The following is a 56,474-nucleotide window of genomic DNA, read 5'->3' as shown; positions in this document are numbered from 1 at the left end:
GTGGCGGCAAACAAATATTGGATGCCGTGCTCGCGCACCAGCGTGACCATCACCAGCGCCATGGCGCCGGTCGCAGCCGAGATCATGCCAGGACGGCCACCGGCAATGGCGGTGATGACGGCGATGCAGAACGAGGCATACAAACCCACCTTTGGGTCGACGCCGGCGATGATGGAAAACGCGATTGCCTCGGGAATTAGGGCTAGCGCAACGACGATGCCCGACAACAGGTCACCACGGATGTTACCGAGCCATTGCTGGCGCAGGGGAAAAATTGCAGACATAGGAAATGATCTCCACGCACAGTCGTGCGCGCCAAACGAAAGAAACAGGCACCCTTCCAGACCTAAGTGTCTGGATCGCTTCTTCAATCAAGCGTCAGGGTGGAGTCATCGCTGGCCGATCCGTTAGGTATTTGACGGTCTATTGTAGACCGGCATAGCGCTTGAGGGGAAATCCGGCATCGCGGTCGCTTCGGTGCACTCTCAAAGCTGCCTTGCCAGACCCGAAGATCATTTAGCGGGCGAGATGATCCTGATGTGTTGGGGCCTGCTCAAAGCCGTGCATCCGGACGCAACCAGGCGCCCAATCTCTCTTGATGCACGATGCTTCCGGGCACCAGCGATGGACCGGCCAGATTTCCGTAGACACTCAGTCGCCGCTTTGCGCGTAGCGCCTCTCAAACTCTACCGGTGATACACCGCCAGCGGAACCATGTCGGCGGATCGGGTTGTAGAACATCTCGATGTAGTCGAACACGTCCGATGCGGAAGTGGCCCGTGTCGGGTAGATCCTTCGCTTGATCCGTTCCTTCTTCAAGACGCTGAAGAAGCTCTCGGCCACCGCGTTGTCATGGCAGTTTCCGCGACGACTCATGCTCGGCACCATCCGGTGAGCCTTCAGGAACGACTGCCAATCGCTGCTGGTGAACTGGCAGCCCTGGTCGGAGTGCACCAAGACGCCCGGGCCGGGTTTGCGCCGCCATGCGGCCGCCACCAATGCCTGCAGCACCAGATCGCTGGTCATCGTCGGTGCCGTGGCCCAGCCCACAATTTGGCGCGAATACAGGTCCATCACCGCCGCCAGGAACAGCCAGCCCTCGTAAGTGCGGATGTAGGTGATGTCCGTGACCCAGACCTTGTTCGGGGCCTCTGGCGTGAAGTCCCGGTTGAGCACATTGGTCACCAGGCCCACGGGGCCGCCGCGATGGCGTGGCTTGCGGCCATACCCGACCTGCGCACGCAGGCCCTCGGCCTTCATCAAGCGCAGGACACGGTGCCGGCTACAGTGTTCGCCAGCCTCGCGCAGATCCAGGGTGATCTTGCGATAGCCATACACTGTCCCGCTGGCCAGCCAGTGATGCTTGATCAGACCCAGCAGGCGCTGGTCGTCGCGTTCGCGTGCGCTGACGCCGTCGCGCAACCACGCGTAGTAGCCACTGCGATGCACGCCCAGCACCCGGCACATCGCAGCCAGGCGGAAATCGCGGATGTGTGCGCGCATGAACGCGTACTTCGCCCTTACCCCTTGGCAAAGTACGCGGCGGCCTTTTCTAGGATGTCGCGCTCCTCGGTCACCCGCTTGAGCTCCGCCTTCAGGCGGCGAACCTCAGCCGAATCGCTCACTGCTGCGGCGGCTACCCCACCGCTCGCCCGGCTCGTCTTCCTCGCGCTCTGCACCCAGCCATACAGCGTGTGCTTGGGGACATCGATCCGGGTCGCCACCTCGACCACGGTGAAGCCGCGCTCGATCACCTGCTTGATCGCCTCGGCCTTGAACTCATCCGTGTATTGCCTGTTGCTCATAAAAACCTCTGTCGTTGCCATGAATTATGGCCCCGAGATGTCTACGAAAGGCTGGTCGGTCCAGTTGGACGGGTTGAACTGGGGCCGAAAGATTCTGCTCTCAGCCCCAGAAATGGCGATTAGACTGTCACCACGATCTTTCCAATCTGCTGATTGGTCTCAAGGAAACGATGGGCTTCCTGGATGTCACTTAGAGGGAAGGTCTTGGCGATTATCGGGCTCAGTGCTCCAGACTCCAGCCCCTGCAGAATAAACGCCTTGGCACTTTCAAGGACTTCTGGGTCGGCCACAATTTCTGCATAGAGATAGCCCTTGAGGGTTAGGCTTTTGCCCAGCACGGTAAACAGCGGGAATGGCGTCGGTTCCGAGCTGAGTGCACCGTATACCAGCAGAATGCCACCTCGGGCCATGCTCTGCGTGAGGGGCTCGAAGGACCGCCCGCCAACCGGGTCGAACACAACGCGGGCGCCTTGTCCGGCCGTTATCTCCATCACGCGCTCGACGATATCCTCTTCGTCACTCACGATCACATACGCGGCACCAGCATCCAGAAGGGCCTGTTTCTTCGCACGGGTTCGCGTGATTGCAATTGGTGTGGCGCCGACCATACGTGCTATCTGGAAGGCAGCCAGACCAACACTGCTTGATGCCGCGGTGACAAGGACAAAGTCGTGTTGCCCGAGTTTGGCCTGCTCGATGAGTGCACCCCAGGCGGTGACGTACTGCATCCAGGACGCAGCAGCCTCTTCGAAGGACAACCTCTCGGGGCTCTTCACCACCAGATGAGCAGGTACATTGGCCAGCTCTCCGTAGGTGCCCCAACGGGCGATGTCCAGAGGCGGGATGAGAGCGACTGCATCACCCACCTTGATCCCGGTTACTGCGCTACCCACTGCAACCACGATGCCTGCGGCCTCGTAGCCCAGGCGGCTAGGGAACTCGGCTTCCTGTAGGTATGCGTGATTGCGAAACATCACCTCGGCTCGGTTCAAGCCAATCGCTTTGACGCCAATCTGCACCTCGTTTGCCGCCGGTGCCGATACGTCCAAATTTTCCAGCTTCAGAACACTGGCGTCACCGTATTCATGGATTCTGACAATGCGTGCCATTGCGGATACCTCGTTTTTGAATGGGCTTCGAAGTGCGCAGGAAAGGTCTGCGGCTAATCGAAGAGTGAATAAAATGTAATCATTGGTTGGTAGCGGATAAAGGCCTACTATGACGTAATACTTGAAACAGAGAGTTTTTAATGGATCGCCCGACCCAGATGGCTACGTTCATTAGAGCTGGGATCATTCAGCGCTGCTGCGGATGACCTCAACCTATCCCCTCAGTTGGTGGGAAAGCAGGTAAAAATGCTCGAACAACACCTGGGGGTTTCCTTGCTGCATCGGACTACGCGCAGGCAAAGCCTCACCGGGAACACAATGGCGGCTATTGGCCGACACCCATCTGATGCAACAAACTCAAACCGGCCAAACGCGGTTATCTGGTAACTACAGAACCAGGGGCGATTCACACAGCTTTTCACTCGATATAAGCGGGGCCTGACGCCGAAGCGGCAGGCCCTAAACTCATTAGAATTCCTGCACGGTTGGGCGCAGAACGATCTCGTTAATATCCACGTCAGCAGGCTGCTCAATTGCGAAGGCGATAGCCCGAGCGACGGATTGAGCGGGAATTGCATGCTTGTAGAAGTCCACCACGAAATCGCGGCTCTGTTGGTGGGTGCTGCCGAATTTCAACTCGGAGTCCACGGCACCCGGTTCGATAGTCGTGGTGCGAATGCTGCCACCGACTTCGTGACGCAGTCCTTCGGAGATGGCCCGCACAGCAAACTTGGTGCCGCTGTACACCGTGCCGCCAGGGCTGAATACCTTCAGGCCTGCAACCGATGCGATGTTGATGAAGTGGCCACTGTTTTGTTTCTGGAAGACCGGCAATGCAGCCGCGACTCCGTACAGCAGCCCCTTGATGTTGATATCGATCATGCGATCCCACTCGTCAGTGCGAGCATCACTGAGCGGTGCAATCGCCATCAGCCCAGCATTGTTGACCAGTACATCAATGCGCCCGTAGGTGTCCACGGCACCTTGAATGAGCGCTTTGACTTCTTCCTGAGAGGTGACATCGGTCTGATACGCGATTGCCTGACCACCTGCATTGGTCAGCTCAGTCACCAATGCGTCGAGTTTATCTTTGCGGCGTGCGGCCAGCACTACGCGCGCGCCAAGCGCAGCAAGGTGGCGTGCAGTCGCTTCACCCAAGCCACTGCTGGCGCCGGTGATAACGACAACTTTTCCAGAAATGTTATTGCTCATGTTGAGAACCTCATCGGCGGGTTTGTATTTCGCCATGGCTGATTAACCTGACGGTGACCAAATCTTAGTCCCATGATTGGTCTCAATAAATGGAAATGATTGGATTAAGCTATTCCTGAATATGGAACAAATAGGAGGGCAACATGCTTAACCGGGGGATTACCATTCAACCGGAGGGGTGAGCCACCGAGCCTCAGTGCCCCGCTTTCCAAGGTGTGTGCCCTACAGAGTCTTGCGACGCGTCAGGGCAAAGCTGGCAACGATCCAACGGCGACCAGCATTTCATCAAATACCGCTCGAACCCTTCCCGGAATTGGGCCACGCTGAGGCCGATAGACGTACAACCCCCATGCCGGAGGTTCTTCGTTCTCCAGCACTTGCACGAGCTTCCCGCTGGCAATGTAGGGGGCGGCCATGTAGTCCGCCAATTGAGCAAACGCAATTCCGGCCAATGCGGCGCCCATTTCCATGTCGGCGTTGTCCGCGATGAAGGCTGGCGACACAGGCGTCCACTGGCGTCCTGCACTGAAGTGCCAGGACCACGGTCGCCCGGTATTGATGTCGATGGCCGCTGTCACCGGAAAACCGGCCAGTTCATCGACTCCATCCGGTGTTCCCACCTTCTTGATCAGACGCGGAGCTGCAACGATTGTACGGCGCATATCGGCAGCCTTGCGCGCGACGAAACGACTGTCGCGCATGAACCCGACCCTGACCCCGACATCGATCTTGTCGTCGACCGCATTGCTGATGCGATCAGACAAGCGCACATCCAACATGATGTCGGGATGACGTTTGGCAAAGCCCATCTCTCCGGCAAGGTTGCGGCGGCCTTGATGGCAAAGGCCGGGGAATTATTCTCCGAGCCGCCGACCATCGAGAAAGTAGAGGTGCTTGCGGCAAAGCTGCCCGGCTAGGCAACTCGGCAGGCGTAGACAGCCGAAACCGCCTTCGGGCGGTTTCAATGGCTGCTGGCTCGAAAACAGGGGCCAGTGCCAATAAAACCACCCCTTCGATGGGCGGCTCGACAGAATTGCAGAGGCCCACGACACATCGTCCGCTTTGGGGTCGAAAGCGGCCAAGCTGGCCGCCTAGCACCTCTTAACTAGGTCGACACGGAGGCAACTAGAGCCTCTCCATCCCATCTCGGGATTGGAGAAAGCTATGAAGCGAAGTTCAGGCCCCTCAGCAGCACGCCGTGCCTGGAACCAAGGTAAGCCGGTCGGGCAGAAGGCGCCCCTAAAGCTCAAGGAGATCTGGTCGATTCGAGTCAGGCTTCAGCTCAAGGGCGATAGCCGGCAGTTGGCGCTCTTTGACCTCGCAATCGACAGCAAGCTGCGGGCATGCGATCTGGTTGGGCTGCGGGTCCGCGACGTTGCACATGGCGTGCACATTGGATCGCGAGGATGCGTCATCCAACGCAAGACGAAGCGTCCTGTCCAGTTCGAGATCACGCCGCAGACTAGAGATGCTTTGGTCGCTTGGATCTATAGTCAGAAGCTCGGCCTCGACGATCACCTCTTTCCCGGCAGGCGACGAGGCTCATCCCACCTTTCTACACGCCAGTACGCCCGCTTAGTGAAGGCTTGGGTGCTCAGTATCGACCTAGATCCAGTGAACTACGGGACGCACTCCATGCGTCGCACCAAGGCATCACTAATCTATCAACGGACCAAGAATCTGCGGGCCGTCCAGCTGCTGCTGAGGCACAGCAAGATAGAGAGCACCGTCCGCTACCTGGGGGTTGAGGTGGATGATGCCCTCTTGCTAGCAGAGCCGAGGCGTAGCTCTCCGAAAGCGGCCTTCGACCGGCCGCTTTCGACCCGAAGCGGACATCTGCTGATTGAGGGTATTGCCAACGGACTGTACAAGGCCGAGGTGATCCACCGTCGCTCCTGGCAAAGCCTCGAGGCCGTCGAGCTGGCCACGCTGGAATGGGTGAACTGGTTCAATCTTCGACGCCTGCTGGAGCCGATCAGCAACATCCCCCCAGCCGAAGCTGAAGCAGCCTACTATCAGCAGACCCGTGAGCTCGCCATGGCGGCGTGACTCACACCAACGAGCCTCCGGGATTTCCGGGGCGGTTCAGCCAGCAAATCGCTGGATGTTGACTCTTGACTTTCTGCATGTTAAGCGCAATATCTTGCAAAGTCTTGCAAGAACGTCCTCGAGCGAGGCTGCACGAAGACGGAACTTGTGGGGGTGTGGTATGACAGCGCGCCAGCAGGCGATCTTCACACTCGACGAGTTGGCTGCCTACTTGAAAGTCGGCAAGCGGACGCTTTACCGGCTCGCCTCGCACGGGGAGATTCCGGCCTTCAAGGTCGGCGGGACGTGGCGGTTTCGTCAAAGTGAAATCGATCGATGGATCAATGATCAGATCCAAGCAGGCAGAAAGAAGGAGGTGATACGCACAGATGAGCAGCCAAAGTCAGCGGAACACTCCGTGTCGTCTGGGCGCGCTGTCCGTCGCCGCAGGTAAACGGAGTGAGCGAGAGTCTTCAATTTTTCTGCTGGAGGTGTGACATGGACATTGATTTCAAGAAATTGGCTCCCTGGAACTGGTTCAAGAAGGAGCAGGAAGAACAACAGAGCACTGCCTCGCTGCCGGTGCAGCGCAATGACCTGCCGGTGGCGGGTGGGCCCGTCAGTCCCATCCTGCAATTGCATCGCGAGATCGACCGCCTGTTCGACGACGCGTTTCGAGGCTTCGGTTTCCCGACGCTGGCCATGCCACGCTGGCCGTCGGACTGGCCGGGCATGCTGAAGCCGGCGCTGGACATCCAGGAGACCGACAAGCAGTACAAGATCGCCCTGGAAGTACCCGGCGTCGAGGAAAAAGACATCCAGATCACGCTCGACAACGACATGCTGCTGGTGCGCGGTGAAAAGCGTCAGGAGCAGGAAACGAAAGACGGCGGTTTCCACCGGGTGGAGCGCTCCTACGGCAGCTTTCAGCGCGCTCTGAACCTGCCGGCCGATGCCAACCAGGACACGATCAAGGCCTCTTTCAAGAACGGCGTGCTCACGATCACGATGGAAAAGCGCGAGGCCAGTACGCCCAAGCAGGGGCGCTCGATCCCGATCAACGGCTGACGCTGGGCAGCGCGTTTTCCTCAAACACCACAAAGAGATGAGGCACCGTGATCGGCGGTGCCTCGTCAGATCAATCTTTACAGGAGCATCAGCATGGCCAGAAAACAATGCCAAGTCTGCGGCCAGCCCGCCACGGTGCGGGTGGAAGCCAATCTCAATGGTCGCCACAGCACCATGCTGTTGTGTGACGATCACTATCGCCAACTGGTGCGCCAGCAAAAGCGCACCGTCTCGCCGCTGGAGGCTCTGTTTGGCTCGCGCAGCGGTTTGTTCGAAGACTTCCTCGGCAGCGACTTCTTCCGCATCGGTGACGATGCACCGTCCGTGGCGGCTGATGCCGACGAAGTGGTCGATGCGTCTTTCGGCGAATCCGCTCCCGCAACGGCGGGCACGGCGCGCCGCCGCGGCAGTGGGCTGGCCAGCCGTATCAGCGAACAGTCTGAGGCCCTGTTGCAGGAAGCCGCCAAACATGCTGCCGAGTTCGGCCGGCCCGAAGTCGATACCGAACACCTGCTGCTGGCGCTGACCGACAGCGACGTGGTCAAGACCATCTTTGGGCAGTTCAAGATCAAGGTCGATGACCTCAAGCGGCAGATCGAATCCGAAGCCAAGCGTGGCGACAAGCCGTTCGAAGGCGAGATCGGTGTGTCGCCACGTGTCAAGGATGCGCTCAGCCGTGCCTTCGTGGCCTCCAACGAGTTGAGTCATTCCTATGTGGGGCCAGAGCACTTTCTGATCGGCCTGGCCGAAGAAGGCGAAGGCTTGGCAGCCAACCTGCTGCGCCGCTACGGGCTCACGCCGCAGGCGCTGCGCCAGCAGGTGAGCAAGGTGGTCGGCAAGGGGGCCGAGGACGGCCGTGCCGAGACGCCGACCAATACGCCGGAACTCGACAAGTATTCGCGCGAACTCACCAAGATGGCGCGCGAGGGCAAGCTCGATCCGGTCATCGGCCGCGCGCAGGAGATCGAGACGACCATCGAAGTGCTGGCCCGGCGCAAGAAGAACAACCCGGTGCTGATCGGCGAACCCGGCGTCGGCAAGACCGCCATCGTCGAAGGGCTGGCGCAGCGCATGGTCGCAGGCGAAGTGCCCGAAACGCTGCGTGACAAGCGCTTGGTCGAACTCAACATCAATGCCATGGTGGCCGGCGCCAAGTACCGCGGCGAGTTCGAGGAGCGCGTGCAGAAGGTGCTCAAGGAAGTGACCGAGCACCAGGGGGAGCTGATTCTCTTCATCGACGAGGTGCACACCATCGTCGGTGCCGGCCAAGGTGGCGGCGAAGGCGGGCTGGACGTGGCCAACGTCTTCAAGCCGATGATGGCTCGCGGCGAGCTGAACCTGATCGGCGCCACCACGCTCAACGAGTATCAGAAGTACATCGAAAAGGATGCCGCGCTGGAGCGTCGCTTCCAGCCGGTGATGGTGCCCGAGCCGACGGTAGCGCAGACCATGATGATTTTGCGCGGCCTGCGCGACACCTTCGAGGCGCACCACAAGGTCAGCATCACCGAGGATGCGATCATCGCCGCCGCCGAGTTGTCCGACCGTTACATCACCGCGCGCTTTTTGCCCGACAAGGCCATCGACCTGCTCGACCAGGCAGCCGCACGCGTGAAGCTGTCGGCCACGGCGCGCCCGGCGGCGGTGCAAGAGCTGGAGTCCGAACTGCATCAGTTGCGGCGTGAGCAGGACTATGTGGCTTCGCGCAAGCAGTACGACAAGGCCGCCGAGCTCGGCAAGCGCATCGAGGCCAAAGAGGCCGAACTAAAGAAGCTCGTCGAGGATTGGGAGCGCGAGCGCGCCTCGGGCAGCGCCGAGGTCAAGGCAGAGCACGTGGCGCAGATCGTCTCGCGGCTGACCGGCATCCCGGTCAACGAGCTGACGGTGGAAGAACGCGAGAAGCTGCTGCATCTGGAACAGCGGCTGCATGAGCGCCTGGTGGGACAGGACGAAGCAGTACGTGCCGTGGCCGATGCCGTGCGGCTGTCGCGCGCGGGCCTGCGCGAAGGCAGCAAGCCAGTGGCCACCTTCCTGTTCCTCGGGCCGACGGGTGTGGGCAAGACAGAACTCGCCAAGGCACTGGCCGAGTCCATCTATGGCGATGAGGGCGCGCTGCTGCGCATCGACATGTCCGAGTACGGTGAACGCCATAGCGTGGCACGCCTGGTGGGCGCGCCTCCGGGTTATGTGGGCTACGACGAGGGCGGCCAGCTCACCGAGAAGGTGCGCCGCAAGCCCTACAGCGTGTTGTTGCTCGACGAGATCGAAAAGGCGCACCCCGACGTCTACAACATCCTGCTACAGGTGTTCGACGACGGTCGCCTCACCGACGGCAAGGGCCGGGTGGTGGATTTCACCAACACCATCATCATCGCCACCTCGAATCTGGGCTCGGACATCATCCAGCGTCGGCTCAAGGCGCGTGGTGCCGCCGGCGAGGAGTATGAAAAGACCAAGACGGAGGTGATGGACGTGCTGCGCGGGCATTTCCGCCCCGAGTTCCTCAACCGCATCGATGAAATCATCGTCTTCCATGCGCTAGGCAAGGAGGAGATCCGCCATATCGTCGGCCTGCAGCTCCATCGCGTGGCGCGCAACGCCGCCAGCCAGGGCGTGACGCTGACCTTCGATCAGACCTTGATCGACCACTTCGCGGAGGAAGGCTACAAGCCCGAGTTCGGCGCGCGTGAGCTCAAGCGGCTGATCCGCAGCGAGCTGGAGACGGCACTGGCGCGCGAGATGCTGGGTGGCGGTATCGGCAAGGGCGATCACGCCAGCGCCCGCTGGGACGACAAGGCCGAACGGGTGGTCTTCGAGCGCCAGGAGCCACCCGCGAAGCCGGCCGAGCCTGAAAAGCCCGATGCCGCGAACGTGGCCGAGGCACCGCCGAACGGCGAGAGCAAGCCTAAGCGCAAGAAGAAGCCGGCGGGCGGCGAATCTTGAGCGATGGGAGGCTGTCGTGTCCGACCCCAACGGGCTGACATGGGCAGCCACCCTCGTGTCGCTGGCGGTCGCTATCCCCACAGCGGGGCACGCGATCATCTACAAGCGTGACCCGCGATCGGCCACGCTGTGGGTACTGCTGATCGCCTTGTTGCCGCTGGGCGGTTCGCTGCTGTATGGGCTGTTCGGCATCAACCGTTACCAGCGGCGGGCGCGGCGGCTTTTTCCGGGAGCAGATCATGCTGTTCGGCAAGGCCTCTCGCCCACGATGCCCGAGGCTGTTTCGGCGCCGCTTGCCGGTCTGGCCCACCTGGTGGGACGCGCCACCGGCCAGTCGCTGACCGGCGGCAACCGCATCGAGCCGCTTGTCGATGGCGAGCAGGCCTACCCGGCCATGCTCGCCGCCATCGAATCGGCGCGGTACAGCGTCGCCCTGGCCTCGTACATCTTCGACAGCCAAGGCATCGGGGCGCAGTTCGTCGATGCGCTGCGCCGGGCTCATGAGCGCGGCGTGCAAGTGCGGGTGCTGATCGACGACGTCTCTGCCCGCTGGACGCCCCGCAGCGCCTACCGCGCCTTGCAACGCGCCGGCGTTCCGGCGGCGACGTTCAACCCGACGTTGATTCCCGCGCGCCTGCATGCCGCGCATCTGCGCAACCACCGCAAGCTGCTGGTGATCGATGGCGAGACAGGTTTCACCGGCGGCATGAACATCTGCAGCACGTATTGGCGGCCCGATGCGCCGGGCCAGGCCTGTCACGATTTGCACTTTCGTCTGCGCGGGCCAGTGGTTGCGCATCTGATGGGGTGCTTCACCGATGATTGGTGCGATACCACGGGCGAGCGGCTCAGCGAGGGTTTCTGGGGCGAATCGCCCGCAACGGCTGATGAACAAGGAAACTCTTGGGCGCGCGGCATCGAGGCCGGTCCCGATGATGCCCTGGACAGGATGCGCTGGACCTTCATGGGCGCTTTGAGCGTGGCGAAGCATTCGGTGCGCATCTGGACACCTTACTTCGTCCCCGATCAGCCGATGATCGCGGCGCTAAGCACGGCCGCGTTGCGCGGCGTGCGTATCGAGATGCTGACGCCCGCAAACGGCGACCATCCCACGGTGCAATGGGCCGCGCGCGCCCTCTACTGGCAGGTGCTGGAGCACGGTGTGCGCATCTTCGAACGGCCTGGCCCGTTCGACCACAGCAAGCTGATGCTGGTAGACGGAGCGTGGTGCTGCCTGGGTTCGGCCAATTGGGATGCGCGCAGTTTGCGCCTCAACTTCGAGTTCAATGTGGAGGTGTACGACACCGCGTTGTCTACGCGGCTGTCATCCCTTTTTGATGCTGCTCGTGATGCGTCGGGCGAGATATCGGCGAAGGCGTTGCGCGCCCGCCCGCTGGCCATCCGCTTGCGCGACGGGGTGGCCCGTCTGTTCACCCCCATTCTCTAGCGACACGACTTGCGAGGAACATTGCCCATGGAAAAGAAAGATCAATGGAACATTGGCTACTGGATCGTCGCCGGCCTGTTGCTGCTGACGCTGCAGAACTACTGGCGGGCGGCGAAGAAGGTCGAGCCCGTGCCCTACAGCAAATTCGAGAAAGCGCTGGCCGAGGGGCGCGTCGCCGAAGTGCTGGTGGCGGACCGCACGGTCACCGGAAGACCGACAAGCGCGATGCCAAGCAGAACGAGGAGCTCAGCACCTTGCTGTCGTCCGTGCGCACGGAGATCGAGATGGCGCAGATCCTGGGTTATGGCAAGAAGGCGGATTTCAAACCCATCTGCGATCAGGTGAAGTCCATTGAGCAAAAGTCGGCTGGTGGCAAAAGCGGCAAGGGATGGTTCGACGAGTTGAAGACGCGCCTCCAAAAGCTGTTTTGAGGTGATGAAGGGGCCGACTGTTCGGTCGGTCAGTCTCGCGATGTTCGCAGTCAGCCCCAATAGATTCGCCTATTTTCACTAACTCATACGAGGCATATCACCATGAATGAGCAAACATCGAATCCCAATGCGACGAACAAAGAAATAAACGAACAGGCCGCGGTAAGCAGCCTTCCTGTCAGTCCAGAGGCCAAGCCTGAAGTCGTCACGGAGGTACAGCCTGAGGTTCAGAAGGAAACGGACTCGCAGGCGGCAGACAGACGTAAACAAGTCCTCGATGAGGCCGTCTCGGCCTTGGCGCTGACCAAATCAGCGCTGGCCGCACTTGACGGCAAGGACGCTGCACGCGCATTGGCAGCGCTGGCCGAAGTGACGGGAAAGCTGGAGCTGATCGTTGCGCGCGAACCCACGCTCGCCCTGGCCCCCGTTGATGTGCGCACCATCGTGCACGACTTGTTCGCCAATACGGAAACCATTGAGGCGATGACCGACGAGGCGCTGTATGCCCTCAAACATGGCGAGGTGCAACAGGCACGTCACGTGCTGGCTTTGCTGGCCAGTGAAATCGTGATCGCGGTCACCAACATCCCTCTGGCGTCCTATCCCGCAGCCGTGAAGTCAGTCGTGCCGCTGATCGATCAGGGCAAGATTGAAGAAGCCAAAGCCGCGCTGCAGGCAGCGCTCAGCACGCTGGTCGAGACGCGCAGCGTGCATCCGCTGCCCGCCCTGCGCGCCAGGCTGCTCCTGAAGCGTGCTGAGACCCTGGTAGAAGATGGTCAGCGGAGCGAAGCGTCCAATGAGCGCCTGGAGACATTATTGAACGAAGCGCGGCAGCAGATGGAAATGGCAGAACTGCTGGGCTATGGAAAGAAGAAGGACTTTGAACCCCTGTATGCTGAACTCAAGAAAGTCAAACAAAAGACGGCTGGGGGAGGCGGCGGAAAAGGCTGGCTCGATGAAATCAACGCAAAGCTGTCCAAGTTGTTCTGAAACCGCTGGATAGGGCGTAAGAGGGGCGCGTCGCGCCCCTCTCTTGGCTCAGGAGTGTTTGCTTTTTCACCCCATTAGATCTTTAGGAGATATAGCATGAATACAGACACCATCACCGATTCCAGTGCGGATGTGCCCACCAAAACACTGTGTTCATTGACCGAAAATTGGTGGATTTTTGCGTTGCGCGGTGTCTTGGCATTGATTTTCGCAGCCCTTGCGTTCTGGATGCCACAATCGGCTCTGTTGGCCATGACCTTAGTGTTCGGCGCATTTTCCTTGGTCAATGGCGCTTTCAACTTGGTTGTAGCGGTGCGCCATATCCAGAAAAAAGAGCGCTGGGGCTGGCTGCTGTTCAGCGGCATTGTCGGCATACTTACCGGCGTCGTCGTCCTGGTTGCTCCTTGGGTCGCCACGATGGTCATGGCTTCTTTTTTATGGGCTAGCGTGGGGTTCTGGGCGATTTTCACCGGTGTGCTGGAGATATCCGCCGCGGTTCGGCTGCGTCAAGAAATCAAGGGTGAAATCTGGCTTGCCTTCAGTGGACTGCTCTCGATTGTCCTTGGCGCTATCGTCTTGTGGATATTTTTTTCCCGTCCGGTCGAGTCATTCCTGGCCGCAGGCTGGCTGTTGGGCTTCTATGCGGCAGTCTATGGTGTCACGCTTTTGTTCTTGAGTTGGCGTCTTCGCAAAACGCGCCAGGGATAAGAGCGGGTCAAGCTAAATTCTATGGATATGAGCATTTTCGGTTCGTGCCTCCATAGAAATGACATCAAAGGAGTCATACATGCAGATGCAATATAGCTATCGAGCTATCGACAAAGAGTTTCATGAACCATGGCAGAGAGCTTTGGGAAATGTGATCGAGCACGCCCTCAAGCCATTGCTCGACAAACACACTAAGGATTCAGTGCGACTTCAAATCGTCCTTGATCGCGACAAGACCAAGCGGCAATTTCTGGCCAGTGGCTATATGCACCTGCCCGGCAAAAAGATTGTCAGCGTTACTGCATCACATGACGAGCTGAAGCCCCTCGCGAAGATGCTCGCACAGTCGTTGTTCCGTCAGGCCAAGAAGCATTTTGACCGGCTGCATGCTCAGGACCAAATCAAGCGCAAAGCACGACGCGAGCGCTTGCGCGAGCTCAAGGTGCGAATTGCCGCAAAACCCGCGTCAGCCGCCCATGAGGCCAAAGTGACCCGAATGCCTCTACTGTCGAAACTTGAGGCTGTCGCAAGGCGTGAGCTGGCTTATCTGCGTGCCGTCGGCGATTTACCGCGCGATTATCCGACGCTGCGCGACGTGGTGGATGAAGCGATTGTCCAAGCTGAGGTGGAATGGCAATCCGTGCCGGAAGAAAAAGCGGCTTACTTCGGTCTTCTGAAGCATCTGTTCGCCGTCCTGGATCACGAAGTGGCAAACAGCCGGCAATTTGGCGAATTCGTTTCTCTGGACACGCCGGTCGAAGCGGATGCCCAGGACGTCGCCGAGGCCATGGTGGAAGAGGAAGTCTTCGAATTTTATCAGCCCGATGACACACTCAGGCTGGCCGATATCATCGCTGACAGTCAGCATCCCGATGCCGCAACGATCGCGGAACAGCAGGAGCTAGTTGATCGGTCGAGCGAGTTCGCTTTTGCATTCGACCTGCTGAAGGACATGCCGCGTTTGTGGCGGCGCATTTTTCTGCTTATCCGTGTGGACGGGCTGGATGCCAGCAGCGTCTCTGAAATCCTGCTGATTCCTAGTAAGGAAGATACTGTCCAAAGGTGGCTCATGCAGGCCGAAGCGTTCATCGCTGCTCATTTGGAAGAGGCCGGAGTAAGCAAAGACGGGAACGATTGGCTCCAAGGCGTTGATTGGTCGGCATTGTCTGTGACCCGAAGCGCGGCAGCCTCACTGTGGTCCAAGGAGGCGAACCATGAAGAATGATCTTCACCTCGTCTGTCCGCATTGCCAGTCCATCAACCGCGTACCGACTGCGAAGCTATCGGAACATCCCAACTGCGGCCGCTGCCAGCAGCCCTTGTTCACGGGCGAACCCATCGAGTTGACCACGGCGACGTTCTCGCGCCACGTGGAGCGCAGCGACCTGCCACTGTTGGTAGATTTCTGGGCACCTTGGTGCGGGCCGTGCAAGATGATGGCCCCGCAGTTCCAGCAAGCGGCGCGCCAGCTCGAACCCAGGGTCAGGCTGGCCAAGGTCAATACCGAGGCAGAACCCCACCTGGCCGCGCAGTTCGGCATCCGCAGCATTCCGACGCTCGCCCTGTTCCAGGGTGGGCGGGAGATCGGGCGTCAGGCCGGCGCCTTGGGCGCGCAGGACATCGTGCGCTGGGCATCTGCACAGGTGGGGCGCTGACCGATGCAGGACTTGCTCGGCGCCACCCTGATCCTGCTGGCGGCATGCAGCCTCGCGGCGGTGGCGACGGCGGCGTTCAGAGTACCCGCCTTGCTGGGTTACCTCGCCGTCGGCGCCTTGCTGGGCCCGTCGGTCAGCGGTGTAGTCGCGCCGGGAGAAGCGCTTGATTTTCTGTCCGAGCTGGGCGTGGCCCTGCTGCTGTTCATGGTTGGGCTGGAGTTCTCCCTCGGGCACTTCTGGCTTTCCCGTAAAACCGTATTGGCGGCCGGCAGCTTGCAGATGATCGCTGTCGCCACGCCACTGACCTTGATGTTGATGTGGCTGGGACAGCCAGTTCAGTGCGCTGCGTTGCTCAGCACTGCGGCGGCCATGTCGTCCACGGCGCTGGTCAGCCGACAGCTGGCCGACCAAGGCGAGCTCACCACCCGCCACGGCCGCAGCGCCATCGCCGTGCTGGTCTTTCAGGACCTGGCCAGCGTGCCCCTGCTGGCCCTGCTGGCGATCTGGGCGCGCGGCGAGTCGCCGAAGATCGAGAGCGTGCTGCTCGAAGTGTTGGGCGTGCTGATGTTGTTCGCGGCAGCGGCCCTCGCCTCCCGTCGTCTGTTGCATGGCCTGCTGGGCTGGGTGGCGCGGCAGGGCCACGAAGAATCCTTCGTGCTGGTTTCCTTGTGCGTGGTGGTGGCTGCCGCCGCTGCTGCACACGCGGTCGGCGTATCCGCCGCCCTGGGTGCGTTTTTGGCTGGCATGGTGCTGGGCGAGAGCGACTTCCGTCACCACATGGAAAGCCACCTCAAACCGTTTCGCGATGTGTTGTCGGGGGTGTTCTTCGTGACCATCGGCCTGCAGTTGGACGGAGCGCAGATTCTTTCGGCACCACTGGCGGTGTTCGCGTGGCTGGCAGTGCTGGTACCGGTCAAGATCGGGCTCAACACCCTGGCCTTGCGGGCGACGCGCCTGTCCGCCCTCGATGCCTGGCGCACGGGCATAGCGTTGGGGCATGGCGGCGAGTTCGCCCTGCTGTTGTTGGGCATGGTCTTGCAGCAGCATCTGATTCCCGCGACCGTCGTACAACCTATGCTGGTCGCGCTGGTGCTCAGCATGGCCTTGGCACCGCTGCTGATCCGCCATCACGATGTACTTGCCCGGTTCTTGAGCCGCACCGGCGGCGTCATTCAGCCACCCCAGGCTGAAGAAGTTGAGATCACCGCGCAGACAGCGCGATTTCGAGACCACGTCATCATCTGCGGCGCGGGCGAGCTTGGCCTGACCGTCAGTGAGATTCTTCGCCACGCCGGCGTGGCGCATCTGCTACTGGAAGCAGACGAGAAGAAGGTAGAGGCCGAGCGTGCCGCCGGCGTGCCGGTGTTCCATGGCGATGCGAGTCGGCCCGATACCCTGCTGGCTGCCGGGTTGGCGCAAGCGCGTCTGGTGGTGCTCACGTTCGCCCATGCCCAGCAAGTGCTGCGCATCGCCCAGGCGATTGCCGAGCGCCGTCCGGCGCTGACCTTGTGGGTGTCATGCAGAAGTACGACCGCGGCCGATGCATTTCGCGCCATGCCCAACGTGCGTGTGTACCAGCAATCCTTTGCCGCAGGCCTTGGGCTGGCGGAACAAGTGATGTCCTCGCTTGGCATATCGGCCGAGCTCGTCGAACGAAACATCAGTGCGATGCGCCGCCGTCTCGACAGCGGCAATGTCGCAGGGAGTCCATCTGCATGAAGTCAACAGGCCGCAATCCATTTCAGGTGTTCCGTGACCAATGGGCCATCATGAGTTTATACGAGCGCTTCGAGCAGGTCGTCGCCCTCGTTCTGTCGGCGGTAATTGCCGTCATCATCGTGGTGTCGCTGTTCCAGCTCATCGCCATCGTCTTCACGCTGCTGGTCCTCGATGCCTTCAATCCCCTGGATCACAAGGTATTCCAGAGTGTGTTCGGCATGATCATGACGCTCTTGATCGCGATGGAGTTCAAGCATTCCATCGTGCGCGTGGCGCTGCATCGGGACAGCATCATCCAGGTCAAGACCGTGATCCTCATCGGCCTGATCGCGCTGGCGCGCAAGTTCGTGATCCTCGACCCCGAGGCGAGCCCTGGCAAGATCGCCGCGCTTGCAGGCGCCACGCTGGCGCTTGGTGCCACTTACTGGCTGCTGCGCGAGCTCGACGACCGCGCCGCCGAGACATCTGAGCATGACCCGTCATCATCCCAGTGACCCGCGCGCGGCGTTGTTGCAACACCCTGGCTCAAACGCCTGCAGACCGGGCTGTTGGTCCTGACCCTGGTCGGGATCGCAGCCGCCGCAGGAAGCCTGCTGTTCGGGGAAAGCGGCCTGTGGCTCGCGCTGTTTGCCGTTGCAGGCACGCTGCTGCTGGAACCGGCAGCCGCATCCGCCTTGACCTTGCGCCTATACCGAGCCCGGGCGCTGCACCCGCACGAAGCCCCGGAAATTTGGGCCCTGTTGCGCGAGCTGTCCGTCCGTGCCGGTTTGCCCGCAACGCCGGTGCCGCACTACGTGCCCAGTGCCGTCGTCAACGCCTTCGCCACCGGATCGAAGCAGGAGGCATCGATCGCTCTCACCGATGGCCTGCTGCGCCGCCTGAGCCCACGCGAGCTGGCGGGTGTGCTCGCGCACGAGATCGCGCACATCGCCAATGAGGATCTGCGCGTCATGGGGCTGGCGGATTCCGTCAGTCGCCTCACGAGCCTGCTGGCCCTCATGGGACAAATCGCGATCCTGCTCAACCTGAACCGCCCCGGGTTCTCCGGAGGCTCCAACCTTTGAGAGGTTGGAGCCATGAAGACGACAGCAACACGTTACTCCCCGGAGCTGCGCGAGCGCGCGGTGCGGATGGTGCTGGAGCACCAGGGCGATCACGGATCGCAGTGGGCAGCGATTGCTTCGATCGCCGGCAAGGTGGGCTGTACGCCCGAGTCGCTGCGCCGGTGGGTGCGCCAGGCCGAGCGTGATCGCGGCTTGCGCAGGGGGCAGACGGTAATCCCCCCATTTTTAGCAGTCGCCAGAAGTGGAGCTAAGCGGCAAGGGCGAGTTTCTGCATCGGCGTGATGCCGCCAGGACGACGCGAGCTTTGGGTGCGTAGTGGGATGGTTTCTGACCGGGCGCAGGTGTGCCATTGGGATTCACCAAGGAGATCGGTGATCCCAGCACAGATTCAAGCATGGCACGGGTGATTGCGCCCGGGCGCAGCAAGCGCGGCGTTCCGTCAGATAGGTCAACAATGGTCGACTCCAGACCTATCTCGCACGTCCCCCCATCCAGGATCAGATCTACCACGTCTCCGAGCGCATCGGCCACATGCCTGGCCCGCGTCGGGCTGACGCGGCCGTAGCGATTGGCCGAAGGTGCGGCAATGCCGTCACCGAAGTGGCGCAGCAGCGCTTGGGCGACCGGATGTGCCGGTATCTGCGCTAATTGCAGGCGTGCAGACGTCCAGAGTGATCCAGCAGCAGCCAGCTCCTCATGGCATACCAGATGGCATACCAGCCAGGCCATAAATGAAAAAAGCCCTTGGATATCAAGGGCTTAGTTCAAGTATCTGGCGGAGAGGGGGGGATTCGAACCCCCGAGGCGCTATAAACGCCTGCCTGATTTCGAGTCAGGTACATTCAACCGCTCTGCCACCTCTCCAGATGTTCCCCGGCGAACCGGGCTGCGAATAATAATAGGCATCGGCTGCGCGGACAAGCGGTTTTTAACAAAAAAACGCCATCCGCCATCCCGGCGCTGCAATCCGCCAGCCAAACGGGTGTCCGCAGGCGCTTGCCGTACACCTCCATGAACGCGATGATGCAGCGACCTTCCCTGCCGAAACACCGCCCGTCCGGGCACCCATGATCGAATTTGGACACCTCAGTCACGTCGGCCTGCGCCGCCAGCTCAACGAAGACACCTATTACGGTGACGGTGAGCTCGGCTTGTGGCTGGTGGCCGATGGCATGGGCGGCCATGCCTGCGGCGAGGTAGCCAGCGCGCTGGCGCGCGAAACCATCGTCCGCGAGGTACGCAATGGTGCCGCGCTGGCCCAGGCCATCCGTACTGCCGACGAGGAAATCATCCGCACCTCCCGTCGCCGCAACGACAGTCTGCCGATGGGCACCACCGTGGTGGCCGCGCGCGTGCAGGGCAATCGCTACGAAGTGGCCTGGGTCGGCGACAGCCGTGCCTATCTGTGGCGCGACGGCAAGCTGGGCCAGCTCAGCCAGGACCATAGTTATGTGCAGGAGCTGATCGCGCAGGGCACGCTCACCGCCGAGCAGGCGCGCGCCCATCCGCATCGCAACGTGGTCACCCAGGCATTGGGCGTGACCGATCCGGCCCATCTCAACGTCGCCATCACCACCGGCGAACTGCGCCCCGGCATGCAGCTGTTGCTGTGCAGTGACGGGCTGACCGAGGAAGTGGACGATGCCAGCCTCAGCGCGGCACTGGCCCATGGCGACTGCAGCGCGCAGGAGTGCGTGGACGCACTGGTCGCCGCCGCGCTGGATGGCGGCGGCTCGGACAATGTCACCGTCGTCCTGATCCGCTGCCACTAGGGCGGCGGAACGCCACGTCAGTCAACGAGCAGCACGACTCAGGCCGATTCGCCCGCTGCCGGCGCAGGCTCGCCGTCCCACCAGGCATGCCCAGCCTTCTTGCGCAACCGGGCCAGGCGCGCCTCATGCGCTTCCTGCTCCGAGGCAGTCACCAGTACGCGCGGCCGTGGCAGCAGTGCCGACACATCGAATGCCTGCACCACGCCACCGGCATTGGTCGATTCGGCTTCGGGCTGGCCAAAACCAATTTCTTCCTGGCCCGAGGTCAACGCGATATAGACGTCGGCCAGGATCTGCGCATCGAGCAGGCCGCCATGCAGGGTGCGGTGGGCGTTGTCCACGCCCAGGCGCCGGCACAGCGCGTCCAGCGAGTTGCGCTGCCCGGGGAAACGCTCGCGCGCCATCGCCAGGGTATCGGTCACCGTCACCCGGCTGGCCAGGCGGCCCTTGCCGGCCAGGCTCATCTCGTTCTCGAGGAAGCCCATATCGAACGAAGCGTTGTGGATGATCAGCTCGGCGCCATCCACGTAGGCGAGGAATTCATCCACCACCTCCTCGAAGCGCGGCTTGTCGGCGAGGAAATCCAGCGACAGGCCGGTGACTTCCGCGGCGCCCGCTTCAAAATCGCAATCCGGCTTCAGGTAACGGTGGAAGTTGTTGCCGCTGGGCCGCCGCTCGAGCAGTTCCACACAGCCGATTTCGACCACACGGTTGCCCTTCTTCCATTCCAGGCCGGTGGTTTCGGTATCAAGGACGATCTGGCGCATCAGCTACCTCAGTTGCTCGCGGCGCCAGCGCGCACGCGGATTGCAGCATCGCGGGCCAACTGGTCCACGCGTTCGTTGTCCGGATCACCGGAGTGGCCTTTGACCCAGCGCCAGTCGATCTGATGGCGCTGGGTGGCCTCGTGCAGGCGCTCCCACAGGTCGCGGTTCTTGACCGGGTCGCCGCCGGCGGTCTTCCAGTTGCGCCGCACCCAGCCCGACATCCACTCGGTGATGCCCTGGCGTACGTACTGCGAATCGGTGAACAAGGTGATGTTGCAGGGCTCGCTGAGCGTCTCCAGGCCCATGATCGCGGCCATCAACTCCATCCGGTTGTTGGTGGTGTGGGCTTCGCCACCGGCGAGCTCGCGCTCATGGCCCTTGTAGCGCAACAACGCGCCCCATCCGCCGGGGCCGGGATTGCCGAGGCAGGCGCCATCGGTATGTACTTCAATTGACTTCATAGTGTTCCGTTGAATTCAGGTCGCCACCGGGCCGCGCCAACTGACGCGACTGGCCTTGATCGGGCCGATGAAGGCCGCGGTGCGTTTTTCAGCTTCCAGCACGCACAAGGCGCGCAGGGCCGGCAGAGCCGTGCCCGGGGTATTGCCCGACTGCGTCCACAGCGGGCCATAGTGCCGCAGCGAGCGACATCGTATGCCTTGCCGCTGCAATAGTGTCCTGCAACGTGCCACCGAGGGCGGCCGCGCACCCTGCCATTGCCAATGCGCGCGGTAGGGACTGCAGCGGTTGAGCAGGGTCACCCAGACCCGCCCGCCGGGCATCAGCACCCGCGCACATTCGGACAGCAAGGGCTCCAGCTCCTCGGCCGCCGGGTGCTCGATGACGATGGCCTTGATCGACTCGCTGGGCAGCGGCAGCGGCAGGCTGCAGCGCAGATCGCCTGCCCAGCCAGGCGCTTGCGGGTCGCGGTGCAGGTGCAGGCCACGCCCCTGCGGGGAGGGGGCTGGCCGCCAGAAGGCGTTTGGCGCCATCCACAGCCATGGCGGCGAGGGAAATCCGCGCATCTGTTCAGACAGCAGCCGCTGCTCCCATTCCCGCATCGCCTGCGCCCCGGCTTTCTCAAACCAGGGCGAGACTGCAGCTTGACGGGGGGACTTGGCGGCAGGCATTTTCCAATTCTATGCGACTGATCGCCCTGCCCGCATTTCAGGACAACTACATCTGGGCGCTGCAAACGCCTGATGACCGCACGATTTTCGTTGACCCCGGTCAGGCCGGCCCGGTTTTCGAAGCCGCTGCGCAAGGCATGCAGCCTGCAGGTGTCCTGCTCACCCATCACCACGACGATCACATCGGCGGGGTGGCGGAATTGCGCCAGCGCTGGCCGCGGCTGCGGGTATTGGCACCGCAAGATGAACGCATCGCCTTGGAATGTGAACGAGTCAGCGAAGGCAACCGGGTAGAATTGTCCGGCTTCGACTTCACCGTGATGGAAGTTCCCGGTCACACCCGAAGCCATATTGCCTACTACGGCCACGACCATTTGTTCAGTGGCGACATGTTGTTCAGCTTGGGCTGTGGACGCATGTTCGAAGGTACGCCGGCCCAGATGTTGGCCTCGCTCCGGCGAATGGCCGCCCTGCCCCCTCAGACACTGGTCTGCTGCGGGCACGAATACACGCTGGCCAATGCCGTGTTTGCGCGGCATGTCGACCCCACCAACGCGGCATTGCAGCGCCGCCAACAGGAAGCCTCGGACATGCGCAGCAGTTCCCGTCCTACCGTTCCCGCCGTCCTGGCCAGTGAACTGGAATGCAATCCGTTCCTGCGGACTGCCGATACCGCGATCGTTGCAGCGATCGCCGCGCGGCTTGGCCGCGCGCCCACCGACGAGGTGGAAGTCTTCGCCGAATTGCGGCGGTGGAAAGACGGTTTTCGCGCATGAGGCGGCTTTGTCTGCCGTTGGCGCTGGGGTTGTTGTTGGGCACGGGCAGCGGCACGCTGGCCGCCCAAGGCCTCCCGATCAGCGCCGGCATGACCCAGAACGTCGCCGCACTGACCGCATTGCCGCTGGATCCGGCGTCGCTGCCGGCCGCGACCACCCGTAACGGCCGCGAGATCTTCGCCAACTTCCGTGAGGGCCTGGCCGCCCCGCAGTGTGATGCCGAAGCCACCAGCCCTCGCTGGCGCAAGCAGTTCTCGCACGCCCCGGCACGGCTGGGCAATGTCGAGGACGATGCGCTGCCGCTGTTCGGCTATGTCGTCGACGAACTGCGCAGCGCCGGCCTGCCGACCGAATTCGCGCTGATCCCCTTCGTTGAAAGCGGCTACCGCCCCGGCGCCCGCAACGCCAGCGGCCCGGCCGGGCTGTGGCAGTTCATCGCCACCACCGCCCGCAACCATCGCGTGCCGATGGAAAAGGGCTATGACGGCCGCCTGTCGGCCGTGGATTCCACTCGCGCCGCGGTGCGTTACCTGAAGACCCTGCACGGCATGTTTGCCGGCGACTGGCAGCTGGCGGTGATGGCATACAACGCCGGCGAATACCGCATCCTGCAGTCGCTGCGCCGCGGCGGCATGAACGCACAGAACGCCACGGCCTCCGAGCTGCCTGGCCTGTCGCCGATCACCTACGCCTACGTCGAAAAGCTGCATGCCCTGGCCTGCGTGCTGGAACAGTCCGAGAACGACCCTGACCTGATGGCTGCCTTGGATCGCCAGGTGCCCATCCTCAAGGGCCACACCCTGCCGGCCAATACCACGTTGGCGGCCTGGTCGACGCAGAACGCACTGGATCCGGCGCGCATAGCCCGACTCAACCCGGCGCTGACCAGTTCACGCTCCGGCACCCGGGTGCTGGCACCGGCTGCAGCCATCGGCAGCATCGAGAGCGACAACCGCGAGAGCGTGCTGGTCGCCACCCGCGATGCGCCACCAGCAGCACCCTCCTCGGTCGCCAGCAGCCGCCCAACAGCGGCATCACGGACCGTCGCCTCGGCCGGTAATGGCCGCCGCCACACCGTACGCAGCGGCGAGTCGGCCTGGACCATCGCCCGTCGCTATGGCATTTCGGTCAAGACCCTGCTGTCGTCCAATAACCTGGATGCCAGTGCCGTACTGAAGCCCGGCATGGTGCTGCGTTACGACGAAGTGCGCTGAGCCAGCGCTCCCGCATGAGAACAAACGCAGAAGCCCGGCCAATGGCCGGGCTTCTGCTTGATGTAGTGCCGAGCCATGCTCGGCAGGGGCATTACCAGCAATCCTCCCTGCTTTTGCAGGAGCGGCATAAGCCGCGAAACCAGCAGCAATGAAACCACCGGCATCCGTGAGCAATCTGATGAATTGCCAGCTTCGCGGCTTACGCCGCTCCTACAGAATCCAGAGCAGAAGCCCGGCCTATGGCCGGGCTCCTGCGTTGATGTAGTGCCGAGCCATGCTCGGCAGGGGCTCTCCCGGCAACCCCAGCTTGCAGGAGCGACGTAAGCCGCAAAGCCGGCAGCAATGAAACCACCGGCATCCGCCAGCAACCCGATGGCTTGTCAGCTTCGCGGCTTACGCCGCTCCCACAAGCGGAGAGGTGACGGGCAACGCCCCTGCCGAGCATGGCTCGGCACTACCTCAACAAAAAAGCCCGGCTTTCGCCGGGCTTTTGCTTTTATCGCTCAGATGCTCAGAGCTGCGATTCCTGCACCTGCACCTTGTAGCGCTTGCGCATGCCATCGACATAAGCCTTGGCGGCAGCGGCACCGTCGATCTGGCTCAGCTGGTCCTTGAGCATGGCCTGCTGCGCTTCCGGCACTTCGGCCGGGTTGCCCGGGGTCACCTTGGTCACCGCAAACACCGCATAACGGCCCGGCTCCATCTCCACCTTGCCATAGCTCGGCTTGTCGCCGACCGGGGCGGCGACGGTGAACGCGGCGCGGTTGGCTTCAACGGTCGGCATCGGCGCAGTGCGCGGCAGGCCCGGCATCGGCAGCAACTGCAGCTGTTCGCTGCCAGCCAGTGCCTGCAGGGTCTGGCCGCCGTTCAACTTGGCCAGCAAGGCATCAGCGGCCTTCTTCGAAGCCTCTTCGGTGCGGTGCGCGCGCACCGCAGCAATCACCTGCTCACGCGCCTGCGCCAGCGGGATCGCCTGCTCCGGGGTATGCGCGGTGACGCGCACCATCACGCTGTGGTTCGGGCCCAGTTCGATCGGGTCGCTGACCGTGCCGTCTTCCTTCAAAGCGTCGGAGAACACGGCCTTCAATACCGCCGGATTGGCAGCGATGCCGCTGGCGGTGGCGCGATCGAACGGCCCCAGGGTCTGCACGGGCACGCCGATTTCCTTGGCTGCTGCACCCAGCTCGGTCGGGTTCTTGTAAACCAGATCGACCAGGCGACCGCTCAACTCGTTGAATGCCTTCTCGGTATCGGCCTGCAGCTGCTCGGCAGCAAGTTGGTCACGCACTTCTTCGAACGGACGGCCTTCGCCACCCTTGATCTCACGCAGCTTCAGCACGTGGTAACCGAATGCGCTCTTGACCGGGCCAACCACCTCACCCGCCTTCATCGCGAACAGTGCGTCCTCAAAGGACTTGTCCATCACGCCCTTCTCGACCCAGCCCAGGTCGCCACCGGCGTCCTTGGAACCCGGATCTTCCGAATTGGCCTTGGCCAGCGCGGCGAAGTCGGCGCCCGGCTGCTTGGCTTCCGCGGCCAGCTTGGCCGCCTTGGCTTCTGCAGCCTTCTCGTCGCTGCCGGCTGTGATCAGGATGTGCGAGGCCAGGCGCTGGTCGGCGCTGACAAAACGCATCTTTTCGTCTTCATAGCGCTGGCGCAGGGTGGCCTCGTCGGCGGCCGTTGCAACCGGCATGCTGGCAGCATTGAGCTCGACGTACTCGATGGTGACGTTCTCCGGCTGGCGGAAATCCTTCGGATGCGCCTTGTACCACTGGTCGATCTCGGCATCGCTGACCGCAGCGGTATCTGCCGCGACGGCTGGCAGCAGCGCGAACTCCACGTCACGGGTTTCGCCCAGCAACTTCAGCAGGCGCTCGCTCTCACCCTTGGTCACGAAGCCGGACTGCGCCAGTGCCGATGGAATGATCGACTGTTGCAGGCTCGAACGCACCAGTTGCTCGAACATCGCCGGGGTACGCGGCGGCATGCTCTGCGCCAGCGCCAAGCGGTACTGATCGGCATCGAACTTGCCATCTTTCTGGAACGCCGGGATCGCCGCGATGTAATCGCGCACGGCCTTGTCGCCGATGACGATATGCGCGTCTTCGGCAGCCAGGCGTACGACCTGCTCGTCGATCAGTTGATCGAGCACCAGCCGCTTGTTCTCCGCGGTTTCGAACTCACGCGGGTCGAAGTTGTCACCCTGCTGCTCACGCGCCTGCGTGCGTGCCTGTTCGAAACGGGCACGGAAGTCTTCGACGCTGACTTCATGGTGGTTCCACAGGAACGACATCGGCCACCACGACGGCGCCGAGGTCCACCACGACGGCGGGGCCGACACTTTGGCAACGTTCTGTGCGCCGACGCCACCGAGGTAGCTGTTGTCGATCACAAACAGGAACGGGATCATCAACAGGCCCATGATCAACGTAACGATCCAGCCTGAGGTCTTGTCGCGAAGTTTCTGCAGCATGGGCAAATCGAGGCCTGAGTGGCGAGCCGGGCAGTTTAACCCGCTTCCTGCCCCGCGCCCAACTCAGCCGCTGCCAATAGCGGACCAAAAAAAAGCCCCCGGCTTGCGCCGAGGGCTTTGAGACAACTGGCGGAGCGGACGGGACTCGAACCCGCGACCTCCGGCGTGACAGGCCAGCATTCTAACCAACTGAACTACCGCTCCACACTTTCAAACTGTACTGCAATGCTTAACTTGGTGGGTGCTGAGGGTTTCGAACCCCCGACCCTCTCCGTGTAAGGGAGACGCTCTACCGCTGAGCTAAGCACCCCAGCTGAGCCGCTTAGTTTACAGCGTCTTTCAGAGCTTTACCAGCCTTGAAGGCAGGATTTTTTGCAGCGGCGATTTTGATCTCTTCGCCGGTCTTCGGGTTACGGCCGGTGCGCGCAGCGCGCTCGCGGACCTGGAACGTACCGAAGCCCACCAGAGTCACGGCCTCGCCCTTCTTCAGGGCCTTGGTGATCTCGGCGATGACGGCATCAACCGCACGGCCAGCTTCAGCCTTGGACAGGTCAGCAGCACCGGCAACGCCATCGATCAATTCGGTCTTGTTCATTCTGTAAAACTCCCTTTGCGGTAATCCGCGGAATTATTTGAGTGGCAGCCGTGCGTCCCCAAGACCCACGACCGCCGAAGAACCTGCAAACACGCCAGCACGAAATCAGCTGCTGCGTGAGTGGCACTTTTATACCAGCGCCCCCCTACCCGCGCAAGCTGAAAAGCCTTTAATGACGCGGGTTTTGAGGGGTTTTACGTTCACATTTCAGTGCTTGACGCGGGCCGTGGGAGCTGCCTTCGCCTTGCCGCGAACTGCGACGCGCTGCGCATTTTTGCCTGCTTTCTTCGGTGCCAACGGCGTTGCCAGCGCGATATCCAGCACCTCATCGATCCACTTCACCGGCACGATGGTCAGGTCGCGGGTGACATTGGCCGGAATGTCGGCCAGGTCCTTGCGGTTCTCGTCGGGAATGATGACGGTACGGATGCCACCGCGCAGTGCGGCCAGCAGCTTCTCCTTCAGGCCACCGATGGCGGTGACGCGGCCACGCAGGGTGATCTCGCCGGTCATCGCCACTTCGGCCTTGACCGGCACCTTGGTCAGCGTGGACACCAACGAGGTCACCATCGCGATGCCGGCGCTGGGGCCATCTTTCGGCGTGGCACCGTCGGGCACGTGCAGGTGCACGTCGTGCTTCTGCAGGAAATCCACGTCGATACCCAGCGACTCGGCACGTGCACGCACCACCGACAAGGCCGCCGTCGCCGATTCCTTCATTACGTTGCCCAACTGGCCGGTCAGCGTCACCGCGCCCTTGCCCGGGATCAGCGTCGACTCGATCTGCAGCAGGTCGCCGCCGACTTCGGTCCAGGCCAGGCCGGTGACCAGGCCGATCTCGTTCTCCTCCTCGGCACGGCCGAAGTCGAAGCGCTGCACACCCAGGTACTTGTCCAGGTTGCCGGCATCAACCACCACCAGCGCCCTGGGCTTCTTCGCGGTCTTCTTGGCCGCCTTCTTCACCGGCTGCGGGCCTGCCAGCGCGATTTCCTTGACTACCTTGCGGCAGATCTTGGCGATTTCGCGCTCAAGGTTACGCACGCCGGACTCGCGCGTGTAATAGCGCACGATGCCACGGATGGCGTCTTCCTCGATGGCCAGCTCCTCCACCTTCAGGCCATTGGCCTTGAGCTGCTTGGGCACCAGGTAGCGGGTGGCGATGTTGAGCTTCTCGTCCTCGGTGTAACCCGGGATGCGGATCACTTCCATGCGGTCCAGCAACGGGCCGGGAATGTTCAAGGAATTGGAGGTAGCCACGAACATCACTTCGCTCAGGTCCAGGTCGACCTCAAGGTAGTGATCGTTGAAGGCGTTGTTCTGTTCCGGGTCCAGCACTTCGAGCAGGGCCGAGGACGGGTCGCCGCGGAAATCCATCGACATCTTGTCGATCTCATCCAGCACGAACAGTGGATTCTTGCTGCCGACCTTGTTGAGGTTCTGCACGATGCGACCCGGCATCGAGCCGACGTAGGTGCGGCGATGGCCACGGATCTCGGCCTCGTCACGCACACCGCCCAGGCTCATGCGCACGAACTTGCGGTTGGTGGCCTTGGCGATGGACTGACCCAGCGAGGTCTTGCCCACGCCCGGCGGACCGACCAGGCACAGGATCGGGCCCTTCATCTGCTTCACCCGCGACTGCACGGCGAGGTATTCAAGGATGCGATCCTTGACCTTGTCCAGGCCGTAATGGTCGGCATCCAGCGTGTCCTGGGCGACCTTCAGATCCTTGCGGACCTTGGTGCGCTTCTTCCACGGCACGCCCAACAGCCACTCCAGGTAGTTGCGCACGACCGCAGCTTCTGCCGACATCGGCGACATCTGCTTGAGCTTGTTGAGCTCGTTCTTGGCCTTGGTTTCCACCGGCTTGGGCATGCCGGCTTCGGCGATCTTGCGCGCCAGTTCTTCCATCTCACCCGGCGCTTCATCCAGGTCACCCAGTTCTTTCTGGATGGCCTTCATCTGCTCGTTGAGGTAGTACTCGCGCTGGCTCTTTTCCATCTGCGATTTGACGCGACCGCGGATGCGCTTCTCCAGCTGTTGTACGTCGATTTCGCCGTCGACCAGGCCGACCAGCATTTCCAGACGGTCACCGACCTGCAGGGTTTCCAGCAACTTCTGCTTGTCGGCCAGGCGCACGCCGATGTGCGCGGCAATGGTATCGGCCAGGCGCGTCGGCTCATCGATGCCGGCCAGGGTCTGCAGCAACTCCGGCGGCAGCTTGCGATTGGTCTTGACGTACTGTTCGAACAGCGACATCAGCGAACGGGCGATCGCCTCGATCTCGCGCGGCTCGCGCGATTCGTCCGATTCGATCTCCACGCCGTGGCCCTGCAGCGAACCGTCCTGCTCGTAGATCTTGTCCACGGCGACGCGCGACAGGCCCTCGACCAGCACCTTGATGGTGCCATCGGGCAGCTTCAGCAGTTGCAGCACCTGCGCCAGGGTGCCGACCGTGTACAGGTCAGCGGCGGCCGGGTCGTCGGTTTCGGCGGACTTCTGCGCCAGCAGCAGGATGCGCTTGTCGGCCTCCATCGCGCGCTCCAGCGCCTGCATGGACTTGTCGCGGCCCACGAACAGGGGGATGACCATGTGCGGGAACACCACCACGTCGCGCAGCGGCAGGACCGGCAGGTCGAGGACTTCGAGTTGGGACTGGGCCATGGGGGCTCCGAGATTCGGTGGAGGCTAAATAAAAAAGCCGATGGCCCCGTTATGGGGCCATCGGCGAGGTGTTGCAAGAGCTGTCGAAAGCTGAACGTGAGCGGCGCAACCGCCTATTCACCTCAGTTCGCCCGGGTTCACTCGCCCGAGGCGGTTTTGACCGGTTCCGGCGGCGTCTGGTAGACGATGTACGGCTCGGATTTGTTCTCGATGACCGACTCGTCCACCACCACCTTGCTGACATTTTCCTGCGAGGGCAGCTCGTACATGGTGTCCAGCAGCACCGATTCGACGATGGTGCGCAGGCCACGGGCGCCGGTCTTGCGCTTGAGCGCCTTCTTGGCGATGGCCGACAGCGCATCGGGACGGAACTCCAGCTCCACGTTTTCCATCTCGAACAGCTTCTTGAACTGCTTGGTGATGGCGTTCTTGGGCTCGGTCAGGATCTGGATCAGGGCCGCTTCGTCCAGCTCTTCCAGGGTCGCGACCACCGGCAGGCGGCCAACGAACTCCGGGATCAGGCCGAACTTGATCAGGTCTTCCGGCTCCACTTCAGCCAGCACCTTGCCCACTTCCTGCTTGCGCTCGGCGCTCTTCACCTTGGCACCGAAACCGATGCTGCTGGTGTCGGTGGAACGCGCCTGGATCACCTTGTCCAGGCCGGCGAACGCGCCGCCGCAGATGAACAGGATGTTCTTGGTGTCGACCTGCAGGAATTCCTGCTGCGGGTGCTTGCGGCCGCCCTGCGGCGGAACGCTGGCAACCGTGCCTTCGATCAGCTTCAGCAGCGCCTGCTGCACGCCTTCGCCGGACACGTCACGGGTGATCGACGGGTTCTCGCTCTTGCGCGAGATCTTGTCGATTTCATCGATGTAGACGATGCCCTGCTGTGCCTTCTCGACATCGTAGTCGCACTTCTGCAGCAGCTTCTGGATGATGTTTTCCACATCCTCGCCCACGTAACCGGCTTCGGTCAGGGTGGTCGCATCGGCCATGGTGAACGGCACGTTGAGCAGGCGCGCCAGCGTTTCGGCCAGCAGCGTCTTGCCCGAACCGGTCGGGCCGACCAGCAGGATATTGGACTTGGACAGCTCGACGTCGTCGCTCTTGGAACGACTCTCGATGCGCTTGTAGTGGTTGTACACCGCAACCGCCAGGGTGCGCTTGGCACGGTTCTGGCCAATCACGTACTGGTCGAGCACCTCGAGGATCTCGCGCGGCTTGGGCAGCGAACTGCGCGCCGACTGCGCCTTTTCCTCAAGTTCCTCACGGATGATGTCGTTGCACAGCTCCACGCATTCATCACAGATGAACACGCTCGGGCCCGCGATCAGCTTACGAACTTCGTGCTGACTCTTGCCGCAGAACGAGCAGTACAGAATCTTGCCGCTGCTGTCCCCGGTACGACCTTGCCGGTCTTCGCTCATGCTTCGCTTACCCAGTTGCTTCCCCCTCTGAACAGGGGGTTCAAATTCGAGAATAACACAGGGCCGGAGGGACACCAGTCCGGTTCCGACCCTGCAAAATCAGGCCGATTTTCTGGCCGTTCAACGCATCAGGAGGCCTGGATGCTCTCTTCCGGACGGCGCTCCAGCACCTGGTCCACCAGGCCGTAAGCTGCAGCTTCGGCCGCGCTCTTGAAGTTGTCACGCTCGGTGTCGCGGGCGATGGTCTCCAGGTCCTGGCCGGTGTGCTTGGCCAGCACTTCGTTCAGGCGCGAACGCAGGGTCAGGATTTCACGGGCGTGGATGTCGATGTCCGTAGCCTGGCCCTGGTAGCCGCCGAGCGGCTGGTGGATCATCACGCGCGAGTTCGGCAGCGCGAAGCGCTTGCCCGGCGCACCGGCCGCCAGTAGCAGCGCGCCCATCGAGGCGGCCTGGCCGATGCAGGTGGTGCTCACGTCCGGCTTGATGTACTGCATGGTGTCGTAGATCGCCATGCCGGCAGTGACCACGCCGCCCGGCGAGTTGATGTAGATGCTGATTTCCTTTTCCGGGTTTTCCGACTCAAGGAACAGCAGCTGCGCGACCACAACGTTCGCCATATGGTCGTCGATCGGACCGACCAGGAAAATCAGGCGCTCTTTGAGCAGGCGCGAATAGATATCGTAGGCGCGCTCGCCGCGGCTGGTCTGTTCGACCACCATCGGAACCATGTTCAGAGCTTTGGTTCGGTTGTCCATTACGTGAGGCACCTATTTTGGGAGGGAACTCCCCGCGCCGTGGCGCGGGGATGAAACACCGCCAGCTTACTGGCGGATGGCTTCCTGGAACGTCAAGGCCTGCTCGGTGTGCTGGGCACGCTCGGCGATCCAGTCGATCACCTGCTCTTCCATCACACGGTTCTGCAGGCCAGCCATAAGCTGGGGGTCATTGCGGTACATCTCAATGACCTGCTCCGGCTCTTCGTAGGTCGAGGCGATCAGACGCATGGTTTCGTTCAGGCGCTTCGGATCCAGGCGCAGCTCGTTCTTGCGGGCGACTTCACCGACCAGCAGGCCGACCAGCACGCGCTTGGAAGCGGCGTCCTTGAAGCCTTCGTGGGCATCGGCCGGCACTTCGCCCGGGTTGCCGCCCTGGCGACGGATGGCATCGATCTGCTGGGCCAGCATCGAGCGGGCTTCGCCCTCGACCAGGCGCGGCGGCAGCTCGACCGAGGAATAGGCGGCGATCAGCTGCTCACCCACTTCGCGGCGCAGGCGGTTCATCAGCGCGCCCTTGAGCTCGCGCTCCAGGTTGGAACGGATGTCGGCGCGGAACTGCTCCACGTCGCCATTCTTCACGCCGAAGCTCTTGATGAAGGCAGCGTCGACTTCCGGCATCTCCTGCTCGGACACTTCAACGACCTTGACGGTGACCTGCACGGTCTTGCCCGCCAGTGCCGGCACGCGCCAGTCCGCCGGGAACTCGACGTCCAGGGTCTTTTCCTCGCCCTTGGCCAGGCCGATCAGGCCCTTCTCGATCTGCTCGAACATCATGCCCTGGCCGACGATGATGGTGCCCTTCTCGACACCCTCGGCCGGCAGACGCTCATCACCCGCCTGCGACCAGGTTTCCAGGCCGACCAGATCGCCTTCCTGGGCGCCGCGTGCAACCGGCTTCCAGCTGCGGCGCTGGGCGCGCAGGTTCTCGATCATCTGGTCGATGTCGGCATCGCTGATTTCGGCGGTGTGGCGCACGACGGTCAGCTTGGTGACGTCGACGTCGCCGAAGTCCGGGATCAGCTCGACGGTGGCAACGAAGTCGAACTCGCCTTCGCCGGCCTTGTCGATGCGCGGGTTACCGGCAATGCGCAGCTCGTGCTGGCGCAGGGCGGCATCGAAGGTCTCGCGCAGCAGGCCGTCCAGCGCCTCGGCGCGCACCTGCGGGCCAAAACGCTGCTCGATCACCTTGGCCGGCACCTTGCCCGGGCGGAAACCCTTGATGCGCGCGGTGCGCGCGATTTCGCCCAGACGGCCGCTGATGTGCCCCTGCAGACGCTCTTCCGGCAGCGAGAAGCTCAGGCGGCGTTCCAGATTGCCGGTGGATTCGATCGAAGCTTGCATGTTGACTCCTGCCACCGGCGGCAACCGCCCCGGTTCGATGTGATGGATGAAACGGTTGTAGGGCGCGGTTTGCACCGCAGCCCTTTAGTTTGGCCGATATCGCCCGTGGCCGCCAGCGGGCAGACCCATACAGGTTGTCTGAAAAGGCCCGCAGCGGGCAGAGAACACCGCTGACTGGTGCGAAAGGGGGGACTCGAACCCCCACGCCTTGCGGCACTGGAACCTAAATCCAGGGCGTCTACCAATTCCGCCACTTTCGCAATACTGACTCAGGGCGCCATTGTTGCAGGAGCGCCAACAAAGCGGAAGCCGCTCCCAGCTGCCCCGCCCGCAACCAGCGCCGACCACCTGCACCGGCCCCTTTCAAGAAAAAAGCCGCCAGATTTCTCCAGCGGCTTTTCCAATTTGGTGGGCTGTCAAGGATTCGAACCTTGGACCTATTGATTAAGAGTCAACTGCTCTACCAACTGAGCTAACAGCCCTGAAACTTCGAGGTGAATTCTACACTACATTGAGCGTCTTACGCACCTGCCCAAAACACCGGGCTTACATAAAAAGAGAAAGCCGCTGGATTGCTCCAACGGCTTTCTTGATTTGGTGGGCTGTCAAGGATTCGAACCTTGGACCTATTGATTAAGAGTCAACTGCTCTACCAACTGAGCTAACAGCCCTGAAAATCAGGAGGCGAATAATGCCGCAACCTGGTTTTTATTGCAAGCCCGGATTTCACTCCGAAGCCCTGAAACAGTGGGGTGGCTGAGGGGATTCGAACCCCCGACCACCGGAATCACAATCCGGTACTCTAACCAACTGAGCTACAGCCACCACTGAAACCCTACTCACCTACCGCTTGCACCTGATGGCGCGCCCGACAGGAATCGAACCTGTAACCGCCGGCTTAGAAGGCCGGTGCTCTATCCAGTTGAGCTACGGGCGCTCTGACCGGATTGTCGCACTCCAACACGCGCTTGGTGCGTTGGATGGTCGGGGTAGAGGGATTCGAACCCCCGACATCCTGCTCCCAAAGCAGGCGCGCTACCAGACTGCGCTATACCCCGGCGGTGAATCTCTCCGATGCCCCGGAAAGGTCGGCTATTGTGGGAAGAACGCGCCTGTCTGTCAACGGTAAATTTCATTTTGTTTAATTTGGGTATGCTGGCATCCGTTTCCCGCCCACTTCATAGCAACGGAGCATTGCATGCGCAGCGGCAACCCTGCCCTTTCCGAATCCACCTTCCTCGACCTTGGCAGCGGCAGCGTGGTGTCACGCGGCGCCGATGCGATGACCATCAACGGCACCGTCAACAAGACCGGCTTCCTGCTGCTGCTCGCCGCATTGACCGCAGCGTTCGCATGGAACGGCACCATCGGCGACAGCGGCGAGTTGCTGCCGGCAGCCAAGTTCTACATGTGGGGCGGCCTGATCGTCGGCTTCATCCTGTCGCTGGTGACCATCTTCAAGAAGACCTGGGCACCGGTCAGCGCGCCGTTGTATGCGCTGGCCGAGGGCCTGTTCCTTGGTTCGATCTCCGCGATCTATGAAGTGCGTTTCAACGGCATCGTGTTCCAGGCCGTGCTGCTGACCTTCGGCACGCTGTTCGCGCTGCTGTTCGCCTACCGCAGCGGCCTGATCAAGGCCACCGAGAACTTCAAGCTCGGCGTAGTCGCGGCCACCGGCGGCATCGCCCTGGTGTACCTGGCCACCATCGTGCTGGGCCTGTTCAACATCAACATCCCCTATATCCACGGCTCGGGCCTGATCGGCATTGGCTTCAGCCTGTTCGTGGTGGTGATTGCCGCGCTGAACCTGGTGCTGGATTTCGACTTCATCGAAAGCGGCGTGGAAGCCGGCGCTCCGAAGTACATGGAGTGGTACGGCGCGTTCGGGCTGATGGTCACCTTGGTGTGGCTGTACATCGAGTTCCTGCGCCTGCTGTCGAAGCTGCAGTCGCGCAACTGAGGCAGCTGCGGCAGGTTGCATGCAAAGGGCGCCCATTGGGCGTCCTTTGTTGTTCTGTAGTGCCGAGCCATTCTCGGCACTACATCAACGAAACATCAACGAAAACGGAGCGCTTTCGCGCTCCGTTTTCTGCAACACCAACTACCGCAGCTGCAATCAGACGCGGCTGGCGATGGCCTGGGCGAAGCCCATGGTGGTGCCGGTGCCGCCCAGGTCGCCGGTCAGCGAATCCTTGGCTTCCATCGTGGCAACGATGGCCTTGCGCAGGCGCTCGGCGTTTTCCGGCTGGCCGACGTGGTCCAGCATCTGTGCGGCCGCCAGCATCAGTGCGACCGGGTTGGCCTTGCCCTGACCGGCGATGTCCGGTGCGGTGCCGTGCACGGCTTCAAAGATCGCCGCGTCCTTGCCGATGTTGGCACCCGGGGCCAGGCCCAGGCCGCCGACCAGACCAGCGCACAGGTCGGAGATGATGTCGCCGAACAGGTTGGTGGTGACCAGGATGTCGAACTGCTCCGGACGCATCACCAGCTGCATGCAGGCGTTGTCGACGATCATTTCCTGGAATTCGATTTCCGGGTACTCGGCGGCAACTTCGCGGGCAACGTTCAGGAACAGGCCCGAGGTCGACTTGATGATGTTGGCCTTGTGCACGGCGGTGACCTTCTTGCGGCCGGTGCTCTTGGCCAGTTCGAAGGCGTAACGCACGATGCGCTCGGAGCCCTTGCGGGTGATGCGGGTGCCGGAGAACGCGGTCTCGCCGTCGGCCGACACTTCCTGGCCTTCGGCCAGATAGGCGCCTTCGGTGTTCTCACGCACCGTGATCATGTTGATGTTCTCGTAGCGCGACTTGGTGTTCGGGAACGAGATGGCCGGGCGCACGTTGGCATACAGGTCGAACTGGCGACGCAGGGCAACGTTGATCGAGCTGAAACCGCCACCGACCGGGGTGGTCAGCGGGCTCTTCAGGGCGACCTTGTGCTTGGTGATCGACTCCAGGGTGGAAGCCGGGATCAGCTCACCGTGCTTTTCCAGGGCGGCCAGGCCGGCGTCGGCGAATTCGTAGGACAGGCCGGTGCCCAGCTTGTCCAGCACGAACAGGGTGGCGTCCATGATTTCCGGGCCGATGCCATCGCCGCGGATGACGGTGATTGTCTGCGTCATTTCTAGGTATTCCGAACAGGGAGGAGGGAATGCGCCATCCGGCTGCCCGGATACCGGCGCGATTGAAAAGGTTTCAACTGTCAATTATGCCTGATCAGCCGCGCCAGCCCCAACTGGACGAAGGTCTGGGGTTCAGCTGTGGTCGTGACCGGCCGGCGCCTCGGCCGCCCCGCTCTCCAACTGGTCCAGGAAGTCCACCGCCCGCCGCAGGTGCGGAATGACGATGGATCCGCCCACCACCAGGCCCACCGAGAAGGTCTCGAAGAACTCTTCACGGTTGACCCCGGCATCCTTGCATTGCGCAACGTGGTAGCTGATGCAGTCATCGCAGCGCAGCACCAGCGAGGCGACCAGGCCCAGCAGCTCCTTGGTCTTCACGTCCAGCGCGCCAGCCTGGTAGGTCTGGGTATCCAGCGCGAAGAAGCGCCGCACCACCTGGTTGGGCTCGGCCAGGATGCGCTGGTTCATGCGCTGGCGGAACTCGGTGAACTCGGCCAGGCGGTCCTTTTCGCTGCCGCTCATGCGCCCTGCCCGGCCAGCAGCGGCTCCAGCTTGCCGGCACGATGCAGCGCCATCATGTCGTCGTAACCGCCCACATGGACGTCGCCGACGAAGATCTGCGGCACGCTGGTGCGCTTGGTCAAGGCCATCATCTTCTCGCGCTCGACCGGGTCCAGGTCGATGCGAACCTCGGTCCAGGACTGGCCCTTGCTCTTCAGGAAGTTCTTGGCGGCCACACAGTAAGGGCAGACAGCGGTGGAGTAGATGGTGATCTCCGGCACGCCGCCGGTGGTGGATTGCGTTGTCACAACGAAACTCCTGACTGGAAACATTGTCTATATATGGTACCGACAGCCGCGGATATCGATGCCAGCGGTGGAACACAGCAGGTTAACCTGTGCTTCACACCGGCGCCGTGCTTACCGGTCATCCTCCGCCCTGCCACTTCTGGAGTTTCCTGCTTGCGCACCCTGCTGCTCGCCACTGCCGTCACCCTGGCGCTTGCCGCGCCCCTGTCGCACGCCGATGACACCAAGCTGCCGGACATCGGCTCCTCGGCCGGCGAGCTGCTGACCCCGGCACGGCAGGCCGAGTACGGCGGGATGATGCTGCGCGAACTGCGCAACTACGGCTATCTGCTGGACGATCCACTGGTCGACGACTGGCTCGGCACCATGGGCACACGGCTCGGCTCCAACAGTGCCCAGCCGCAGCAGAAGTACACGTTCTTCATGATGAAGGACCGCCAGATCAACGCCTTTGCCACCTTGGGCGGTTACATCGGCATGAATGCTGGTCTGGTGTTGACCGCCGAGCGCGAGGACGAGGTCGCCGCGGTGCTGTCGCACGAAATCTCGCATGTCACCCAGCAACATGTGCTGCGTGGAGTGGAGCGCGCCCAGCGCGACCAGATCCCGATCCTGCTCGGCATGCTGGCGGCGGTGATCGCCGCGCAGCAGGCCGGTGGCAACTCCTCCGGCGACGCCACCATGGCCGCGATCACCTCCGGCATGGGCCTGATGCAGCAGCGCCAGATCAATTTCACCCGCTCCAATGAGTCCGAGGCCGACCGTCTCGGCATCCGTACCCTGGCCCGCAGCGGCTACGACGTGGATGCGATGGCCGGCTTCTTCGAGCGCATGTCGGCGGCGATGCGTGGCAATGAAGGCGGTTATTCCACGCCGGATTTCCTGCGTACCCACCCGGTCAACATCACCCGCATCAGCGAGGCCAAGGCCCGCGCCGAGCAGATGAAGAAGGACACGGTGCTGCTGACCACGCAGACGCCGACCGGCATCCTGCAGGAGCGTGTGGATCCTTCCGCACCCGACACCAGCGCCAGCCCCTTGAGCGGCGGCAATCCACTGCTGCCGGCCGGCCTGCAGCTGTCCCTGCCCGGCACCAGCTTGCCACGCGGCCCGACCGGCCAATTCGACTGGGCCCGCGAGCGCCTGCGCGTGCTCAGTGCGCCCACTCCGTCGGAACTGGTCCGCGAATACGAAGGCCTCAAGCGCAGCCAGAAGGATGGCCTGACCGACCCGCAGCGTTACGGCGTGGCCATCGCACGTCTGCGCGATGGTGGCGCCGGTGGCGTTACCCAGGCCCTGCCCGAACTGCAGCAACTGCTGCAGCAATACCCGGACAACCTGTGGGTGAACCTGGCCCTGGGCGAGGCCGAATCGCGCAGGGGACAGCACGAAGAGGCCAACAAGCGCTTCGACGCCCTGCTCAAGCGCCTGCCGCAGAGCCGGCCGGTGGCCTTGACCTATGCGCGCATCCTCAATGAACAGGGCGGCGTCGCGGCCGGCCAGCGCGCGCAGGCCATGTTGCGGCCACTGCTGGCCCGTTCCAGCGACGACCCGGTGTTCCAGACCACCTTTGCCCGTGCCAGCGAACTGGCCGGCGACAGCACCCGCGCCAGCGAAGCCTATGCCGAGGCCGCTTACCTGAACGGTCGCCCGGAACAGGCGCTGATCCAGTTCCAGGCCCTGCTCAAGCAGCCGGGACTGGACTATGTCAGCCGTGCCCGGGTGGATGCCCGCATCGAATCGATCATGCCAACCGTGCTGGAAATGCGTCGCCTCGGCGTCCACGACCCGGAAATGTCACGCAACTGAACCCGTGGCTGACAAACGGCCGGGATTGCCGCCTGTCCATGTCACAAACCCGTCATCAAACCGTAGTCTACTGAGCACATCCCTTATTGATGGGCATTCCGGTAGGCGCCACGTGCAGAAACGTATCCTGATTGTCGACGACGAACCCGCGATCCGTGACATGGTCGCCTTCGCCCTGCGCAAGGGCGAGTACGACCCGGTCCATGCCGGCGACGCACTCGAAGCGCAGACCGCCATTGCCGACCGGGTACCGGACATGATCCTGCTGGACTGGATGCTGCCCGGCACCAGCGGCCTGGAACTGGCCCGCCGCTGGCGCAAGGAAGTCCTGACCCGCGACGTGCCGATCATCATGCTCACCGCACGCGGCGAAGAAAATGACCGCGTCGGTGGCCTGGAAGCCGGCGTCGACGACTATGTGGTCAAGCCGTTCTCGGCACGCGAACTGCTGGCCCGCATCCGTGCGGTGATGCGCCGCACCCGCGACGATGACGAAGACGGCAGCGTCGGCGTTGGCAACATCCGCATCGACGGCGCCGCCCACCGCGTCTTCGCCGGCGATGTTCCGGTGCCGATCGGCCCCACCGAATACCGCCTGCTGCACTTCTTCATGACCCACCCCGAACGCGTCTATACCCGTTCGCAACTGCTGGATCATGTCTGGGGCGGCAGCGTGTACGTGGAAGAACGCACCATCGATGTGCATATCCGCCGCCTGCGCAAGACGCTGGAACCGTTCGGCGCCGAGAACATGGTGCAGACCGTGCGCGGTGCCGGCTACCGTTTTTCCGCCGCCACCTGAACGGCGGCGGCCGCGCGGCTGCAAGCGATGCTATAACCCGGGATACCCCCGACGGATCCCTCCCGTACCACCGAGAGTGCAATGCCCCGCCAATTCCGATCTGCCTGGTTGAAGACGCTGGCCACCGTGGCCGCGTTGTTGTTGCTGGCATGGGGGCTGGGCGCGTTGCTGGGGCATCCCGCGCTGGTGGTGGCACTCGCCGCCCTGGCGATCCTGGCCTGGCATTACTGGCGATTGCGCCAATTGCTGCTGCGGCTGACCGCACGCCAACGCTGGGACAGCCCTGCAGGCGTCGGCGTCTGGAACGAGCTGGACCGCCTGCTCTCGCGCAACCAGCAGGAAATGCGTGCACGCAAGCGGCGCCTGGTCGAGATGCTGCGCAGCTACCGCGCCGCCGCCGCCGCGCTGCCGGATGCGGTGGTGGTGGTCGACCGCAACACCCAGCGCGTGCAGTGGTTCAACGAGGCCGCCACCACCCTGCTCGGCCTGCAGCACCCAGCCGACATGGAGGCTGCGCTGGTGCCGCGCCTGCAGCCGCTGCCGCTGGCCCATTGGCTGGCCGGTGGCCGCAATGCCGAACCCATTCTGGATGCCAACTCGCCGGTCGATCCGGCCATCCGCCTGCACATGCGCCTGATCCCCTACTCGGATCACCATTGGCTGCTGGTCGCGCGTGACGTGACCAAGCTGCTGCACCTGGAACAGGTACGCCGCGACTTCGTCGCCAACGTCTCGCATGAGCTGCGCACGCCACTGACCGTGGTGCATGGCTACCTCGACATGATGGACCCGGAGGATTTCCCCGACACCGGGCCGATGCTGTCGGAAATGCGCAAGCAATCTCAGCGCATGGCGCAGCTGGTCGAAGATCTGCTGACCCTGTCGCGACTGGAATCGCAGCAGCACACCGAGCTGGAAACCGTGGCCATGACCTCGATGCTGGCCTCGCTGCGGCGCGAAGCCGAGGCACACAGCCAGGGCCGTCACACCATCACCGTGGAAGACCAGGCTGGCGTGGACCTGGCGGGTTCCAACAAGGAACTGCACAGCGCCTTCTCCAACCTGCTGACCAATGCCGTGCGTTACACCCCGGCCGGTGGCCGCATCAGCCTGACCTTCAGCCGCGAAGGCAATGGCGCCGTATTGGCTGTCACCGATACCGGTTACGGCATCCCGGCCAACCATCTGCCGCGATTGACCGAACGCTTTTACCGCGTGTCCAGCAGCCGCTCGCGCGAAAGCGGCGGCACCGGCCTGGGCCTGTCCATCGTCAAACACATTCTTGGCCTGCACCAGGCACGCCTGGAGATCCGCAGCGAAGTCGGCCAAGGCAGCACCTTCGCCTGCCACTTTGACGCCGAGCATGTACGCCCGCGCAATGCATCCCCCTCGCCTTTGTCCATGGAAGACTTCCCGGCATGACCCCTCCTCCCCCGCCCCCCGCCACTCCCGCCGTCGGCACCGATCCGTTGCGTGATCCGTCGCTGTACATCAACCGGGAACTGTCACAGCTGGATTTCAACTTCCGCGTGCTGGCCCAGGCGATGGATGAGCAGGTGCCGCTGCTGGAGCGGCTGCGCTTCCTGTGCATCTCCTGCACCAACCTGGATGAGTTCTTCGAGATCCGTGCCGCAGCGGTACGCCATGCGCAGGAATTCGGCCTGCCGCCGGCACCGGACGGGATGAGCCCGCAGGCCATCCTCAACGCCATCCATGACCGCGCTGCCGAACTGGTGGACCAGCAGTACCGTTGCTGGAACCAGGTGCTGCGCCCGGCCCTTGGCGAGGCCGGCGTCGGTATCCTCGCCAACAAGAGTTGGACCACGCGCCAGCGCCGATGGCTGCGCGCCTATTTCCGCAACGAGATCATGCCGGTGCTGTCGCCGCTGGGCCTGGATCCGTCGCACCCGTTCCCGAAGATCCTCAACAAGTCGCTGAACATCGTCGTCGTGCTGAAGGGCACCGACGCCTTCGGTCGCGCCGGCCATCTGGCCCTGGTGCGCGCGCCGCGCTCGCTGCCGCGCATCATCCAGTTGCCAGAGTCGCTGGGCGGCCCGCAGAACTTCGTGCTGCTATCGGCGGTACTGTCGGCCTTCGTCGATGAGCTGTTCCCGGGCATGGATGTGCAGGGTGCCTACCAGTTCCGCGTCACCCGCAACTCCGAGCTGGTGGTGGACGAGGAGGAAGTCGAGAACCTGGCGCTGGCGCTGCGCGATGAGCTGGTCGACCGTGGCTACCGGCCGGCGGTGCGGCTGGAGATCGCCCACGACTGCCCCAAGCCGATCATGCAGACCCTGCTGCAGAACTTCGGCCTGTCGGAGAACGCGGCCTATCGCATCGACGGCCCGGTCAACCTCAACCGCGTCATCCAGGTGTATGACCTGCTGCAGCGGCCGGACCTGAAATACCCGCCGATGACCCCACGCGTGTTCAAGTCGCCCGAGGGCATCTTCGAAACCGCTGCGCAGGGCGACGTGCTGCTGCACCACCCGTTTGATTCCTTCAGCACCGTGCTGGAGCTGATCCGCGAAGCCGCGGTCGATCCCAACGTATTGGCGATCAAGCAGACCCTGTACCGCACCGGCAAGGACTCGGGCATTGTCGAAGCCCTGATCCTGGCCGCACGCAATGGCAAGGACGTCACCGTCGTGGTCGAACTGCGCGCGCGCTTCGACGAAGAAGCCAACCTCGGCCTGGCCGATCGCCTGCAGGATGCCGGCGTGCAGGTGGTCTACGGCGTGGTCGGCTACAAGACCCACGCCAAGATGCTGCTGATCGTGCGCCGCGAGGGCCGCAAGCTGCGCCGCTACGTGCACCTGGGCACCGGCAACTACCACAGCGGCACCGCCCGCGCGTATACCGACCTGAGCCTGATCACCGCCGATCCGGACATCGGCAACGATGTGCACCTGCTGTTCCAGCAGCTGTCCGGGCTGGCGCCGAAGATGAAGCTCAAGTGCCTGCTGCAATCCCCCTTCACCCTGCATGCCGGGCTGATCAAGCGCATCGAGCGCGAGACCCGGCTGGCACTGGAAGGCAAGCCGGCCCGCATCATCGCCAAGATGAACGCGCTCAACGAGGCGCAGGTGATCCGCGCCCTGTATGCCGCCTCGCAGGCCGGCGTGCAGATCGACCTGATCGTGCGCGGCGCCTGCACCCTGCGCCCGGGCGTGGAAGGTGTGTCGGACAATATCCGCGTGCGGTCGATCGTCGGCCGCTTCCTCGAGCACAGCCGGGTCTACTGGTTCGGCAACAACGGTGCCCCCGAGCTGTACTGCGCCAGCGCCGACTGGCTGGAACGCAACCTGCTGCGCCGCGTGGAAACCTGCTTCCCGATCCTGGATACCGATCTGTCCCGGCGCATCTACCGCGAGGTGCTGCAGAACTACCTGGACGACAACCTCAACGCCTGGGACCTGCAGGAAGACGGCCGCTACATCAAGTGCGAGCCAGCACCCGGCCAGCCTCCGCATTCGGCGCAACAGGCACTGATGGAAGGGCTCTGAGGCAGGAGCGAGAAGCCAGAAGTGAGAAAACAGGAGTGAGAAACGAGAAGGAGCAACGACAGCGCCCGCTGCCGCCTCATTTGTTGGCGGGACCGGGATTGAGGCCTCCCTCCGCGCCTGCCAGGGCAGCTGATTCTGGTCTTTCTCACTCCTCACTTCGCACTCCTCACTCCTCTTCACGCCCTACTACCGTTACCATTCCGCCATGCCCCAGTCTTCCCTGACCCCACCGCCCCTGCAGGACGGCGACCTGCTGGCCGCCATCGACCTGGGTTCCAACAGTTTCCACATGGTTATCGCGCGCTACCTGCTTGGGCAGCTGCGGGTGGTGGACCGCCTGCGCGAGACCGTGCGCATGGCCGACGGCCTGGATGGCAAAGGCGGGCTGTCGCCCGAGGCGCGCCAACGCGCGCTCGAATGCCTGGCCCGCTTTGGCCAGCGCATCCGCAACATCCCGCCTTACCGCGTGCGCGCCCTGGCTACCAATACCGTGCGCCAGCTGCGCTCACCGCTGTCGTTCCTGATGCCGGCCGAAACCGCGCTGGGCCACGCCATCGAAGTGGTCAGCGGCCGTGAAGAGGCGCGCCTGATCTACCTGGGCGTCGCCCATGCGCAGCCGCCCAAGCCCGACCAGCACCGGCTGGTGATCGACATCGGCGGCGGCTCCACCGAATTCATCATCGGCCAGGGCATGCAGACGCTGGAGCGCGAAAGCCTGCAGGCCGGCTGCATCGCCAGCACCCGTCGTTTCTTCCCGGGCGGCAAGCTGAGCAAGAAGCGCTGGAAGGATGCGCTCACCGAGATCGGCGCCGAGTTCCAGCCCTTCGCCAACAAGTACAAGGCATTGGGCTGGCAGGAAGCCTTGGGCTCGTCCGGCACCCACAAGGCGATCAGCGAAATCTGCGCGGCGATGAAGCTCAGCAAGGGCGCCATCACCGCCGAGGCGTTGCCGCAGCTGCGCGAGGAGCTGCTGCGCGCCAAGCACATCAACGACATCAACCTGCCCACCCTGTCCAACGAGCGCCGCCCGATCATTGCCGGTGGCGTGCTGGTGCTGGAAGCCGCCTTCCAGGCGCTGGGCCTGCAGAAACTGCTGGTCAGCAAGGCCGCGATGCGCGAGGGCATCCTCTACGACATCATGGGCCGCGCCAACGACAACGATCCGCGCGATGAATCGGTCGCCGCGCTGACCCAGCGTTACGCCATCGACGAGACCCAGGCGCAGCGCGTGGAAGCCACCGCGCAACGGCTGTTTGAACAGGTGGCCGACAGCTGGAAGCTGGACGTGGACGATGCGCGCATGCTCGGCTGGGCCGCACGCCTGCACGAGCTGGGCCTGATGATCGCCCACAGCGGTTATCACACCCACGGCAGCTACGTGATCGAGCATTCGGACATCGCCGGTTTCTCGCGCCAGGAGCAGCAGATGCTGGCGGCACTGATCCGCACCCACCGCCGCGGCATCTCCAAGACCGCGTTCGACGCCCTGCCCGACCGCCTGCTGCTGCCGGCCAAGCGCACCGCCGCGCTGCTGCGGCTGGCGGTACTGCTGCACCGCGCCCACGAACCCGATCCCATTCCAACGCTGGAACTGTCGGTGGATGGCAACACCTTGTCGCTGATCCTGGCCAAGGACTACATCGACGCCCGCCCGCTGCTGCGCGCGGACCTGGTCGGCGAAGCCGAAGGCATGACCGGGCTGGGCTTCAACTTCCGGCCATTCGTGGCCTGAGCGGGATCGGCAAGTACGACTGACGCTGGCGCCCGCGCCAACGCTGGACAGACAAGACCACGACCCGTTGCGGGCCGTGGTCTTCGCTCTTCAGGGCCGTCATAAAGCGGTCAGATCACAGTAACAGGTGCTTCATCGGCTACGCGCATCCTCGCCAAAAACCGGGAGCCAGCCATGCGCTTTGCGATCGTCACCGAGACCTATCCGCCGGAGGTCAATGGCGTTGCCTTGACCGTGCAGGGACTGGAGCACGGCCTGCGCAACCGCGGCCACGACGTCGATGTGGTGCGCCCACGCCAGCAGCAGGACGGCACCGGCGCCGCCCATGAGCTCCTGGTACGCGGCGCCGGCCTGCCACGCTATCCCGGCCTGCGCTTCGGCCTGCCGGCACCGCTGCTGCTTGCACGCCAGTGGCAACAACTACGCCCGGATGCAATTTACGTGGCCACGGAAGGCCCGTTGGGATGGTCGGCGATGCGCACCGCGCGGCGGCTGGGCATCCCGGTCGCGTCGGGCCTGCACACGCGCTTTGATGAATACCTGCCCGACTATGGCGCTGCCTGGTTGCAGGGCACCGCACTGCGCTGGATGCGCCGCTTTCACAATCAGGCAGAAGCCACCTTGGTCCCCACCCGCGAGTTGCAGCAGTTCCTTCTGGACAACGGTTTCTCCCGAGCGCGGTTGCTCGCGCGCGCGGTGGATGGCAGTCAGTTCGACCCAAACAAACGCGACGCTGCGCTGCGTGCCGACTGGGGCATCGAAGGCGAAGGCTTTGCGGTGATCCATGTCGGCCGCATCGCCGCAGAGAAGAACCTGGGGCTGGCAATCAAGGCGTTCCGCCGCATCCAGCAACACCGGCCGAAGGCACGCTTTGTCTGGGTCGGCGATGGCCCGATGCGGGCGAAGCTGGCCGAGCAGAATCCCGACTTCATCTTCTGCGGCGTGCAACGTGGCGAAGCCTTGGCCCGGCATTTCGCCAGCGCCGACCTGTTCCTGTTCGCCAGCCGCAGCGAAACCTTCGGCAACGTCACCCTGGAAGCCATGGCCAGTGGCGTGGCGACGGTCGCCTTCAACTACGGAGCAGCACGCGAGCACCTGCGCAGCGGCCATAGCGGGGTGGCGGTGGACACGGACGAGAACTTCATCGCCGCCGCCGTGCAGCTGGCCAACGATGAGGAAATGCGCACCACCCTTGGCGCCAACGCCAGCCGTGCGATGCAGCGCCTGCACCCGGAACAGGTGGTTGCCGAGTTCGAAGCCCTGCTCAGTGAACTGGCCTCCCGGAGACGCTGCCATGCCATTGCTGCCGCCTGAAGGAATCGCCGCACGCGAAGCACGCTGGTGCCGCCGGGCAAACCACTACGGCCGTCGGCGCGGCATCCGTCGCCTGTTCTCGGTGCTGAGTCGGCTTGGCGATGGCGTGTTCTGGTACATGCTGATGGGCGCGCTGGTACTGGCTGATGGACTGGACGGCCTGCAGGCGTCGGCACACATGGCCGCCACCGGCGTGCTGGCGCTGACCCTGTACAAGCTGCTCAAGCGCTGGACCCGGCGCCCGCGCCCATTTGCCGCCGACCTGCGCATCCGCGCCTGGGTGGCGCCGCTGGATGAATACAGCTTCCCGTCCGGCCACACCCTGCATGCGGTGTCATTCACCGTGGTGGCGCTGGCCTACTACCCGTGGTTGGCCCCCTTGCTGCTGCCCTTCACCCTCGGCGTAGCGCTGTCACGGGTGGTGCTGGGCCTGCACTACCCCAGCGACGTGCTGGCCGCCACCGCCATCGGGGTGCTGCTGGGAACCGGCTCACTGCAACTGCTGGCGCTGTTCGCAGGCTGATCAGGCTCTACAATGCAGGCATGACAACGCTGTTCATCTCCGACCTGCACCTGGACCCCAGCCGTCCAGCCATCACCGAGCTGTTCCTCGACTTCCTGCGCGGCGAAGCGCGGCAGGCCGAGGCGCTGTACATCCTGGGCGACCTGTTCGAGGCATGGATCGGCGATGACACGCCTTCCAGCGCCGCCGATGCGGTCGCGCTGGCACTGCGTGAAGTCAGCGACGCCGGTGTGCCGGTGTACTTCATCCGCGGCAACCGCGACTTCCTGCTCGGTAACGACTATGCCGCCCGCGCCGGCATGCGCATCCTGCCGGACCCGTCGGTGATCCAGCTGTATGGCAAGCCGGTGCTGCTGCAGCACGGCGACCTGCTGTGCACCGACGACGTCGCCTACCAGGCGTTCCGTGCACAGACCCGCAACCCCGCCTTCATCGCCCAGTTCCTGTCGCAGCCGCTGGAAGCACGCGTCGCCTTCGCGCAGAAGGCCCGTGCCGCCAGCCAGGCGCATCAGTCGGAAATGAAGCAGGACGACAAGGCGACCTTTGAGACCGTCACCGATGTGGCCCCGGCCGAGGTGATTGCCACCTTCCAGCGTTACGGCGTGGACACGATGATCCACGGCCACACCCATCGCCCGGCAATCCATACCGTGAGCGCAGGCGAGCACAGCTTCACCCGTATCGTGCTGGGTGACTGGTATGAGCAGGGCTCGGTGTTGCGTGTGGATGCGGACGGCTTCCGGTTGGAAGCATTGGGCTGACGCTGCTTGTAGGAGCGGCGCAAGCCGCGAAGCGGGCACAAAAAGAACCGCCAGATATGGCTGCAGTTGCAGACCTGTTTGGCGGTTTTTGCATTTGTGGCTTCGCGGCTGACGCCGCTCCTACAAGGCTCGGCCATATGTTTTGTGGGAGCGGTGTGAGCCGCAAAGCTGACATAAAAAAACCGCCAGAGTTGGCTGCAATCGCAGACCTTTCTGACGGTTCTTGTTTTCATGGCTTCGCGGCTCACGCCGCTCCCACAAAATTCTTATTTTGATCAGGCGCTTGGGTCAGGGCGCTTCCACCGGTACCGATGGGTCGCGTGCACAGCCCTTGAAGGTATCCTTGCCCAGCACGAATTCGGCGGTGAACGGGTGTTTCAGGTCGGACATGCCGTCCGAGCACTCGGCACGCTGCAACGTCAGTTTGAACGCGTCCTTGCCCTCCCCGCCCTGTACCACCAACAAGCCGTCCTGCAGCGCGCGGCTGCCTTCCAGATGCAGCGGGCTGGCCTGGGTCTCCGGGGTGCTGTAATCGAGTTTTGCGCCATCGGCGCGCACGCTCCAGAACGGTTCGTTGCCGAAGGCCTGCACGATGACCGGGAAATCATCCTTGGCAGCCACAGCTTCAGGCGCCGCGACAGGCGCAACCGGGGCCGGCGCTGCAGCACTGGAACCGGCCGCAGGCTTGGAACCGTTGCATGCCGACAATGCCACTACCAGCGCGGCCAACGTAAGAATCTGCTTCATCGTTTTCTCCTTGATTGCACCGTTGCCGATCGAGAGCACAGTGACATGCGATTCGACCTGATGCTGGCGCATGCCCCTGCATCAGCCCGTGAAAGACACGGCTACGGAAAGCCGCATCTGCCGCGCCGATGTTGGAATGCGGCCGAGCTGGTCGTCAATCGGACATGGCCCGAGTTGCGGGAATCGTTCATCGTTGCGCCCTGCAATGCCTACGCGAGCAGTCGTCGCCAAAGACGTGGCGGCCTGCGTCACCGCGCGCGGCATTCAACCGGCTTGTTCAACCAGATAGTCAAGTTCGTCTTCATCAAAACCGGCCAACAAGCGCGCTTCCAGGTTGAAGGGCCCACGCAGGTAGCCGCCGGCGTACTCGCCCAGCAGTTCCTTGAAACGCTTGCGTGGCTCGACACCGGCGCGTGCGCAATGCCAGTGGTACCAGCGCGTGCCGGCAGCAACATGAGCCACCTCTTCACGCAGGATCACCTCCAGCACGTCAGCAGTCGTGGCATCACCCAACGAGCGCAGCTTGCTGATCATCGCCGGGGTGACATCCAGGCCACGTGCTTCCAGTACGCGCGGCACCAAGGCCATGCGTGCCAAACCGTCATGCGCGGTCTTCTCACACATTTCCCACAGGCCGTTATGGGCGGGGAAATCGGCATAGTCATGGCCATGTGCCAACAGCCGATCACGCAGCAGTACGAAGTGGCGCGACTCATCGTCGGCGCAGCTGACCCAATCGGCGTAGAAGCTGCCCGGCAGGCCGCGGAAACGATAGACCGCGTCCCAGGCCAGGTCGATGGCATTGAGTTCGATATGGGCGATGGCGTGGATGAAGGCGGCACGCCCATCCACGGAGCCAAGGCCACGACGCGGCAGGTCGCGGGGGTGCACCAGCACCAGTTGCGGCGGGCGACCCGGCGCGCGGATCGGTTCGGGTTCTGGCGCTTCTGCGGGCAGCTTCAAGGTGCCAGCGCGGTAGCGCGCGGCGTAGTGCTGGGTGAGCGCGACTTTCTCAAGTGGATCGACGGCGGCCATGCAGATGCAGGCGGCGTCGAGCAGGGAGAAGTCTGCTGCTTCGGGCGGCGATAGGTAGCTTGTGTCCGCAGCTGCAGGCTGTGCTTGTTGCCGGTTCATAGGTGCTCGCACATTGCTGCTTCGTTCTGCCCTCGCCCCAACCCCTCTCCCGCAGGGAGAGGGGCTTTCAGATCAGGCGCGGCGCTTGTTCTTGGCTTCATCCGAACGCAGCTGCTGGATGCGTTCGAAGTAACCCGGCTCGATGCCGGTGACGTACTCGCCGTTGAAGCAGGACGAATCGAACTCCTTCAGCTCCGGGTTGCCTTCGCGCACCGCGACTTCCAGGTCTTCCAGGTCCTGGTAGACCAGCCAGTCGCAGCCCAGGTGCTGCTCGATTTCCTCGACGCTGCGGTTGTGCGCGACCAGTTCCTCGGCAGCCGGCATGTCGATGCCGTAGATGTTGGGGTAACGCACCGGCGGCGCAGCGCTGGCCAGGTAAACCTTGCGGGCGCCGGCATCGCGTGCCATCTGCACGATCTGCTGGCTGGTGGTGCCACGGACGATGGAGTCATCCACCAGCAGCACCACGCGGTTGCGAAATTCCAGATGGATCGGGTTGAGCTTGCGACGCACGGACTTCACCCGCTCACCCTGGCCCGGCATGATGAAGGTGCGGCCGACGTAGCGGTTCTTGACGAAGCCTTCGCGGTACTTCACGCCGAGCACGTTGGACATCTCCAGCGCGGCATCGCGCGAGGTGTCGGGGATCGGGATGATGGTGTCGATGTCATGGTCCGGACGCAGGCGCAGGATCTTCTCGCCCAGTTTCTGGCCCATGCGCATGCGCGCCTTGTGCACCGACACGTTGTCCATCATCGAGTCGGGGCGTGCGAAATACACGTACTCGAAGATGCACGGCGTCTGCTGTGTGTTGGTCGCGCAGATCTCGGTGAACAGTTCACCGCGCTCGGTGATGACAACGGCTTCGCCCGGGGCGACATCGCGCATGCGCTCGAAGCCGAGCACGTCCAGCGCCACCGATTCGGAGGCCACGGCGTACTCGATGCCTTCGGCATGCTCGCGCTTGCCCAGCACCAGCGGACGGATGCCGTGCGGGTCACGGAAGGCCACCAGGCCCAGGCCCAGCACCACGCTGACCACGGCATAGCCGCCCTTGCAGCGGCGGTGCACGCCGGCCACGGCACGGATCGCCGCTTCCGGGGTCAGCATGCGCTGTGCGTCCAGCTCGTAGGCGAACACGTTCAACAGCACTTCGCTGTCCGAATCGGTATTGATGTTGCGGCGGTCGGCCTCGAACACCTGGCGACGCAGTGCCTCGGTATTGATCAGGTTGCCGTTGTGCGCCAGCGCGATGCCGTACGGCGAGTTGACGTAGAACGGCTGCGCCTCGTCGGTGCCTTCCGAGCCTGCGGTCGGGTAACGCACATGGGCGATGCCGATGCGGCCCTGCAGCAGCGCCATGCGGCGCTCGTCGAAAACATCACGGACCAGGCCGTTGGCCTTTTCCACCCGCAGGCGGGTGCCGTCGGCGGTGGCGATACCGGCGGCATCCTGGCCACGGTGTTGGAGGACGGTCAGGCCGTCATAAAGCTGCCCGGCGACGTTCTGGTTGCCGACGATTCCGACGATGCCACACATGTTGCGCGATCTCCGCTGGGCGATGCCCGTTAACGTGAAGGTGGCCGTGCCTGGCCTTGAGGCTCAACCCTTATCGGCTTGAGTTGACCCGGGCGCACCTGCGCCGGATCGATGTTGGAGGGCAACGCCCCCGCCGGGTCAGCTCGGCTTCCTTCTGCGCTGCGTTGGCGGGGATCAAAACGCGTCCCTTCCAACGGCACCGGTAGCAAGCCACTGCCCGCATCTGCTTCGTTCGGTCCGCCATTATCGCCTGCCAGCACCGACTTACCCAAGTCCATCAGCGCCATTGCCGGCGATTCAGGTGGATGCGGCAGCTTTTCACGCAGCCAATCGGCCGTCGGCTGCAGCCACGGCACCACGCTGGACTGGCGCCAGCCCGGTTCCTGGGGCATGGAGGTGAAGCCCAGCAGCAGTACCGCCAGCACCGCGAACAGCACGCCGCGCACAATGCCCAGGGCCAAACCCAGCAAGCGATCAGGCAATTTCAGCAGCACGGTGGCATCGACGACGCCGCGCAGCAGGCGCCCGACCAGGGTCGCCGCCAGCAGCACACCGATGAATACCAACAGATAGCCGCCTGCGTAGTCGCCAGCACTCGGCGTGGCTTGATCAGCCAGCATCAAGGCAGCGCGCTCGCCGTAGTAAAACGCCGCTGCACCGGCCAGCAGCCAGTTCAGCACGCCGAGCACGGTCGCCAACAGCCCGCGCATCAACCCGAACAACGCCGATACGCCGATCAGCGCCAACAGCAGCAGATCAATCACTGCACGCCCCGCCCGTACGGCACAGGGGGACGCGCTTGCCCAGCCGGGTCTGGCGACGCATCAAGGATGCGGGCGGACCATTCCGGCGACGCCGACCTTGGCCGCGACCTGCGCCTTGAGCTGCTCGGCCTGGTCACGGCTTGCCACCGGCCCGACACGGACACGGTTGAGCACGCCGTTGTCGGTGCGTACCTGCTCAACGAAAGCACTGAAGCCGGCAGCACGCGCGCGGTCACGCAGCGCATTGGCATCGGCAGCCTGGCCGAAGGCACCCAACTGCACGGCAAAGCCAACCCCGCTGGCGGCCGGCGCAGCCGGGGTGGCGACGGCCGGCTTGGCCGGCGTTGCCGCAACCGGCCGGGCCGGTTCAGGCTTTGGTGCTTCCGGCTTGGCCGCAGGCTTGGGTTCGGGCTTGGGGGCGGCGACCACCGGCTTGGCAGGCTCCGGCGGCAAGGCCTCGGTGCGTACCGGTGCGGAGGTGGCTGCAGCGGTAGCGGTGCTGCCGGCTGCCGGCGTGGCGGCGGGTGCCGGAACGGCGTTCTCGGCCGCAGCGTTGAGCACCACCACCTGCGCGTTCACGTCGTTGCGGACCTTGCCGGCTTCCAGCCGCACCAGCTCCGCCTGGGCACGATCGGCATACGGACCGATGCGCACACGCCAAGCCTGGCGACCATTGATGGTGTCGGCCTGGCGGAAGCCCGGCAGGTTGGACTTCTTCAGGTGTGCGATCACCGCATCGGCGTCAGCCTCGCTGCCATAGGCACCAAAGTTGACCGCGTAATTGCCGGCGGCGGTCGCCGCTGGCAAGCCATTGGCCGGCGGCTCGACCGCGGTGGCCACGCCGGTTTCCGGCTGTGCGGCGGGCATGCCCACGGCGCCCCCGGCCGGTGCGCCAGGCGCCACCAGCGGCAGTTCGCGGGTTTCAAACTGGCCTTCGGCCGGTGCCGCAGGCGCGCTCAATGGCACGTCCTGTACGCCACTGTCCGGTGCGGGCCCTTTGACCAGCATCGGCAGGAAAATCACGGCAAGCGCCACCAGAACGATGGCACCAATCAGTCGCTGTTTCAGAGGAGTTTCCACAATTGGCGTATGCGCGGCGCGGCGGAGTGCCCCGGTGATTATATGCGGGGCACGCGTGGCAGCGTCTCAGTCAGCTGAACGGAGTACCGGCAGCGCCTCGGCCACCGTATGGAAGGAGCCGAATACCAGCACCCGGTCGCCAGGCCGGGCCTGGGCCAATGCGGTGTCCAGCGCCCCGCTGACGTTGGCGGACAGATTGGCCTCGGCGGCATGGGTCTGCGCCAAGCGTTCGCGCAGGTGCGCGGCGGTCTGTCCGCGCGCACCTTCCAACCCGGCCAGGAACCAGCCATCGACCTGGGGCTGCAGGGCTTCCACCACTCCCGCAGCGTCCTTGTCGGCCAGCGCGGCGTACACCGCCAGCGTGCGGCCCTGCGCCGGCTCGCCCTTCAATGCAGTGGCCAGCGCAGCAGCGGCCTGCGGGTTGTGGCCGACATCCAGCAAGACGTCCACACCGCCGCGCCGGAAGCGCTGCAGGCGCCCGGTGATCCGTGCTTCGGCAATGCCCTGCGCCCACGCAGTGCGCGGCACCGGCTTGTCCAGGGCGCGCAACGCCGCCACCGCGGTGGCGGCATTGTTACGCTGGATCGGCGCCCACAAGGCGGGCTGCGGCAGCTCCAGGCGGAACGCGACATCACGCCAGCGCCACAGTTCGCCATCAATGTCCTCGGCGAAGAAGTCGCTGCCGAAGCGGATCGCATTGGCACCAAGCACGTAGGCGCGGCGCAGCACGCTGGAGGGCGGATCGATCTCGCCGAGGATCACCGGCTTCCAGCCGCGGATGATGCCGGCCTTCTCCAGGCCGATGGCTTCGCGGTCGGCACCCAGCCAATCGGCGTGGTCGATGTCGACGGTGGTGATCACCGCGACATCGGCGTCGATGATGTTGACTGCGTCCAGCCGTCCACCGAGGCCGACTTCAAGCACGGCCAAGTCCAGGCCGGCCTGCTGGAACAGCCACAGCGCACACAAGGTGCCGTATTCGAAATAGGTCAATGCGGTGTCGCCACGGGCGTCTTCGACCGCATTGAAGCCGGCTACCAGGCTGGCGTCATCCACATCCTTGCCATCGATGCGCACGCGCTCGTTGTAGCGCAGCAGGTGTGGCGAGGTGTAGGCACCTACCTTCCACTCCGCGGCACGGGCGATGGACTCGATGAAGGCCACGGTCGAACCCTTGCCATTGGTGCCACCGACCACGATGCAGTGCTCGGCCGGCCGCCCCAGCTGCATACGCTCGGCAACCTCGCGCACGCGCTCCAAGCCCATTGCGATGGCTTGCGGGTGCTGCTGTTCGATATGGGCGAGCCACTGTTCAAGCGTGGCGGGACGGACGGAAGACATGCGAAGGACTCTCGGGATCATGGGCCGGCACTGGAAGCCGGCTGCGCGTTGCGCGCGGGAATGGTGCCCATGATACAGCGGCGGCTACACGCGGCCGCCAAGCTTCCCGGCATGTCAGGCCGGGACTGCGTGTAGTGCCGAGCCATGCTCGGCAGGGGCTTCACCAGCAAACCGTCAGCCCCAGCCAATTAGTGCGAACGGCGTAAGCCGCGAAGCCACAGCAGGATCAGAAGCGGTAAGGCCAACCCCTCCCCAGCCCTCCCCTTCGCTACGCGAAAGGGAGGGGGTAACTGCAGCAAAGGGAGGGGCTGTAGTGCCGAGCCATGCTCGGCAGGAACTTCACCGGTAGAGCCTCAGCCGAGCATGGCTCGGCACTACCCAAAGCGGAGTACAGGGACCCGATTACAGCGCGCGGTGCTTGGCTTCACCAAAGAACGGCGTGTGGTGGGCACAGTCGTTCAGGCGAACCACTTCCAGATGCTCGACATCCGGGCCTTCCAGCAGGTTCAAGGTGGTCGGCGCCTGACGGAAGCTCCACAGCTTGGAAATCGGCAGGCCGAGGACCTTGCACAGAATGACGCGGTTGACCGCGTCATGCGCGACCACCAGCAAGGTGTCATCTTCACCCAGACCTTCGGCAGCAGCGGTCAGGCCACGCCAGCTGCGGTCCAGCACCTGACGCAGCGATTCGCCACCAGGCATCAGCACGGTATCGGGTTCCTCGCGCCAGGCACGCAGGCGTGCGGGGTCCTTCTCGTCGATCTCGCTGGCGAGCAGGCCTTCCCACTCGCCGTGGGCGATTTCCTGCAGGTCCGGCTCGGTCAGCAACATGGATTCGCGTGCGCTGCCCAATGCGGCCTTGGCGGTGGCCTGCGCACGGCTCAGTGGCGAGGCCACGGCGCGGGTGATCTGCACGTCGGCCAGCCGCTCGCCCAAGGCCTTGGCCTGGGCCTCACCCACCGGTGAGAGGGGAATGTCGATCTGGCCCTGGTAGCGGCCTTCGGCGTTCCACGGCGTTTCGCCGTGACGGGCAAGCAGGATGCGCATGCAGCTGTTTCCATTGAGGTGGGGGTACCCGCCAGCTGTCCGCGGCGGGAGGGGCATCATAGCCCGACCGTGCACTGATACCGCCCACGGTTACCTTCGATACGGATCCGGCACCCGCAACTGACCCGACTGTATCCACGGTTTGCCGCCGCAGTCCGATAAGACTGCCCCGATACCCGGCAACACCACCGACGGCACGGTTGCGCGCCGGGCGCAGGCGTTACCATGCCGGTTCCCTATCGGTGGCACGGCGTGACTTCCGCACGAGGGCAGCAACTTCAAGGCCCCAGAACGCGGCATGACCAGCACCCCCAGTTCTCCCAAGCAGTTCAAATTCAAGCTCTGGCATGAACGCCGCGACCGCTGGATTGCGGTGCTGGTCACTGCGATCCTGCACCTGCTGATGCTGCTGCTCCTGCTGTACTCCAATCCACCCGTGGTTTCCTCACCGCAAGGCTCCTCCGGCGGCGGCCGGACCAAGGTCGATTTCGTCGGCGAAGCACCGCCGTCCACAGAGCAGAGCAAGGTGCCGCCCAAGGACTTGCCCAACAAGACCACCCGCTCGCAACCCAAGCCGACCACGCAGCGGCGCAGCGAGGAGCGCAAGCCGGTAGCGGAAGCCCGTTACATCGAGCCGCCAAGCGAACCGGAGCAGGAAGAAACCAAGACCCAGGAACTGGCCCAGACCCCGGCCGCGCCAGCAGCGGCGGCCAGTCCGTCGGAAACCGTGCCACGTCGTCCTCAGACCTGGACCGGACGCCCACCCGGTTCGCTGGACAGGACCACCGCGCCGGACGACCACGGCCGCTCCTCCGACCAGGGCAATGACAGCGGCAGGCGCATCGACCGCAGTGCCGGCGAGCCGGCCATGGAAGTGGGCGGCTACCAGATCATCTATGACCTGCTCAGCGAGGAGAAGCTGCGCACCTGGATGGCTGGTGCCAAAGAGGTCAATGGCAAGAAGGAACTGTCGATCCCGCTGCCCGGCACCACTTATCTGATGGTCTGCCCGGCCGAGGTGGCGTTGCGCCGTGGCTCCAGCCAGTGCCGCATGCTGCAGGCCGGTTCACCGGAGTTGCAGGACATTGGCGATGCGCGCGAGTTCGTCATCGTGATGTACGTCTATCGCTACGGTGAGCTGCTGTGGCGCGGGCCGGGGCCGTATCGCTGATGGGTAGTGCCGAGCCATGCTCGGCAGAGGCTTCACCGGTAATGCCAAACCTGTAGTGCCGAGCCATGCTCGGCAGGGGCTTTGCCGGTAGAGCCCTTGCCGAGCATGGCTCGGGCCTACAGTCGCCACGCCTCCGCACCCTCAGGCGGCCAAACCCTCC

The 56,474-nt window shown here is 63.5% G+C and carries 51 protein-coding genes, 9 tRNA genes and 5 pseudogenes (1 of these 65 running past the window's edge); 31 read left to right on the top strand and 34 right to left on the bottom strand.

All coding sequences use genetic code 11. From position 1 onward, the window contains the following. The 3 genes from AC1VXC_RS09575 to AC1VXC_RS09565 all read right to left on the bottom strand — a co-directional run. Positions 1-284, bottom strand: partial view of a SulP family inorganic anion transporter gene (locus AC1VXC_RS09575; RefSeq protein WP_296251582.1) — the 5' end (the start) only. The gene continues 1,195 nt to the left of window position 1, outside the view; 284 of the gene's 1,479 nt are visible here — the first part of the coding sequence; its start codon is at positions 282-284; its stop codon lies beyond the left edge, outside the window. A 367-nt stretch (positions 285-651) separates the two neighbouring features. Continuing rightward, a protein-coding gene (locus AC1VXC_RS09570; RefSeq protein WP_481538413.1) for an IS3 family transposase occupies positions 652-1,805 on the bottom strand; the annotation gives its coding sequence in 2 pieces (ribosomal slippage) (positions 652-1,547 and positions 1,547-1,805; 1,155 coding nt in all). 119 nt (positions 1,806-1,924) lie between these two features. Then, on the bottom strand, positions 1,925-2,914 hold the full coding sequence (locus AC1VXC_RS09565) for a zinc-dependent alcohol dehydrogenase family protein (RefSeq protein ID WP_481538414.1): 990 nt from the start codon (positions 2,912-2,914) through the stop codon (positions 1,925-1,927). 144 nt (positions 2,915-3,058) lie between these two features. Here AC1VXC_RS09565 and AC1VXC_RS09560 point away from each other — a divergent pair, with 144 nt between their 5' ends. Beyond that, positions 3,059-3,301: a helix-turn-helix domain-containing protein gene (locus AC1VXC_RS09560; RefSeq protein ID WP_482995037.1), complete on the top strand. Its 243-nt coding sequence runs from the start codon at positions 3,059-3,061 to the stop codon at positions 3,299-3,301. 81 nt (positions 3,302-3,382) lie between these two features. On the opposite strand, the gene AC1VXC_RS09555 is transcribed toward AC1VXC_RS09560, so the two are convergent. Then, complete coding sequence (locus AC1VXC_RS09555) at positions 3,383-4,162, bottom strand: SDR family oxidoreductase (protein ID WP_448227636.1); 780 nt, start codon at positions 4,160-4,162, stop codon at positions 3,383-3,385. Positions 4,163-4,368: 206 nt separating this feature from the next. Further along, the gene (locus AC1VXC_RS09550) at positions 4,369-4,890 is read right to left on the bottom strand and encodes a substrate binding domain-containing protein (protein WP_481538415.1); all 522 of its coding nucleotides are present in this window, start codon (positions 4,888-4,890) and stop codon (positions 4,369-4,371) included. Positions 4,891-4,914: 24 nt separating this feature from the next. On the opposite strand from AC1VXC_RS09550, the gene AC1VXC_RS09545 reads away from it, so the two are divergent. From AC1VXC_RS09545 to AC1VXC_RS09465, 17 genes and pseudogenes are all read left to right on the top strand, one after another. Then, positions 4,915-5,043 carry a hypothetical protein gene (locus AC1VXC_RS09545; RefSeq protein WP_425513276.1) on the top strand — a complete coding sequence of 43 codons (129 nt, stop codon included), beginning with the start codon at positions 4,915-4,917 and terminating at the stop codon, positions 5,041-5,043. Between the two features lie 247 nt (positions 5,044-5,290). Then, positions 5,291-5,857, top strand: a pseudogene (locus tag AC1VXC_RS09540) (tyrosine-type recombinase/integrase); the annotation flags it as partial. A gap of 126 nt (positions 5,858-5,983) precedes the next feature. After that, a pseudogene (locus AC1VXC_RS09535) lies at positions 5,984-6,175 on the top strand (IS3 family transposase); the annotation flags it as partial. 160 nt (positions 6,176-6,335) lie between these two features. Further along, a complete protein-coding gene (locus tag AC1VXC_RS09530) occupies positions 6,336-6,608 on the top strand; it encodes a helix-turn-helix domain-containing protein (RefSeq protein ID WP_447586507.1) in 273 nt (90 codons plus the stop codon). Positions 6,609-6,652: 44 nt separating this feature from the next. Beyond that, positions 6,653-7,222 (top strand): Hsp20/alpha crystallin family protein, encoded by a 570-nt coding sequence (locus AC1VXC_RS09525; protein WP_447586872.1) that lies wholly within the window; start codon positions 6,653-6,655, stop codon positions 7,220-7,222. A 93-nt stretch (positions 7,223-7,315) separates the two neighbouring features. Further along, entirely contained in the window at positions 7,316-10,165 is a 2,850-nt protein-coding gene (gene clpK, locus AC1VXC_RS09520) for a heat shock survival AAA family ATPase ClpK (RefSeq protein WP_481538416.1), read from the top strand. Between the two features lie 16 nt (positions 10,166-10,181). Further along, the gene (gene cls / locus AC1VXC_RS09515) at positions 10,182-11,612 is read left to right on the top strand and encodes a cardiolipin synthase (protein ID WP_481538417.1); all 1,431 of its coding nucleotides are present in this window, start codon (positions 10,182-10,184) and stop codon (positions 11,610-11,612) included. A gap of 27 nt (positions 11,613-11,639) precedes the next feature. Further along, a pseudogene (locus AC1VXC_RS09510) lies at positions 11,640-11,768 on the top strand (hypothetical protein); the annotation flags it as partial. Positions 11,769-11,821: 53 nt separating this feature from the next. Continuing rightward, positions 11,822-12,043: pseudogene (locus AC1VXC_RS09505) on the top strand (hypothetical protein); the annotation flags it as partial. A 102-nt stretch (positions 12,044-12,145) separates the two neighbouring features. Next, positions 12,146-13,033 (top strand): heat resistance protein YfdX2, encoded by an 888-nt coding sequence (gene yfdX2, locus AC1VXC_RS09500; protein WP_481538418.1) that lies wholly within the window; start codon positions 12,146-12,148, stop codon positions 13,031-13,033. Positions 13,034-13,129: 96 nt separating this feature from the next. Further along, the gene (hdeD-GI, locus tag AC1VXC_RS09495; RefSeq protein WP_481538419.1) at positions 13,130-13,741 is read left to right on the top strand and encodes a heat resistance membrane protein HdeD-GI; all 612 of its coding nucleotides are present in this window, start codon (positions 13,130-13,132) and stop codon (positions 13,739-13,741) included. Positions 13,742-13,820: 79 nt separating this feature from the next. Beyond that, a complete protein-coding gene (locus AC1VXC_RS09490) occupies positions 13,821-14,966 on the top strand; it encodes a hypothetical protein (RefSeq protein ID WP_481512281.1) in 1,146 nt (381 codons plus the stop codon). Then, positions 14,956-15,396, top strand: a complete 441-nt coding sequence (trx-GI, locus tag AC1VXC_RS09485; protein WP_012761376.1) for a heat resistance system thioredoxin Trx-GI — start codon at positions 14,956-14,958, stop codon at positions 15,394-15,396. Before AC1VXC_RS09490 ends, trx-GI begins: the two co-directional genes overlap by 11 nt. 3 nt (positions 15,397-15,399) lie before the next feature. Beyond that, positions 15,400-17,115: a heat resistance system K+/H+ antiporter KefB-GI gene (gene kefB-GI, locus AC1VXC_RS09480; protein WP_447586501.1), complete on the top strand. Its 1,716-nt coding sequence runs from the start codon at positions 15,400-15,402 to the stop codon at positions 17,113-17,115. Further along, a complete protein-coding gene (psiE-GI, locus tag AC1VXC_RS09475) occupies positions 17,112-17,609 on the top strand; it encodes a heat resistance protein PsiE-GI (protein ID WP_481512280.1) in 498 nt (165 codons plus the stop codon). Before kefB-GI ends, psiE-GI begins: the two co-directional genes overlap by 4 nt. A gap of 54 nt (positions 17,610-17,663) precedes the next feature. Beyond that, positions 17,664-18,179, top strand: coding sequence for a M48 family metalloprotease (locus AC1VXC_RS09470; protein WP_447586499.1), 516 nt, complete (start codon positions 17,664-17,666; stop codon positions 18,177-18,179). Between the two features lie 12 nt (positions 18,180-18,191). After that, positions 18,192-18,389: pseudogene (locus AC1VXC_RS09465) on the top strand (transposase); the annotation flags it as partial. Between the two features lie 15 nt (positions 18,390-18,404). Here the strand turns inward: AC1VXC_RS09465 and AC1VXC_RS09460 are convergent. Continuing rightward, the gene (locus tag AC1VXC_RS09460; RefSeq protein ID WP_481538420.1) at positions 18,405-18,908 is read right to left on the bottom strand and encodes an L-threonylcarbamoyladenylate synthase; all 504 of its coding nucleotides are present in this window, start codon (positions 18,906-18,908) and stop codon (positions 18,405-18,407) included. Between the two features lie 44 nt (positions 18,909-18,952). Next, a tRNA-Ser gene (locus AC1VXC_RS09455) sits at positions 18,953-19,043 on the bottom strand. A gap of 203 nt (positions 19,044-19,246) precedes the next feature. Here AC1VXC_RS09455 and AC1VXC_RS09450 point away from each other — a divergent pair. Then, positions 19,247-19,951 carry a PP2C family protein-serine/threonine phosphatase gene (locus AC1VXC_RS09450; RefSeq protein WP_313173809.1) on the top strand — a complete coding sequence of 235 codons (705 nt, stop codon included), beginning with the start codon at positions 19,247-19,249 and terminating at the stop codon, positions 19,949-19,951. 38 nt (positions 19,952-19,989) lie between these two features. Here the strand turns inward: AC1VXC_RS09450 and dnaQ are convergent, their stop codons facing one another. The 3 genes from dnaQ to AC1VXC_RS09435 are packed head-to-tail and all read right to left on the bottom strand — an operon-like array spanning position 19,990 to position 21,848. Beyond that, a complete protein-coding gene (gene dnaQ / locus AC1VXC_RS09445) occupies positions 19,990-20,718 on the bottom strand; it encodes a DNA polymerase III subunit epsilon (protein WP_313173808.1) in 729 nt (242 codons plus the stop codon). Between the two features lie 8 nt (positions 20,719-20,726). Next, positions 20,727-21,179: a ribonuclease HI gene (gene rnhA, locus AC1VXC_RS09440; protein ID WP_296247856.1), complete on the bottom strand. Its 453-nt coding sequence runs from the start codon at positions 21,177-21,179 to the stop codon at positions 20,727-20,729. 15 nt (positions 21,180-21,194) lie between these two features. Next, positions 21,195-21,848: a class I SAM-dependent methyltransferase gene (locus AC1VXC_RS09435; protein WP_481529196.1), complete on the bottom strand. Its 654-nt coding sequence runs from the start codon at positions 21,846-21,848 to the stop codon at positions 21,195-21,197. An 11-nt stretch (positions 21,849-21,859) separates the two neighbouring features. Here AC1VXC_RS09435 and gloB point away from each other — a divergent pair, with 11 nt between their 5' ends. Further along, positions 21,860-22,624, top strand: a complete 765-nt coding sequence (gene gloB, locus AC1VXC_RS09430) for a hydroxyacylglutathione hydrolase (protein ID WP_313173806.1) — start codon at positions 21,860-21,862, stop codon at positions 22,622-22,624. Next, complete coding sequence (locus tag AC1VXC_RS09425) at positions 22,621-23,838, top strand: lytic transglycosylase domain-containing protein (protein ID WP_313173805.1); 1,218 nt, start codon at positions 22,621-22,623, stop codon at positions 23,836-23,838. Before gloB ends, AC1VXC_RS09425 begins: the two co-directional genes overlap by 4 nt. 511 nt (positions 23,839-24,349) lie before the next feature. Here the strand turns inward: AC1VXC_RS09425 and AC1VXC_RS09420 are convergent. The 14 genes from AC1VXC_RS09420 to AC1VXC_RS09355 all read right to left on the bottom strand — a co-directional run bounded on the left by AC1VXC_RS09420 (position 24,350) and on the right by AC1VXC_RS09355 (position 34,172). Beyond that, positions 24,350-26,311 carry a peptidyl-prolyl cis-trans isomerase gene (locus AC1VXC_RS09420; RefSeq protein WP_481539001.1) on the bottom strand — a complete coding sequence of 654 codons (1,962 nt, stop codon included), beginning with the start codon at positions 26,309-26,311 and terminating at the stop codon, positions 24,350-24,352. Positions 26,312-26,438: 127 nt separating this feature from the next. Next, positions 26,439-26,515: transfer RNA gene (locus AC1VXC_RS09415), tRNA-Asp, on the bottom strand. A 31-nt stretch (positions 26,516-26,546) separates the two neighbouring features. Beyond that, positions 26,547-26,621 (bottom strand) — tRNA-Val (locus tag AC1VXC_RS09410). 12 nt (positions 26,622-26,633) lie between these two features. Then, complete coding sequence (locus tag AC1VXC_RS09405) at positions 26,634-26,906, bottom strand: HU family DNA-binding protein (protein ID WP_057629314.1); 273 nt, start codon at positions 26,904-26,906, stop codon at positions 26,634-26,636. A gap of 207 nt (positions 26,907-27,113) precedes the next feature. Further along, positions 27,114-29,570, bottom strand: a complete 2,457-nt coding sequence (lon, locus tag AC1VXC_RS09400) for an endopeptidase La (protein ID WP_481539002.1) — start codon at positions 29,568-29,570, stop codon at positions 27,114-27,116. A gap of 137 nt (positions 29,571-29,707) precedes the next feature. Next, the gene (gene clpX / locus AC1VXC_RS09395) at positions 29,708-30,997 is read right to left on the bottom strand and encodes an ATP-dependent Clp protease ATP-binding subunit ClpX (RefSeq protein ID WP_313173802.1); all 1,290 of its coding nucleotides are present in this window, start codon (positions 30,995-30,997) and stop codon (positions 29,708-29,710) included. Positions 30,998-31,125: 128 nt separating this feature from the next. After that, positions 31,126-31,752 (bottom strand): ATP-dependent Clp endopeptidase proteolytic subunit ClpP, encoded by a 627-nt coding sequence (gene clpP / locus AC1VXC_RS09390; protein ID WP_057629317.1) that lies wholly within the window; start codon positions 31,750-31,752, stop codon positions 31,126-31,128. A 66-nt stretch (positions 31,753-31,818) separates the two neighbouring features. Beyond that, a complete protein-coding gene (gene tig, locus AC1VXC_RS09385; protein WP_313173801.1) occupies positions 31,819-33,114 on the bottom strand; it encodes a trigger factor in 1,296 nt (431 codons plus the stop codon). Positions 33,115-33,289: 175 nt separating this feature from the next. Continuing rightward, positions 33,290-33,374, bottom strand: a tRNA-Leu gene (locus AC1VXC_RS09380). 146 nt (positions 33,375-33,520) lie between these two features. After that, positions 33,521-33,596 (bottom strand) — tRNA-Lys (locus tag AC1VXC_RS09375). 113 nt (positions 33,597-33,709) lie between these two features. Next, positions 33,710-33,785, bottom strand: a tRNA-Lys gene (locus AC1VXC_RS09370). A 77-nt stretch (positions 33,786-33,862) separates the two neighbouring features. Continuing rightward, positions 33,863-33,939, bottom strand: a tRNA-His gene (locus tag AC1VXC_RS09365). A 35-nt stretch (positions 33,940-33,974) separates the two neighbouring features. Further along, positions 33,975-34,051 (bottom strand) — tRNA-Arg (locus AC1VXC_RS09360). A 44-nt stretch (positions 34,052-34,095) separates the two neighbouring features. Next, a tRNA-Pro gene (locus tag AC1VXC_RS09355) sits at positions 34,096-34,172 on the bottom strand. Between the two features lie 140 nt (positions 34,173-34,312). On the opposite strand from AC1VXC_RS09355, the gene AC1VXC_RS09350 reads away from it, so the two are divergent. Then, on the top strand, positions 34,313-35,074 hold the full coding sequence (locus AC1VXC_RS09350; protein WP_313173800.1) for a Bax inhibitor-1/YccA family protein: 762 nt from the start codon (positions 34,313-34,315) through the stop codon (positions 35,072-35,074). Positions 35,075-35,230: 156 nt separating this feature from the next. Here AC1VXC_RS09350 and AC1VXC_RS09345 read toward each other — a convergent pair whose 3' ends face one another. From AC1VXC_RS09345 to grxC, 3 genes are all read right to left on the bottom strand, one after another. Continuing rightward, the gene (locus tag AC1VXC_RS09345; RefSeq protein ID WP_312371658.1) at positions 35,231-36,235 is read right to left on the bottom strand and encodes an isocitrate dehydrogenase; all 1,005 of its coding nucleotides are present in this window, start codon (positions 36,233-36,235) and stop codon (positions 35,231-35,233) included. Positions 36,236-36,367: 132 nt separating this feature from the next. Continuing rightward, the gene (locus tag AC1VXC_RS09340; RefSeq protein WP_313173798.1) at positions 36,368-36,757 is read right to left on the bottom strand and encodes a carboxymuconolactone decarboxylase family protein; all 390 of its coding nucleotides are present in this window, start codon (positions 36,755-36,757) and stop codon (positions 36,368-36,370) included. Next, complete coding sequence (gene grxC / locus AC1VXC_RS09335) at positions 36,754-37,068, bottom strand: glutaredoxin 3 (RefSeq protein WP_481539003.1); 315 nt, start codon at positions 37,066-37,068, stop codon at positions 36,754-36,756. The genes AC1VXC_RS09340 and grxC overlap by 4 nt, the downstream gene beginning before the upstream one ends. Before the next feature lie 129 nt (positions 37,069-37,197). Here grxC and AC1VXC_RS09330 point away from each other — a divergent pair, with 129 nt between their 5' ends. From AC1VXC_RS09330 to lpxH, 8 genes are all read left to right on the top strand, one after another. Then, positions 37,198-38,853 carry a M48 family metalloprotease gene (locus AC1VXC_RS09330; protein WP_313173796.1) on the top strand — a complete coding sequence of 552 codons (1,656 nt, stop codon included), beginning with the start codon at positions 37,198-37,200 and terminating at the stop codon, positions 38,851-38,853. 112 nt (positions 38,854-38,965) lie between these two features. Further along, complete coding sequence (gene phoB / locus AC1VXC_RS09325) at positions 38,966-39,655, top strand: phosphate regulon transcriptional regulator PhoB (protein ID WP_282269705.1); 690 nt, start codon at positions 38,966-38,968, stop codon at positions 39,653-39,655. An 81-nt stretch (positions 39,656-39,736) separates the two neighbouring features. Next, positions 39,737-41,077 (top strand): phosphate regulon sensor histidine kinase PhoR, encoded by a 1,341-nt coding sequence (gene phoR / locus AC1VXC_RS09320; RefSeq protein WP_313173795.1) that lies wholly within the window; start codon positions 39,737-39,739, stop codon positions 41,075-41,077. Beyond that, on the top strand, positions 41,074-43,161 hold the full coding sequence (gene ppk1 / locus AC1VXC_RS09315; protein ID WP_481539004.1) for a polyphosphate kinase 1: 2,088 nt from the start codon (positions 41,074-41,076) through the stop codon (positions 43,159-43,161). The genes phoR and ppk1 overlap by 4 nt, the downstream gene beginning before the upstream one ends. 205 nt (positions 43,162-43,366) lie before the next feature. Continuing rightward, positions 43,367-44,893 carry an exopolyphosphatase gene (gene ppx / locus AC1VXC_RS09310; RefSeq protein WP_481539005.1) on the top strand — a complete coding sequence of 509 codons (1,527 nt, stop codon included), beginning with the start codon at positions 43,367-43,369 and terminating at the stop codon, positions 44,891-44,893. A 174-nt stretch (positions 44,894-45,067) separates the two neighbouring features. Further along, positions 45,068-46,207: a glycosyltransferase family 4 protein gene (locus AC1VXC_RS09305; protein ID WP_313173792.1), complete on the top strand. Its 1,140-nt coding sequence runs from the start codon at positions 45,068-45,070 to the stop codon at positions 46,205-46,207. Next, entirely contained in the window at positions 46,188-46,730 is a 543-nt protein-coding gene (locus AC1VXC_RS09300) for a phosphatase PAP2 family protein (protein ID WP_313173791.1), read from the top strand. Before AC1VXC_RS09305 ends, AC1VXC_RS09300 begins: the two co-directional genes overlap by 20 nt. A gap of 20 nt (positions 46,731-46,750) precedes the next feature. After that, the gene (gene lpxH, locus AC1VXC_RS09295; protein ID WP_481539006.1) at positions 46,751-47,491 is read left to right on the top strand and encodes a UDP-2,3-diacylglucosamine diphosphatase; all 741 of its coding nucleotides are present in this window, start codon (positions 46,751-46,753) and stop codon (positions 47,489-47,491) included. A 288-nt stretch (positions 47,492-47,779) separates the two neighbouring features. On the opposite strand, the gene AC1VXC_RS09290 is transcribed toward lpxH, so the two are convergent. From AC1VXC_RS09290 to AC1VXC_RS09260, 7 genes are all read right to left on the bottom strand, one after another. Further along, positions 47,780-48,238, bottom strand: a complete 459-nt coding sequence (locus AC1VXC_RS09290) for a COG3650 family protein (protein WP_313495237.1) — start codon at positions 48,236-48,238, stop codon at positions 47,780-47,782. A gap of 264 nt (positions 48,239-48,502) precedes the next feature. After that, positions 48,503-49,273 carry a ferritin-like domain-containing protein gene (locus AC1VXC_RS09285; RefSeq protein ID WP_313495251.1) on the bottom strand — a complete coding sequence of 257 codons (771 nt, stop codon included), beginning with the start codon at positions 49,271-49,273 and terminating at the stop codon, positions 48,503-48,505. Between the two features lie 171 nt (positions 49,274-49,444). Continuing rightward, a complete protein-coding gene (gene purF / locus AC1VXC_RS09280; RefSeq protein WP_313173787.1) occupies positions 49,445-50,911 on the bottom strand; it encodes an amidophosphoribosyltransferase in 1,467 nt (488 codons plus the stop codon). Between the two features lie 29 nt (positions 50,912-50,940). Then, positions 50,941-51,675: a CvpA family protein gene (locus tag AC1VXC_RS09275; RefSeq protein ID WP_481539007.1), complete on the bottom strand. Its 735-nt coding sequence runs from the start codon at positions 51,673-51,675 to the stop codon at positions 50,941-50,943. 60 nt (positions 51,676-51,735) lie between these two features. Continuing rightward, positions 51,736-52,755: an SPOR domain-containing protein gene (locus AC1VXC_RS09270; RefSeq protein WP_481528497.1), complete on the bottom strand. Its 1,020-nt coding sequence runs from the start codon at positions 52,753-52,755 to the stop codon at positions 51,736-51,738. 66 nt (positions 52,756-52,821) lie between these two features. Continuing rightward, the gene (folC, locus tag AC1VXC_RS09265; protein ID WP_481539008.1) at positions 52,822-54,096 is read right to left on the bottom strand and encodes a bifunctional tetrahydrofolate synthase/dihydrofolate synthase; all 1,275 of its coding nucleotides are present in this window, start codon (positions 54,094-54,096) and stop codon (positions 52,822-52,824) included. A 402-nt stretch (positions 54,097-54,498) separates the two neighbouring features. Continuing rightward, positions 54,499-55,143 carry a histidine phosphatase family protein gene (locus tag AC1VXC_RS09260; RefSeq protein WP_313173783.1) on the bottom strand — a complete coding sequence of 215 codons (645 nt, stop codon included), beginning with the start codon at positions 55,141-55,143 and terminating at the stop codon, positions 54,499-54,501. 298 nt (positions 55,144-55,441) lie between these two features. On the opposite strand from AC1VXC_RS09260, the gene AC1VXC_RS09255 reads away from it, so the two are divergent. Next, positions 55,442-56,314: a type II toxin-antitoxin system RelE/ParE family toxin gene (locus AC1VXC_RS09255; RefSeq protein WP_481539009.1), complete on the top strand. Its 873-nt coding sequence runs from the start codon at positions 55,442-55,444 to the stop codon at positions 56,312-56,314. The last annotated feature ends 160 nt before the right edge of the window (positions 56,315-56,474 follow it).

Source organism: Stenotrophomonas sp. STEN033, assembly GCF_056856655.1.
The sequence above is the reverse complement of the archived record's forward strand: the minus strand, read 5'-3'. Positions and strand labels throughout refer to the sequence as shown.

Coding starts and splice junctions, on each gene's coding strand:
- AC1VXC_RS09255 (WP_481539009.1), top strand. CDS start 55,442: ATGACCAGCACCCCCAGTTCTCCCAAGCAGTTCAAATTCAAGCTCTGG.
- tig (WP_313173801.1), bottom strand. CDS start 33,114: ATGCAAGCTTCGATCGAATCCACCGGCAATCTGGAACGCCGCCTGAGC.
- AC1VXC_RS09345 (WP_312371658.1), bottom strand. CDS start 36,235: ATGACGCAGACAATCACCGTCATCCGCGGCGATGGCATCGGCCCGGAA.
- AC1VXC_RS09460 (WP_481538420.1), bottom strand. CDS start 18,908: ATGGCCTGGCTGGTATGCCATCTGGTATGCCATGAGGAGCTGGCTGCT.
- AC1VXC_RS09300 (WP_313173791.1), top strand. CDS start 46,188: ATGCCATTGCTGCCGCCTGAAGGAATCGCCGCACGCGAAGCACGCTGG.
- clpK (WP_481538416.1), top strand. CDS start 7,316: ATGGCCAGAAAACAATGCCAAGTCTGCGGCCAGCCCGCCACGGTGCGG.
- clpP (WP_057629317.1), bottom strand. CDS start 31,752: ATGGACAACCGAACCAAAGCTCTGAACATGGTTCCGATGGTGGTCGAA.
- AC1VXC_RS09340 (WP_313173798.1), bottom strand. CDS start 36,757: ATGAGCGGCAGCGAAAAGGACCGCCTGGCCGAGTTCACCGAGTTCCGC.
- AC1VXC_RS09530 (WP_447586507.1), top strand. CDS start 6,336: ATGACAGCGCGCCAGCAGGCGATCTTCACACTCGACGAGTTGGCTGCC.
- rnhA (WP_296247856.1), bottom strand. CDS start 21,179: ATGAAGTCAATTGAAGTACATACCGATGGCGCCTGCCTCGGCAATCCC.
- yfdX2 (WP_481538418.1), top strand. CDS start 12,146: ATGAATGAGCAAACATCGAATCCCAATGCGACGAACAAAGAAATAAAC.
- AC1VXC_RS09525 (WP_447586872.1), top strand. CDS start 6,653: ATGGACATTGATTTCAAGAAATTGGCTCCCTGGAACTGGTTCAAGAAG.
- trx-GI (WP_012761376.1), top strand. CDS start 14,956: ATGAAGAATGATCTTCACCTCGTCTGTCCGCATTGCCAGTCCATCAAC.
- psiE-GI (WP_481512280.1), top strand. CDS start 17,112: ATGAAGTCAACAGGCCGCAATCCATTTCAGGTGTTCCGTGACCAATGG.
- lon (WP_481539002.1), bottom strand. CDS start 29,570: ATGGCCCAGTCCCAACTCGAAGTCCTCGACCTGCCGGTCCTGCCGCTG.
- ppk1 (WP_481539004.1), top strand. CDS start 41,074: ATGACCCCTCCTCCCCCGCCCCCCGCCACTCCCGCCGTCGGCACCGAT.
- ppx (WP_481539005.1), top strand. CDS start 43,367: ATGCCCCAGTCTTCCCTGACCCCACCGCCCCTGCAGGACGGCGACCTG.
- gloB (WP_313173806.1), top strand. CDS start 21,860: ATGCGACTGATCGCCCTGCCCGCATTTCAGGACAACTACATCTGGGCG.
- AC1VXC_RS09450 (WP_313173809.1), top strand. CDS start 19,247: ATGATCGAATTTGGACACCTCAGTCACGTCGGCCTGCGCCGCCAGCTC.
- phoR (WP_313173795.1), top strand. CDS start 39,737: ATGCCCCGCCAATTCCGATCTGCCTGGTTGAAGACGCTGGCCACCGTG.
- kefB-GI (WP_447586501.1), top strand. CDS start 15,400: ATGCAGGACTTGCTCGGCGCCACCCTGATCCTGCTGGCGGCATGCAGC.
- hdeD-GI (WP_481538419.1), top strand. CDS start 13,130: ATGAATACAGACACCATCACCGATTCCAGTGCGGATGTGCCCACCAAA.
- AC1VXC_RS09420 (WP_481539001.1), bottom strand. CDS start 26,311: ATGCTGCAGAAACTTCGCGACAAGACCTCAGGCTGGATCGTTACGTTG.
- dnaQ (WP_313173808.1), bottom strand. CDS start 20,718: ATGCGCCAGATCGTCCTTGATACCGAAACCACCGGCCTGGAATGGAAG.
- folC (WP_481539008.1), bottom strand. CDS start 54,096: ATGTCTTCCGTCCGTCCCGCCACGCTTGAACAGTGGCTCGCCCATATC.
- AC1VXC_RS09260 (WP_313173783.1), bottom strand. CDS start 55,143: ATGCGCATCCTGCTTGCCCGTCACGGCGAAACGCCGTGGAACGCCGAA.
- AC1VXC_RS09490 (WP_481512281.1), top strand. CDS start 13,821: ATGCAGATGCAATATAGCTATCGAGCTATCGACAAAGAGTTTCATGAA.
- purF (WP_313173787.1), bottom strand. CDS start 50,911: ATGTGTGGCATCGTCGGAATCGTCGGCAACCAGAACGTCGCCGGGCAG.
- AC1VXC_RS09435 (WP_481529196.1), bottom strand. CDS start 21,848: ATGCCTGCCGCCAAGTCCCCCCGTCAAGCTGCAGTCTCGCCCTGGTTT.
- AC1VXC_RS09285 (WP_313495251.1), bottom strand. CDS start 49,273: ATGGCCGCCGTCGATCCACTTGAGAAAGTCGCGCTCACCCAGCACTAC.
- AC1VXC_RS09425 (WP_313173805.1), top strand. CDS start 22,621: ATGAGGCGGCTTTGTCTGCCGTTGGCGCTGGGGTTGTTGTTGGGCACG.
- grxC (WP_481539003.1), bottom strand. CDS start 37,068: ATGTTTCCAGTCAGGAGTTTCGTTGTGACAACGCAATCCACCACCGGC.
- AC1VXC_RS09555 (WP_448227636.1), bottom strand. CDS start 4,162: ATGGCGAAATACAAACCCGCCGATGAGGTTCTCAACATGAGCAATAAC.
- clpX (WP_313173802.1), bottom strand. CDS start 30,997: ATGAGCGAAGACCGGCAAGGTCGTACCGGGGACAGCAGCGGCAAGATT.
- AC1VXC_RS09350 (WP_313173800.1), top strand. CDS start 34,313: ATGCGCAGCGGCAACCCTGCCCTTTCCGAATCCACCTTCCTCGACCTT.
- AC1VXC_RS09545 (WP_425513276.1), top strand. CDS start 4,915: ATGACGTTTGGCAAAGCCCATCTCTCCGGCAAGGTTGCGGCGGCCTTG.
- AC1VXC_RS09405 (WP_057629314.1), bottom strand. CDS start 26,906: ATGAACAAGACCGAATTGATCGATGGCGTTGCCGGTGCTGCTGACCTG.
- lpxH (WP_481539006.1), top strand. CDS start 46,751: ATGACAACGCTGTTCATCTCCGACCTGCACCTGGACCCCAGCCGTCCA.
- AC1VXC_RS09565 (WP_481538414.1), bottom strand. CDS start 2,914: ATGGCACGCATTGTCAGAATCCATGAATACGGTGACGCCAGTGTTCTG.
- AC1VXC_RS09305 (WP_313173792.1), top strand. CDS start 45,068: ATGCGCTTTGCGATCGTCACCGAGACCTATCCGCCGGAGGTCAATGGC.
- AC1VXC_RS09290 (WP_313495237.1), bottom strand. CDS start 48,238: ATGAAGCAGATTCTTACGTTGGCCGCGCTGGTAGTGGCATTGTCGGCA.